The 54533-nt window shown below is 57.3% G+C and carries 64 protein-coding genes, 1 tRNA gene and 3 pseudogenes (2 of these 68 cut by a window edge); 31 read left to right on the top strand and 37 right to left on the bottom strand.

From position 1 onward, the window contains the following. Both uraD and puuE read right to left on the bottom strand, forming a co-directional pair. A protein-coding gene (gene uraD / locus V6P94_RS19345; RefSeq protein ID WP_133076060.1) for a 2-oxo-4-hydroxy-4-carboxy-5-ureidoimidazoline decarboxylase crosses the window boundary here: on the bottom strand, positions 1–422 show its 5' portion. The gene continues 94 nt to the left of window position 1, outside the view; 422 of the gene's 516 nt are visible here — the first part of the coding sequence; the start codon lies at positions 420–422; its stop codon lies beyond the left edge, outside the window. Next, positions 419–1348 (bottom strand): allantoinase PuuE, encoded by a 930-nt coding sequence (gene puuE, locus V6P94_RS19340; protein WP_133076061.1) that lies wholly within the window; start codon positions 1346–1348, stop codon positions 419–421. The genes uraD and puuE overlap by 4 nt, the downstream gene beginning before the upstream one ends. Before the next feature lie 374 nt (positions 1349–1722). On the opposite strand from puuE, the gene uraH reads away from it, so the two are divergent. After that, a complete protein-coding gene (uraH, locus tag V6P94_RS19335) occupies positions 1723–2076 on the top strand; it encodes a hydroxyisourate hydrolase (protein WP_133076062.1) in 354 nt (117 codons plus the stop codon). Positions 2077–2251: 175 nt separating this feature from the next. Here the strand turns inward: uraH and V6P94_RS19330 are convergent, their stop codons facing one another. The 3 genes from V6P94_RS19330 to V6P94_RS19320 form a co-directional block, all read right to left on the bottom strand. Next, complete coding sequence (locus V6P94_RS19330) at positions 2252–2878, bottom strand: LysE family translocator (RefSeq protein ID WP_019826607.1); 627 nt, start codon at positions 2876–2878, stop codon at positions 2252–2254. A 61-nt stretch (positions 2879–2939) separates the two neighbouring features. Then, positions 2940–4289 (bottom strand): NCS2 family permease, encoded by a 1350-nt coding sequence (locus V6P94_RS19325; RefSeq protein WP_219261035.1) that lies wholly within the window; start codon positions 4287–4289, stop codon positions 2940–2942. 196 nt (positions 4290–4485) lie between these two features. Then, entirely contained in the window at positions 4486–4926 is a 441-nt protein-coding gene (locus V6P94_RS19320; protein ID WP_019826601.1) for a MarR family winged helix-turn-helix transcriptional regulator, read from the bottom strand. A gap of 82 nt (positions 4927–5008) precedes the next feature. On the opposite strand from V6P94_RS19320, the gene V6P94_RS19315 reads away from it, so the two are divergent. Continuing rightward, entirely contained in the window at positions 5009–6175 is a 1167-nt protein-coding gene (locus tag V6P94_RS19315; RefSeq protein ID WP_133076065.1) for a PLP-dependent aminotransferase family protein, read from the top strand. A gap of 10 nt (positions 6176–6185) precedes the next feature. Then, the gene (locus V6P94_RS19310) at positions 6186–6788 is read left to right on the top strand and encodes a glutathione S-transferase family protein (protein WP_133076066.1); all 603 of its coding nucleotides are present in this window, start codon (positions 6186–6188) and stop codon (positions 6786–6788) included. A 65-nt stretch (positions 6789–6853) separates the two neighbouring features. Here V6P94_RS19310 and V6P94_RS19305 read toward each other — a convergent pair whose 3' ends face one another. From V6P94_RS19305 to V6P94_RS19270, 8 genes and pseudogenes are all read right to left on the bottom strand, one after another. Continuing rightward, positions 6854–7225 carry a glutathione S-transferase N-terminal domain-containing protein gene (locus V6P94_RS19305; RefSeq protein ID WP_133076067.1) on the bottom strand — a complete coding sequence of 124 codons (372 nt, stop codon included), beginning with the start codon at positions 7223–7225 and terminating at the stop codon, positions 6854–6856. A gap of 101 nt (positions 7226–7326) precedes the next feature. After that, positions 7327–7872 (bottom strand): GTP cyclohydrolase I FolE, encoded by a 546-nt coding sequence (gene folE, locus V6P94_RS19300; protein ID WP_019826593.1) that lies wholly within the window; start codon positions 7870–7872, stop codon positions 7327–7329. A gap of 22 nt (positions 7873–7894) precedes the next feature. Beyond that, a pseudogene (locus V6P94_RS19295) lies at positions 7895–8113 on the bottom strand (site-specific integrase); the annotation flags it as partial. A 123-nt stretch (positions 8114–8236) separates the two neighbouring features. Beyond that, a complete protein-coding gene (locus tag V6P94_RS19290) occupies positions 8237–8497 on the bottom strand; it encodes a hypothetical protein (protein ID WP_133076068.1) in 261 nt (86 codons plus the stop codon). Between the two features lie 4 nt (positions 8498–8501). Beyond that, positions 8502–9260, bottom strand: coding sequence for a response regulator transcription factor (locus tag V6P94_RS19285; RefSeq protein ID WP_326397667.1), 759 nt, complete (start codon positions 9258–9260; stop codon positions 8502–8504). 245 nt (positions 9261–9505) lie between these two features. Beyond that, entirely contained in the window at positions 9506–10063 is a 558-nt protein-coding gene (locus tag V6P94_RS19280; RefSeq protein WP_326397668.1) for a Smr/MutS family protein, read from the bottom strand. Between the two features lie 63 nt (positions 10064–10126). Beyond that, positions 10127–10447, bottom strand: a complete 321-nt coding sequence (locus tag V6P94_RS19275) for a hypothetical protein (RefSeq protein WP_219261037.1) — start codon at positions 10445–10447, stop codon at positions 10127–10129. Positions 10448–10593: 146 nt separating this feature from the next. After that, positions 10594–11184 (bottom strand): cysteine hydrolase family protein, encoded by a 591-nt coding sequence (locus tag V6P94_RS19270; protein ID WP_133076072.1) that lies wholly within the window; start codon positions 11182–11184, stop codon positions 10594–10596. Between the two features lie 273 nt (positions 11185–11457). On the opposite strand from V6P94_RS19270, the gene prmB reads away from it, so the two are divergent. After that, entirely contained in the window at positions 11458–12366 is a 909-nt protein-coding gene (prmB, locus tag V6P94_RS19265; RefSeq protein WP_326397669.1) for a 50S ribosomal protein L3 N(5)-glutamine methyltransferase, read from the top strand. Between the two features lie 56 nt (positions 12367–12422). Here prmB and V6P94_RS19260 read toward each other — a convergent pair whose 3' ends face one another. Together V6P94_RS19260 and V6P94_RS19255 are read right to left on the bottom strand one after the other, a co-directional pair. Next, positions 12423–13214, bottom strand: coding sequence for a hypothetical protein (locus tag V6P94_RS19260; RefSeq protein WP_133076074.1), 792 nt, complete (start codon positions 13212–13214; stop codon positions 12423–12425). 59 nt (positions 13215–13273) lie between these two features. Continuing rightward, complete coding sequence (locus V6P94_RS19255; protein ID WP_133076075.1) at positions 13274–14278, bottom strand: alpha/beta hydrolase; 1005 nt, start codon at positions 14276–14278, stop codon at positions 13274–13276. A gap of 193 nt (positions 14279–14471) precedes the next feature. Here V6P94_RS19255 and aroC point away from each other — a divergent pair, with 193 nt between their 5' ends. From aroC to V6P94_RS19240, 3 genes are read left to right on the top strand one after another with little or no spacing between them, the layout of a single operon-like run. Beyond that, entirely contained in the window at positions 14472–15563 is a 1092-nt protein-coding gene (aroC, locus tag V6P94_RS19250; protein ID WP_019826578.1) for a chorismate synthase, read from the top strand. 34 nt (positions 15564–15597) lie between these two features. Further along, positions 15598–16746 (top strand): major facilitator superfamily domain-containing protein 6, encoded by a 1149-nt coding sequence (locus tag V6P94_RS19245; RefSeq protein ID WP_133076076.1) that lies wholly within the window; start codon positions 15598–15600, stop codon positions 16744–16746. Between the two features lie 50 nt (positions 16747–16796). Continuing rightward, positions 16797–17342, top strand: coding sequence for an acireductone dioxygenase (locus V6P94_RS19240; RefSeq protein ID WP_326397671.1), 546 nt, complete (start codon positions 16797–16799; stop codon positions 17340–17342). A gap of 65 nt (positions 17343–17407) precedes the next feature. Here the strand turns inward: V6P94_RS19240 and V6P94_RS19235 are convergent, their stop codons facing one another. Then, the gene (locus V6P94_RS19235) at positions 17408–17686 is read right to left on the bottom strand and encodes a DUF3509 domain-containing protein (protein ID WP_133076078.1); all 279 of its coding nucleotides are present in this window, start codon (positions 17684–17686) and stop codon (positions 17408–17410) included. 291 nt (positions 17687–17977) lie between these two features. Here V6P94_RS19235 and V6P94_RS19230 point away from each other — a divergent pair, with 291 nt between their 5' ends. From V6P94_RS19230 to V6P94_RS19215, 4 genes are all read left to right on the top strand, one after another. Continuing rightward, a complete protein-coding gene (locus tag V6P94_RS19230) occupies positions 17978–18511 on the top strand; it encodes an ankyrin repeat domain-containing protein (RefSeq protein WP_133076079.1) in 534 nt (177 codons plus the stop codon). A 67-nt stretch (positions 18512–18578) separates the two neighbouring features. Further along, entirely contained in the window at positions 18579–19109 is a 531-nt protein-coding gene (locus V6P94_RS19225) for a hypothetical protein (RefSeq protein ID WP_133076080.1), read from the top strand. Between the two features lie 83 nt (positions 19110–19192). Continuing rightward, complete coding sequence (locus tag V6P94_RS19220; protein ID WP_133076081.1) at positions 19193–19384, top strand: PLDc N-terminal domain-containing protein; 192 nt, start codon at positions 19193–19195, stop codon at positions 19382–19384. Positions 19385–19752: 368 nt separating this feature from the next. Continuing rightward, positions 19753–21831, top strand: coding sequence for an LTA synthase family protein (locus tag V6P94_RS19215; RefSeq protein WP_219261040.1), 2079 nt, complete (start codon positions 19753–19755; stop codon positions 21829–21831). Positions 21832–21887: 56 nt separating this feature from the next. Here the strand turns inward: V6P94_RS19215 and V6P94_RS19210 are convergent, their stop codons facing one another. Continuing rightward, on the bottom strand, positions 21888–22046 hold the full coding sequence (locus tag V6P94_RS19210) for a DUF3309 family protein (protein WP_133076084.1): 159 nt from the start codon (positions 22044–22046) through the stop codon (positions 21888–21890). A 201-nt stretch (positions 22047–22247) separates the two neighbouring features. Between V6P94_RS19210 and V6P94_RS19205 the strand changes: the two genes are divergently transcribed. Both V6P94_RS19205 and csrA read left to right on the top strand, forming a co-directional pair. Continuing rightward, positions 22248–22580 (top strand): YnfA family protein, encoded by a 333-nt coding sequence (locus V6P94_RS19205; protein ID WP_133076085.1) that lies wholly within the window; start codon positions 22248–22250, stop codon positions 22578–22580. Between the two features lie 77 nt (positions 22581–22657). Further along, a complete protein-coding gene (csrA, locus tag V6P94_RS19200; RefSeq protein WP_405046701.1) occupies positions 22658–22918 on the top strand; it encodes a carbon storage regulator CsrA in 261 nt (86 codons plus the stop codon). Here csrA and V6P94_RS19195 read toward each other — a convergent pair. The 7 genes from V6P94_RS19195 to V6P94_RS19165 form a co-directional block, all read right to left on the bottom strand. Continuing rightward, complete coding sequence (locus V6P94_RS19195) at positions 22915–23142, bottom strand: YheU family protein (RefSeq protein ID WP_016781468.1); 228 nt, start codon at positions 23140–23142, stop codon at positions 22915–22917. The genes csrA and V6P94_RS19195 overlap by 4 nt on opposite strands. 45 nt (positions 23143–23187) lie before the next feature. Beyond that, the gene (locus V6P94_RS19190) at positions 23188–24189 is read right to left on the bottom strand and encodes a glycosyl transferase family protein (protein WP_326397673.1); all 1002 of its coding nucleotides are present in this window, start codon (positions 24187–24189) and stop codon (positions 23188–23190) included. Continuing rightward, entirely contained in the window at positions 24186–24521 is a 336-nt protein-coding gene (locus V6P94_RS19185; RefSeq protein WP_133076088.1) for a TusE/DsrC/DsvC family sulfur relay protein, read from the bottom strand. The genes V6P94_RS19190 and V6P94_RS19185 overlap by 4 nt, the downstream gene beginning before the upstream one ends. Further along, complete coding sequence (gene tusB, locus V6P94_RS19180; protein ID WP_133076089.1) at positions 24518–24805, bottom strand: sulfurtransferase complex subunit TusB; 288 nt, start codon at positions 24803–24805, stop codon at positions 24518–24520. Before tusB ends, V6P94_RS19185 begins: the two co-directional genes overlap by 4 nt. Next, on the bottom strand, positions 24805–25167 hold the full coding sequence (gene tusC / locus V6P94_RS19175; RefSeq protein WP_326397674.1) for a sulfurtransferase complex subunit TusC: 363 nt from the start codon (positions 25165–25167) through the stop codon (positions 24805–24807). Before tusC ends, tusB begins: the two co-directional genes overlap by 1 nt. Before the next feature lies 1 nt (position 25168). Continuing rightward, a complete protein-coding gene (gene tusD / locus V6P94_RS19170; protein ID WP_133076091.1) occupies positions 25169–25561 on the bottom strand; it encodes a sulfurtransferase complex subunit TusD in 393 nt (130 codons plus the stop codon). Positions 25562–25671: 110 nt separating this feature from the next. Further along, entirely contained in the window at positions 25672–26343 is a 672-nt protein-coding gene (locus tag V6P94_RS19165; protein WP_133076092.1) for a Bax inhibitor-1/YccA family protein, read from the bottom strand. 243 nt (positions 26344–26586) lie between these two features. Between V6P94_RS19165 and V6P94_RS19160 the strand changes: the two genes are divergently transcribed. Both V6P94_RS19160 and V6P94_RS19155 read left to right on the top strand, forming a co-directional pair. After that, positions 26587–26677: transfer RNA gene (locus V6P94_RS19160), tRNA-Ser, on the top strand. A 77-nt stretch (positions 26678–26754) separates the two neighbouring features. Next, positions 26755–27042 carry a hypothetical protein gene (locus V6P94_RS19155; protein WP_326397675.1) on the top strand — a complete coding sequence of 96 codons (288 nt, stop codon included), beginning with the start codon at positions 26755–26757 and terminating at the stop codon, positions 27040–27042. Positions 27043–27465: 423 nt separating this feature from the next. Here the strand turns inward: V6P94_RS19155 and V6P94_RS19150 are convergent, their stop codons facing one another. The 4 genes from V6P94_RS19150 to V6P94_RS19135 form a co-directional block, all read right to left on the bottom strand. Next, on the bottom strand, positions 27466–27897 hold the full coding sequence (locus V6P94_RS19150) for a MaoC/PaaZ C-terminal domain-containing protein (RefSeq protein ID WP_133076094.1): 432 nt from the start codon (positions 27895–27897) through the stop codon (positions 27466–27468). Further along, positions 27897–28562 carry an acetyltransferase gene (locus V6P94_RS19145; protein WP_326397676.1) on the bottom strand — a complete coding sequence of 222 codons (666 nt, stop codon included), beginning with the start codon at positions 28560–28562 and terminating at the stop codon, positions 27897–27899. The genes V6P94_RS19150 and V6P94_RS19145 overlap by 1 nt, the downstream gene beginning before the upstream one ends. A gap of 174 nt (positions 28563–28736) precedes the next feature. Then, a protein-coding gene (locus V6P94_RS19140; RefSeq protein ID WP_326397640.1) for an IS3 family transposase occupies positions 28737–30289 on the bottom strand; the annotation gives its coding sequence in 2 pieces (ribosomal slippage) (positions 28737–29827 and positions 29827–30289; 1554 coding nt in all). A 480-nt stretch (positions 30290–30769) separates the two neighbouring features. Further along, the gene (locus V6P94_RS19135; RefSeq protein ID WP_326397677.1) at positions 30770–31621 is read right to left on the bottom strand and encodes a LysR substrate-binding domain-containing protein; all 852 of its coding nucleotides are present in this window, start codon (positions 31619–31621) and stop codon (positions 30770–30772) included. Positions 31622–31864: 243 nt separating this feature from the next. Between V6P94_RS19135 and V6P94_RS19130 the strand changes: the two genes are divergently transcribed. From V6P94_RS19130 to metC, 6 genes are read left to right on the top strand one after another with little or no spacing between them, the layout of a single operon-like run. After that, positions 31865–32707 carry a transporter substrate-binding domain-containing protein gene (locus tag V6P94_RS19130; protein ID WP_326397678.1) on the top strand — a complete coding sequence of 281 codons (843 nt, stop codon included), beginning with the start codon at positions 31865–31867 and terminating at the stop codon, positions 32705–32707. 60 nt (positions 32708–32767) lie between these two features. After that, the gene (locus V6P94_RS19125) at positions 32768–33502 is read left to right on the top strand and encodes an amino acid ABC transporter permease (protein WP_219261048.1); all 735 of its coding nucleotides are present in this window, start codon (positions 32768–32770) and stop codon (positions 33500–33502) included. Continuing rightward, positions 33492–34280, top strand: a complete 789-nt coding sequence (locus V6P94_RS19120) for an amino acid ABC transporter permease (protein ID WP_219261049.1) — start codon at positions 33492–33494, stop codon at positions 34278–34280. Before V6P94_RS19125 ends, V6P94_RS19120 begins: the two co-directional genes overlap by 11 nt. Then, positions 34267–35103, top strand: a complete 837-nt coding sequence (locus V6P94_RS19115) for an ATP-binding cassette domain-containing protein (protein ID WP_133076100.1) — start codon at positions 34267–34269, stop codon at positions 35101–35103. The genes V6P94_RS19120 and V6P94_RS19115 overlap by 14 nt, the downstream gene beginning before the upstream one ends. 17 nt (positions 35104–35120) lie before the next feature. Next, positions 35121–35717, top strand: coding sequence for a cysteine dioxygenase (locus V6P94_RS19110; RefSeq protein WP_133076101.1), 597 nt, complete (start codon positions 35121–35123; stop codon positions 35715–35717). A gap of 40 nt (positions 35718–35757) precedes the next feature. Next, on the top strand, positions 35758–38511 hold the full coding sequence (gene metC, locus V6P94_RS19105) for a cystathionine beta-lyase (RefSeq protein WP_133076102.1): 2754 nt from the start codon (positions 35758–35760) through the stop codon (positions 38509–38511). A 507-nt stretch (positions 38512–39018) separates the two neighbouring features. Here metC and V6P94_RS19100 read toward each other — a convergent pair. After that, positions 39019–39531, bottom strand: coding sequence for a hypothetical protein (locus V6P94_RS19100; protein ID WP_133076104.1), 513 nt, complete (start codon positions 39529–39531; stop codon positions 39019–39021). Between the two features lie 145 nt (positions 39532–39676). Here V6P94_RS19100 and V6P94_RS19095 point away from each other — a divergent pair. Together V6P94_RS19095 and V6P94_RS19090 are read left to right on the top strand one after the other, a co-directional pair. After that, positions 39677–39928, top strand: a pseudogene (locus V6P94_RS19095) (PP2C family protein-serine/threonine phosphatase); the annotation flags it as partial. After that, positions 39925–40918 (top strand): annotated as a pseudogene (locus tag V6P94_RS19090) (serine/threonine-protein kinase). The pseudogenes V6P94_RS19095 and V6P94_RS19090, both read left to right, overlap by 4 nt. A 39-nt stretch (positions 40919–40957) precedes the next feature. Here V6P94_RS19090 and V6P94_RS19085 read toward each other — a convergent pair. Next, the gene (locus tag V6P94_RS19085) at positions 40958–41119 is read right to left on the bottom strand and encodes a DUF2986 domain-containing protein (protein WP_133076105.1); all 162 of its coding nucleotides are present in this window, start codon (positions 41117–41119) and stop codon (positions 40958–40960) included. Positions 41120–41642: 523 nt separating this feature from the next. On the opposite strand from V6P94_RS19085, the gene V6P94_RS19080 reads away from it, so the two are divergent. Next, positions 41643–42731, top strand: a complete 1089-nt coding sequence (locus V6P94_RS19080) for a hypothetical protein (protein ID WP_219261060.1) — start codon at positions 41643–41645, stop codon at positions 42729–42731. A 61-nt stretch (positions 42732–42792) separates the two neighbouring features. Here V6P94_RS19080 and V6P94_RS19075 read toward each other — a convergent pair whose 3' ends face one another. Together V6P94_RS19075 and V6P94_RS19070 are read right to left on the bottom strand one after the other, a co-directional pair. Further along, entirely contained in the window at positions 42793–44130 is a 1338-nt protein-coding gene (locus tag V6P94_RS19075) for an MFS transporter (protein ID WP_326397679.1), read from the bottom strand. Positions 44131–44256: 126 nt separating this feature from the next. Continuing rightward, positions 44257–45153 carry a DMT family transporter gene (locus V6P94_RS19070; RefSeq protein WP_326397680.1) on the bottom strand — a complete coding sequence of 299 codons (897 nt, stop codon included), beginning with the start codon at positions 45151–45153 and terminating at the stop codon, positions 44257–44259. 97 nt (positions 45154–45250) lie between these two features. On the opposite strand from V6P94_RS19070, the gene V6P94_RS19065 reads away from it, so the two are divergent. Beyond that, entirely contained in the window at positions 45251–46582 is a 1332-nt protein-coding gene (locus V6P94_RS19065; RefSeq protein ID WP_326397681.1) for a PLP-dependent aminotransferase family protein, read from the top strand. Positions 46583–46608: 26 nt separating this feature from the next. Here the strand turns inward: V6P94_RS19065 and V6P94_RS19060 are convergent, their stop codons facing one another. Further along, positions 46609–47046, bottom strand: a complete 438-nt coding sequence (locus tag V6P94_RS19060; protein WP_133076111.1) for an Lrp/AsnC family transcriptional regulator — start codon at positions 47044–47046, stop codon at positions 46609–46611. A gap of 132 nt (positions 47047–47178) precedes the next feature. On the opposite strand from V6P94_RS19060, the gene V6P94_RS19055 reads away from it, so the two are divergent. Beyond that, positions 47179–48072 (top strand): DMT family transporter, encoded by an 894-nt coding sequence (locus V6P94_RS19055; protein WP_326397682.1) that lies wholly within the window; start codon positions 47179–47181, stop codon positions 48070–48072. 63 nt (positions 48073–48135) lie between these two features. Here V6P94_RS19055 and V6P94_RS19050 read toward each other — a convergent pair whose 3' ends face one another. Next, positions 48136–48627: a hypothetical protein gene (locus tag V6P94_RS19050; RefSeq protein WP_133076113.1), complete on the bottom strand. Its 492-nt coding sequence runs from the start codon at positions 48625–48627 to the stop codon at positions 48136–48138. 252 nt (positions 48628–48879) lie between these two features. On the opposite strand from V6P94_RS19050, the gene V6P94_RS19045 reads away from it, so the two are divergent. The 5 genes from V6P94_RS19045 to V6P94_RS19025 are packed head-to-tail and all read left to right on the top strand — an operon-like array spanning position 48880 to position 53605. Next, positions 48880–50460 carry an ABC transporter substrate-binding protein gene (locus tag V6P94_RS19045; protein WP_338648267.1) on the top strand — a complete coding sequence of 527 codons (1581 nt, stop codon included), beginning with the start codon at positions 48880–48882 and terminating at the stop codon, positions 50458–50460. Continuing rightward, positions 50445–51428, top strand: a complete 984-nt coding sequence (locus V6P94_RS19040) for an ABC transporter permease (protein ID WP_326397684.1) — start codon at positions 50445–50447, stop codon at positions 51426–51428. The genes V6P94_RS19045 and V6P94_RS19040 overlap by 16 nt, the downstream gene beginning before the upstream one ends. Beyond that, entirely contained in the window at positions 51425–52231 is an 807-nt protein-coding gene (locus tag V6P94_RS19035) for an ABC transporter permease (RefSeq protein WP_133076117.1), read from the top strand. The genes V6P94_RS19040 and V6P94_RS19035 overlap by 4 nt, the downstream gene beginning before the upstream one ends. Next, positions 52231–53022, top strand: a complete 792-nt coding sequence (locus V6P94_RS19030) for an ATP-binding cassette domain-containing protein (RefSeq protein ID WP_326397685.1) — start codon at positions 52231–52233, stop codon at positions 53020–53022. Before V6P94_RS19035 ends, V6P94_RS19030 begins: the two co-directional genes overlap by 1 nt. After that, positions 53015–53605, top strand: coding sequence for an ATP-binding cassette domain-containing protein (locus V6P94_RS19025; protein WP_326397686.1), 591 nt, complete (start codon positions 53015–53017; stop codon positions 53603–53605). The genes V6P94_RS19030 and V6P94_RS19025 overlap by 8 nt, the downstream gene beginning before the upstream one ends. Positions 53606–53709: 104 nt before the next feature. On the opposite strand, the gene V6P94_RS19020 is transcribed toward V6P94_RS19025, so the two are convergent. The 3 genes from V6P94_RS19020 to V6P94_RS19010 form a co-directional block, all read right to left on the bottom strand. After that, on the bottom strand, positions 53710–54042 hold the full coding sequence (locus V6P94_RS19020; protein ID WP_133076121.1) for a DUF6388 family protein: 333 nt from the start codon (positions 54040–54042) through the stop codon (positions 53710–53712). A 43-nt stretch (positions 54043–54085) separates the two neighbouring features. After that, entirely contained in the window at positions 54086–54346 is a 261-nt protein-coding gene (locus tag V6P94_RS19015; protein WP_133076122.1) for a helix-turn-helix domain-containing protein, read from the bottom strand. Positions 54347–54504: 158 nt separating this feature from the next. Further along, positions 54505–54533 carry the 3' portion of a nucleobase:cation symporter-2 family protein gene (locus V6P94_RS19010; protein ID WP_133076123.1) on the bottom strand. The gene runs 1354 nt beyond the window's last position, so 29 of the gene's 1383 nt are visible here — the last part of the coding sequence; the start codon falls outside the window, past its right edge; it ends in the stop codon at positions 54505–54507.

Below are 54533 nucleotides of genomic sequence, written 5' to 3'. Positions count from 1 at the left end.
AACGCGGCGAGGATCTGGTGCCGGTCGCTGCCTTTTACCGCCATGATGAAGGGAAACTTGAACTTGGCTTTATAGGCCTCGTTCAGCTCGGTGAAGCGTTGAAACTCTTCGGCCGTGCATTGGTGAATACCGGCGCCAGCTTGTTCATGGGTGCTGGCTTCGGTGAGTTGGCCCTGGACGGCTGCTTTGCCGGCCAGGTCCGGGTGAGCATTGATCAATGCCAGCTGGCTGGCGTGATCGGCGCTCAACAAAATGTCACTCATGCGCTGGTGCAGGGTTTCGATGGTGTCGACGCTGCTGTCCAGGCCCAGGTCGCAGGCTTTTTCGGCTACCCAGGGCGAGTGTTCGTAGATATCGGCAAAGGCTGCCACGAACGCTTCACGGCTCAGTTGTGAAGGCTTGAGGGTCTTGAAGGCGCTCATTTGGCGGTCTCTGCAACAAAAGGGTGGGTGGCGTGCCAGTGGCGGGCGATGTCCACGCGGCGGGTGAACCAGACCTGTTCATGACCCTTGGCGTATTCAATGAAACGCTTGAGGGCGGCGAGACGCGCAGGGCGGCCAATGAGGCGGCAATGCAGGCCGATGGATAGCATTTTCGGCGACTCTGCGCCTTCGGCGTACAGCACATCGAAAGCATCCTTGAGGTACTGGAAAAATTGCTCGCCGGTATTGAAACCCTGCACCTGGGTGAAGCGCATGTCATTGGTGTCCAGGGTGTAAGGGATCACCAGATGCGGCTTGCCGGTAGGGTTGTTGGGCTCCCAGTAGGGCAGGTCGTCGTCATAGGTGTCGCAGTCGTACAGGAAACCGCCTTCTTCCATCACCAGGCGCCGGGTATTGGGGCCGGTGCGGCCGGTGTACCAGCCCAGGGGGCGTTCACCGCTGATTTCGGTGAGGATGCGGATGGCTTCGAGCATGTGTTCACGCTCAAGGGCTTCATCCATGTACTGGTAGTCGATCCAGCGATACCCGTGGCTGCAAATCTCATGCCCGGCAGCAACCATGGCGCGGATCACGTCCGGGTGGCGCTGGGCGGCCATTGCCACGGCAAATATGGTCAGCGGGATGTCGAATTCGCGAAACAGTTTGAGTACACGCCACACGCCTGCGCGGCTGCCGTACTCGTACAAGGACTCCATGCTCATGTTGCGCTCGCCTTGCAACGGCTGCGCCGAGACCATTTCGGACAGGAACGCTTCAGATTCCTTGTCGCCGTGCAGGATGTTGCGCTCGCCGCCTTCTTCGTAGTTGAGTACGAAAGACAGGGCGATACGGGCGTTGTCCGGCCAATGCGGGTGCGGAGGGTTTGGACCGTAACCAATCAGGTCGCGTGGGTAGTCAGCGCTCACTACAGTCTTCCTTATTGTTTGTGTTAACAGTCGATTGGCCAGACCTGGCGTCACTGCGATGGCTTGATTGTATACAACTTTATAATCTATTTGTAACCCTGATTTTTTCTATTTCTACCATGCTTCGCGCCTGAAAGGTACTTGCAAGAAACCTGCCTGATTGGTCAGCTTATGGATAAGAAGTCTGCTAACCCTGCGGCTTTGACAGGAAATACCGTGCAGGCGGTGCGGCTCAAGGGCTGGCTGAAATTGTGCTTTTTAATTGTGTACAATTTTTTTGATAAATGTCTTAATCGTGTTCTCGCTGATGCTTTTGGTGCGCCAAAGGGGTGCAGTGGCCATTTTTTTCACCGACTCGGGAGGTCGCACAATCTATGGGACGTTTGACTACGCACGTTTTGGATGCCGCACATGGCTGTCCGGGCAGCTCGATCAAGGTCGAGTTGTATCGGGTTGAAGGTTCGGGGCTGGAGTTGGTCGCTACAGCGCTGACCAATAGCGATGGCCGCTGCGACGCGCCGTTGCTGGAAGGGGATACGTACCGTTCGGGGGTTTACCAGGTGCAGTTCAGTGCCGGTGATTACTACCGCGCGCGGGGTGTGAAATTGCCGGAGCCGGCGTTTCTGGACGTGGTGGTACTGCGTTTCGGGATCAGTTCCGAGCAGGATCACTACCATGTACCGCTACTGATTTCGCCGTACAGCTACTCGACCTATCGCGGTAGCTAGAAGATATCGATCTGCGCATGTGGTTATTTGCCCGCTCACACTGCGGGCTTTTTTTTGCCTGTCTACACATGACTTGTGGGGGCGGGCTTGCTTGCGATGGCATCGACGCGGTCATCCAGACACACGGCGGCGCTTGTATCGCGAGCAAGCCCGCTCCCACACAGGCGGTGCTGTATCAGCGGCTTAGCAGTGACGCCGTTCCCGCTACACCAAACAACCCGGCGCTGATGCGGTTGAACCAGCTCTGGCCCTTGCCGCTGCGCAGATAACCCGCCGCACCATGGGCGCCAAGGCCGTAGGCCAGCTTGCACAGCAGGTCGAGTACGGTCCAGGTGGCGATCATCACCAGCAACTGGTTAAGGAAGGGCAGGTCAGGGTTGAGGAACTGCGGAAGGAAGGCAGCAAAGAACAAAATGTCTTTCGGATTGCTGGCGCCCAGTACAAACGCGCGCCCGAACAGGGCGCTGAAGCGCGGTTTTGGTGCGGCTTCAGGCACGTTGGTGACCGTGGCCGGCTGGCGCGATTGTTTCCAGCTTTGCCAGGCCAGATAAAACAGATACAACGCGCCGACGATTTTCAGGGCGCTGAAGAGTTTTTCCGAGGCCAGCAACAAAGCCCCCAAACCCAGTGCCGAAGCACTGAGCAGGCAAATCGAGGCAAATACACCCCCCAGAAATGCCGGGTAAGAACGGCGCAAGCCGTAGTTCAAACTGTTGCTGATCATCAATAACGACAAAGGCCCCGGAATCAGGATTACCACCAATGCCGCGCTGCTGAACAGCAGCCAGGTTTCCAGACTCATCACTTCCTCCCATAGCACAAAGACCCCGCGTCATTGGCGGGGCCGGTTGATATCGCCCGGTTTACAGGTAAATAAACTTGGCGATGAAAATAGCGCAGAGCACCCACAGGCTGACAGAAATTTCGCGGTATTTACCGGTGCCTGCCTTGAGTGCGACATAGCTGATAAAGCCCAGGGCAATCCCGTCGGCGACCGAGAAGGTCATTGGCATCATGATCATGGTCACAATGGCCGGGATGCAGTCGGTGGGTTCGTCCCAGTTGATGTGCTGCATGCCGCCCATCATCAGCATCGCGACGTAAATCAGGGCGCCTGCTGTGGCATAAGCGGGGATCATGCCAGCCAGGGGGGCGAAGAACATCGCGGCAACAAACAGCACGCCCACGGTGACGGCGGTGAGCCCGGTCCGACCGCCTGCCGCGACCCCTGCGGCGCTTTCGACATAGCTGGTCACGGGCGGCACGCCAACCACGGCGCCGAACACGCTTGAGGCGCTGTCAGCCTTGAGTGCCCTGGACAGGTTTTCGATCTTGCCGTCAGCCTTGACCAGGCCGGCACGCTGGGCCACGCCCATCAAGGTGCCGGCAGTGTCGAACATGTGTACAAACAGGAAGGCCAGCACCACGCTGATCATGCTGATATTGAACACACCCTTGAGGTCCATCGCCATCCAGGTCGGAGCCAGGCTTGGCGGCGCAGACATGATGCCGTTGTAGTGCACCAGATCCAGGCCCCAGCCCGCGAGAGTGACGGCGATAATGCTGATCAGGATCGCGCCGAACACGCGGTGGTAGCTAAGAATCGCAATCATCAAAAAGCACACGGCGGCCAGCAACGGCGCCGGGTCGCGCAGGGAGCCGAGCTTGATCAGGGTGGCCGGGCTATCGACGATGATGCCCGAGGTTTTCAGGCCGATGATTCCCAGAAACAAACCGACCCCCGCACCCATTGCATAACGCAGGCTGGCAGGAATGCTGTTGAGCAGCCATTCGCGCACCCGTGACAGGGTCAGAATCAGAAACAGTACGCCAGAGACAAAGACCGCGCCCAGGGCGGTCTCCCAGCTGTAGCCCATCGTCCCGACCACCGTGTAGGTGAAGAACGCATTCAGGCCCATGCCTGGCGCCAGGCCTACTGGCCAGTTGGCGTAGAGCCCCATTAACAGGCTGCCCAGGGCAGCGGCGATGCAGGTCGCCACAAAGGCTGCGCCGTGATCAATGCCCGCGTCGGCCATGATGTTGGGGTTGACGAAGATGATGTAGGCCATGGTGATAAAGGTGGTCAGCCCGGCGATCAGCTCGGTCCTGACCGTGGTGCCATGCAGCGACAGTTTGAACAGGCGCTCCAGCCAGCCGCGGGAGGAGGGGGGAGAAAGTTCAACGGCGGGTACTTCTGACTTTTGGCTGTCCACGGTTTTTCCTCAGGCTTTTATTGTTTTTAAGGGCACTGGTGAGGCACGCAGCATTTTTCTGACCTTTGGGTCAAGAATGCAGGCGAGATGAATTATGCTTTTGTATACAAAAAAAGCAAATAATGTTTTCTGGATTGTGGCCGAAAGTGATGGGTGGAAGTGGGCTTGTTGTGGGAGCCCTGCTCCAGTATCCAGGCTAGGGCTGGCGGCTTTGGCCCAGGGCATGATTGATTGCCAGCCAGCCATTGACGGCGTCGTCACCGGCCTGGGCGAACACCCGTTGCAGCAGTTTGACCTGCTCGCGGCGCAGGTTTTTCTCGAAGGTGACGCCGTCAGCGGTCAGCTCCAGCAGGCGTTTGCGCTTGTCGGTCTCGGGCGCGACGCTGCGCACCAGATCCATTTCGATCAGCTGGCGTAATGGCGTATTGAGGGCTTGTTTGCTTACGCCCAGCAGCGTCAGCAGTTCCTTGACGCTTACACCGGGATGGTGGGCGATAAAAAAAACGATGCGCTGATGCACCCGGCTCAGCCCACGGCGCGCCAGCATTTCGTCTGCCTTGGCAGTAAACGCTTGATAGCCAAAGAAGAAGGCTTCCATGGCGGCACGCTGAGTGGTCGGATTTTTAAGGTCAAGCATATTGACGTATCTAGGCTTCGCGGCGTAGTTTCGGTCAACCAGTTTGACTTATTTCCAATTACTTCCGCTACCGGTGATCTGTATGGCCTTCTCCGAACGTGTTTCCCGCCTGAAAAGCTCTTTGATTCGTGAAATTCTGGCTGCGGCCCAACGCCCGGAAGTCATGTCTTTCGCTGGCGGGCTACCGGCTGAAGCCATGCTGCCCAAGGTCGACTGGACCGACATGCCGGCCTCGATGGGTCAATACGGCATGAGTGAAGGCGAGCCGGCACTGCGTGAAGTACTGGCCGCAGAGGCCCGCGCATTGGGCGTTGATTGCGATGCGAGCCAGGTCATGGTACTTAGCGGTTCGCAGCAGGCGCTGGATCTGGCAGCCAAGCTGTACATCGACAAAGGCACTGAAATCATGCTCGAAGCGCCGACCTATCTGGCGGCGCTGCAAATCTTCCAGCTGTTCGGCGCCGAGTGCCTGACGTTCCCGCTGCAAGCCGACGGCCCGGACCTGGCCGCCTTGCGTGTGCAGCTGGAAAAACACAGCCCGGCCTTCATCTACCTGATCCCGACGTTCCAGAACCCGTCTGCCGTGCGTTACAGCGAAACCAAGCGCGACGCGGTAGCGGCCTTGCTCGACGAGTTCGGCGTCACCCTGATTGAAGATGAGCCGTACCGCGAACTGAACTTTGACGGTGGCAGTGCAACGCCGATTGTCAGCCGCCTGAAAAAAGCCAGCTGGATCTACACCGGCACCGTGTCCAAGACCCTGTTGCCGGGCTTGCGCGTTGGCTTCCTGATTGCCAGCCCTGATCTGTTCCCCCATTTGCTGCGCCTCAAGCAATCGGCTGACCTGCACACCAACCGTGTTGGCCAATGGCAGGCTTTGCAGTGGATCGGCACCGAGAAAATGACCAACCACCTGGCCGAGTTGCGTGATTTCTACCGCGTACGCCGTGACGGTTTTCAGCTGGCGCTGGAAGAGCACTTCTCGGACCTGGCGGACTGGCATGTGCCACAGGGCGGCCTGTTCTTCTGGTTGACCCTAAAGCAGCCGTTCGACACCCGTACGTTGCTCAAGCCTGCGCTGGAGCAGAACGTGGCATTCATGCCGGGTGAACCGTTCTTCGCCAACCCGGACCAGAACGTAGGCAGCCTGCGGCTGAACTTCAGCCACATCGACCCGGCGCGTCTGCACGAAGGCCTCAAGCGCCTGGCTAACGTTATTCGTCAGGCTCAGGCCGCTCAAGCGGCCTAAAGGAGGCACGATGCTCAAGGTTTATGGCGATTACAATTCGGGCAACTGCTACAAGATCAAGCTGATGCTGCATTTGCTGGGCATTGAGTATCAGTGGTTCGCGGTGGATATCCTCAAGGGCGAAACACAAACCCCGGATTTCCTGGCGAAAAACCCGAACGGCAAAGTGCCAGTGCTGGAGCTGGAAGACGGCACGTGCCTGTGGGAGTCCAACGCGATTCTCAACTACCTGGCCGACGGCAGCGAGTTTTTGCCGGCTGAGCCGCGTTTGCGCACCCAGGTGCTTCAATGGCAGTTTTTCGAACAGTACAGCCATGAGCCTTACATTGCGGTGGCAAGGTTTATCCAGTTTTACCTGGGGTTGCCGCAAGAGCGTCTGGAGGAGTACCGCACACTGCAAAAGCGCGGCTACAAGGCGCTGGATGTGATGGAGCAACAGCTCAATCGCACCCCGTACCTGGTGGGTGAGCAGTATTCGATTGCTGACGTGACGTTGTACGCCTACACCCATGTGGCCGATCAGGGCGGCTTTGATCTCAGCGGCTATCCCGGCATCCAGGCCTGGCTGCAAAGAGTGGCCAGCCATCCGCGGCATGTGGGGATGCTCGATTGAGCTGATCGCCCATAAAAAAAACCGGCCTTGAGCCGGTTTTTTTATGGGCGGGAGGGGCGTGATCTTTAAACGTTGGCAAAGCGCTGGTTCAGGTACTCAATGATCACCTTGGAGTCGTACATCCAGGTGGTCTTGCCGTCTTCTTCAATGCGCAGGCACGGCACTTTGATCTTGCCGCCTTGCTCCAGCAGGGTTTGACGGTCCTGCTCGTTGTTTTTCGCATCCCGCAGGGCTACCGGCACATTCAGGCGGCGCAATGTGCGGCGGGTTTTCACGCAGAACGGGCACGCGTGGAACTGGTACAGGGTCAGGCTTTTTGCAGCTTGATCGACCAGCGCCTGAGCGGCTGCCGGGCGCTGCTTTTTGCTGGGCCGGGTAACAAAATCGCCAGCGATGATGAGCTGACCCAGGCCTACGCGAAGCGCTTTGATAAACACAGTAAAAGCCTCATGGGCAAGTAAGAAGGGGCGCAGCTTACCTGAAAACAGGCAGGCGAAAAAAAACCGGCGATAAACGCCGGCCTTTTTCGGGTCGCCAATTACTTGATCAAGCTGAGAAACTCGCTACGGGTGGCGGCGTTTTCGCGGAACTCACCCAGCATCACCGATGTAATCATCGACGAATTTTGCTTCTCGACACCGCGCATCATCATGCACATGTGCTTGGCTTCAATCACCACGGCAACGCCCAGGGCGCCGGTGACTTGCATCACTGCGTCGGCGATCTGGCGGCTCAGGTTTTCCTGGATCTGCAAGCGGCGGGCGTACATGTCGACAATTCGCGCCACTTTAGACAGGCCCAGCACTTTGCCGCTCGGAATGTAAGCCACGTGGGCTTTGCCGATAAACGGCAGCAGGTGGTGTTCGCACAGCGAGTACAACTCGATGTCTTTAACCAGCACCATTTCGCTGTTGTCAGAGCTGAACAAGGCACCGTTGGTGACTTCTTCCAGGGTTTGTTCATAGCCACGGCAAAGGTACTGCATGGCTTTGGCTGCACGCTTTGGCGTATCCAGAAGGCCTTCACGGGAAACGTCTTCGCCGAGTTGACCGAGGATCGCGGTGTAGTTTTGTTCCAATGTCACAGGGCTATATTCCATGCGGGTTTCATAGTGGCACCTCGTCGGGTCGTGCCAATTTTGTACCAATCATGCTGTTTTCGAGTTTCCCGAGCTCGCTCCAGTCTGTGCTGGAATTGAGCCATCTAGCGTAAGTCGAGAGCAATATCTGCACGCCGTGGCCAAGCTGATTGGCGATAAACGCAGGGTTCATGCCTGCCATGAGGCACATGGTAGCGTAGGTATGGCGACAGTTGTATTGTCGGCGCACTTTGAGGGCCAGATTTGATGGCGCTTCTTGAAAATAAGCCCGACTCGACCAGGCGCGCGCTCAACCAATCATCGTGACCACCGCCAGCCTGGCCCGTGAGTTTTTTGGTGCATGGCCCGGTTACAGTGTCAGCGCCTGGGTTCTGGCTTGAACCACGGCGTGTATCACCTGGGAGACACTGGCCATATCTTCACAGGTTAATACATCGAGGGTCTTGAGTGCTTCACTAAAGCCCTCTGCGCGCTCACTGGCCAGGCGTACCTGCAGGCTGTTCCTGGCGCTCTTAATTGCATTCAGTTGACGGTGTAAACCGACCCTCACCGCGTCCGGCATACAAATAGTGATAAAGGAGCCAACCCCTTTGCTGTAGCGTATGTTCATCGCTTTATAGACTCAATCCATGTGATTTTAAAGCGAGCGCTAACTGTGTTCTATTGGAGGCGCCCGTCAAGTTCAGTATTTGTGAAATATAGAGTTTTACTGTATTTGGCGTAATGCCCATGTCGCTGGCGATTTCGTAGTTTGTTTTACCTTCGCTGACAAGTTGTGCCGCTTGCAGTTGGCGAGGTGATAACTTGCTGAATAAAAATTCCTTATAGTCCGTTTGTTCGGTGTCCGATGGGCTGCTGGTATTTCTTGTACGGGGCGGATGGGCTTTTCTAATATCTGAATGTATGTCGCTTATGGAATTTATCAGGCCTTGCAAACGCCTGCTCAAGGCCTCGGTGCTCTGATTGTGTGCTGCGCTGTCTGTTTGCTTTTCTTCGAGTTTCTTCAGCGTCTGAAGCAGCGAGTCGGGGTTGACAGGCTTTTGGTGGTAGTCGGAGAAACCTTCGCGCAGAGCACGGACCAGATCCTTTTTTTCGCCCTGGGCGCTTAGCAGGACGGCATCGAAGACGCGATGCTTCTTGGAGTATTGCTTGAGCCTCTGGATGAGTTCTATGCCGTCGAAACCGGGCATCAGCAAGTCGCACACCACCAGGGCGATCGACGGGTCTTCGTTGAACAGGTCAATGGCCTGGCGGCTACTGTAACTGGGAATGCAGGTGAACCCGTTACTCTCTAGAAATTCACACATCTCTTCAACGATAAGCGGTTGGTCGTCGACAACTAATATGCGTGTTTTGGGAGGGTGTGGGGTCACAAAAAGGTTATCCATTTGTGGAGGGCTAAATAAGCGCCGATTACCCCGTATTATCCAGCAGGTTAATAGGCGAGGGTAGCCATACTTTTTGCATAGTTAGATAGTTTAATGGGGGGGCGAAGTTTAGCGAGTCGTCAGGATTGGAGAGGGCGGATGAAGTATGCATTTATTGAGCAGTTAGTGGATAACTGCTCGACTTGACCGATTTGCCTGAGGCAAGCGGGTTTAAATCCTTGCAGAGCGTGTTATTCGTCTCGACCTTCCATCATGGTGCGCTTGAGCATCACATACACCGCGCCGGCACCGCCATGTTTGGCCTGGCAAGAACAGAAGCCCAGTACCTGTGAGTGCTGGCGCAGCCAGGTATTGACGTGGCTCTTGATCATTGGACGCTTGCCGTCCAGGCGTACGGCCTTGCCGTGGGTGACGCGCACGCAGCGCACTTCAAGCCGGGTAGCTTCGCTGAGGAATTCCCAAAGGGTTTCGCGGGCTTTTTCGACGGTCATGCCATGCAGATCAAGGCTGCCTTCGAAGCTGATCTGGCCCAGCTTGAGCTTGCGCATCTGGCTTTCTTGCACGCCATCACGGGCCCAGCTCAGTTGATCTTCGGGGCCAACATCGATCACGAATTGGTCTGACAGGCCGTCGATGATGGCCGCATTGGTGCGCACAGTGGCTGACTGACGCAGTTTTGCCAGCTGTGCACGGTCAGCTTTGGGTTTGCCGGTGTCCGCCCGATCATGCTTGATCGGTTTAACGCCGCGAATCTCGTTTTTGAACAGGGAAAAATCGTCGTCTTGCATGTCAGCCTCCGTGAAGGGCGGCTAGTTTACCCAAGTCGACGACAATCGGGCGGCGGATGTGCGTCAGTCTTGTTTTTTCATCAGGTGCGGGGCCATGTTCAGGCCCAGTGGCTGGCGCATCAGGCGACGGCGACGACGCCACATCCAGACGCCCAGCCAGCAGACCAGTATGCCAAGCACCAGTACCAGTGTTGCACCCGCCGGGCTGGCATTGAGCTCACCCAGGGCGCCGGGGCGGCCAATCAGGCTGGCGGCACCTGCCACCAGTAACAGCGCGCCCACAAGCGCAATCAGCGCGGCAAACACCAGTACCAGGCGTGAGCGCCAGTCACGGTGTGCCTTGGGGCGTAAGCGTCGAGCATCAAAACCATCGGAGATCTTCATTCCGATCTTTCCTTAAAGGGTATCGGCCCTTCGACAGGGAATTGGGCAGGTTGTTCCTGGGAGGGGGGAAACAGGAAGCTGCGTGCAGGTGGACGGTCTTTATTGATGGGCGGTTGCGCAGGCCGCCCGTCAGAAGCCGATTCAGATCAAATCAGGTTTTTAGTCAGGGTCAGGGTGGCGAAGTTGTCGTTCATGATCGCCATCTCGGCTTTCTGAACCTGCTCTGCGCTGATAATGCCGTCCGGGGTAGGCAAGTCTCGGGTGGCGCAGGCATCTTCGACCAAGGTGCAGCGCAGGCCATAGTCTTTGGCTGCGCGTACGGTGGTGCTGACGCTGGAGTGGCTCATGAAGCCGCAGACGATCACATCCAGGGAACCCAGGTTCTCCAGTGCTTTTTGCAAGCCTGTGTCATTGAAGGCGTTGGGCATGCGCTTTTCGATAATCAGCTCATCGCCCTGGGGTTCAAGGCCTTTGATGAACGCGCCTCGTTCGCCCTGCGGGTCGAACATGCCGCCAACGGTGCCCAGGTGACGGATATGGATCACCGGGCGCTTGGCCTTGCGGGCAGCCTCCAGCAAAAGGGCGATGTTGGCAGTGGCAGCGTCCATGCCGGACAAGGCCAGGGGCCCGTTCAGATATTCGTTTTGCGCATCGATGATCAGCAGGCTGGCATTGCTCAGATTGGCCGCGGCATAACCACGTCCAGTGAGTTGAAACATCGTCTTTAAAGCGGGCATTCGGGGGCTCCTTTGAATGGGGCTTTTGAGACATTCTCCACTGGCGGAGCGTTTATGTGAATGGCCTGTCGTGCAAGCGGTGTGGTTGTTGGCCTGTAGCGATGTCAAGGAGTAACGCAGAAAGGTAAAAATGTACAAATTGGAGCGATTTCAGGTTTTTCATGGACGTGTTCTGACGTTTTAAAACAGCGGGGTGTGTAGACCGGTGGCCTGCCTTTGGCGCGTCGAGGTTTGGCTGTTAGAATCGCCAATCGATTTTGAGGAGTAAGACCATTGATCACTTCCCGCCTGCGCACTTTGCGCGACCATATTCGCTGGGCCGTTAGCCACTTTCATGGGGAAGAGCTGTTCTTTGGTCATGGCACCGATAACGCTTGGGACGAAGCCCGTCAACTGGTGTTGGGTGCACTGAACCTGCCGTGGGAAATCGCGGACAGTTATCTCGATTGCCGCCTTGAAGACGATGAACTGGTCAACCTGCAGCATTTGCTCAAGCGCCGCATCGAAGAGCGGGTACCGACAGCCTATCTGTTGGGCGAAGCGTGGTTCTGCGGGATGTCGTTTATTGTTGATGAGCGCGTACTGATTCCGCGCTCACCCATTGGTGAGCTGATCGAAAAACGTTTTGAGCCGTGGCTGGGGACTGAGCCGGCGCGCATTCTAGATCTGTGCACCGGTTCGGGCTGCATCGGTATTGCGTGTGCCTATGAGTTCCAGAACGCCGAAGTGGTGCTGGCCGACCTGTCGTTTGAAGCCCTTGAAGTGGCTAACCAGAATATTGAGCGTCACGGCGTTGACGAGCGCGTATACACCGTTCAGGGCGATGGCTTTGATGGTTTGCCGGGGCAGCGCTTCGACTTGATCGCGTCCAACCCGCCGTATGTCGATGCTGAAGATTTTGCCGACATGCCTGCCGAGTACCAGCATGAACCGGAGTTGGGCCTGGCTTGCGGCGATGATGGTCTGAACCTGGTACGCCGGATGCTGGCCGAGGCGGCTGACCATCTGACCGAAAAAGGCCTGCTGATTGTTGAAGTGGGCAACAGCCAGGTTCACGTCGAGTCGCTGTACCCGGAAGTCGACTTTGCCTGGCTTGATTTCGAGCGTGGTGGTCATGGGGTGTTCATGCTGACCGCCGAGCAGTGCCGAGAGCATCAGGCGCTGTTCGCTTCGCGGGTTTGATGGCAGGTGAGTAGCCGCTGCCTAGGAACGAAGGCTGCTACGGATTGCGACCTGCTTCAGCGGTGTGTCGCAATCCAGATCAACAAGCCTGCCTGGAACACTGAAAAGGCCACCAGGCAGGTGATGGTAAAACGCAAGCCGGTCTCTTCGCGCCGGTGCCTGCTGAGTTTTTCTTCCTTGTCCCGCAGCTTCACATCTTGCTCCTGCAGGTTCTGCTCAGCCTGCTGGAGCATTTGCGCGGCATCAAGAATCTCCAGGATCTGAAGTTTCTCGACGTTCCAGCTGTCCAGTAATTCGCCTGCCTGTACGTCTTCCAGTCGTGCTTTCAGAAACTGGGCATCGGCATACACCACATCAAACCCGTGCACGCGCAAAAAATGGTCGCGGCGCAGGCGGCTGTCTTCGTTCAGGGCGTCCCTGCTGGGCAGGTCGATCCCGTCAATGCGGTACTGAGCCCACCTTTTTTGCACCCATTTTGCAGCTTGAGCCAGTAAGAAGCGGCCTATTCCGCGGTTCAGGGGTTCAATCTGCAGGCCGCGCTCAGGGCTCAAGCGCACGCGGTGAGTCAGGTGGTCGACCCACACATCGAGATGATTTTGCTCCTCGCGTACCCGCTGGCCAGGCAAGGAGACAGCCAGTCGCAGCAGGCTGAGTTCCTTGCTGTTGCGTTCGGCATACCCGAACTGCACAAACCGCAGGGGGCGTGCCCCGGTGCTGCGGTCTGTCTGCAGAGGGGCGAGGCGCAGCATTCTGAAATGCTCGGGCTGCACGTCAGCCCAAGGCAGGGGCGGCGCCTCGGGCGCTGCCGGTGCCTCAGTCCCGGCGGGTTGTGATGGGGTGTCGCTCATAGCGGCTCAATCCTGTGCTAGCCCGAAATGTCAGCAAAGCAAAGGCGGCCGACACCGGTTTATCGGCCGTTATGCGCAGGACTGTAGGGCTGGCCGGCGTTCACTTTCGTGATAAAGCGCACAGTTCGATCGCCCAGCTCTCCCGCCAGACGCTGATTGGGGTCGTTGTAGGACTGTATCTGGCGCTTCATGTCCATTGGCACGATCCGCATCACGTGGTTCATGCCATTGATCAGCGTCAGAACGGCATCGGGCTTGGCTGCCTTGAGCAGGCGCGCATCCTTGACCTCAACCTGGATGTCATGAGTGCCCTGAATGATCAGCGCCGGCATTTTCAGCGCAGCAAAGGCGGTAGCAGGGTTGTAGCGCAGAAGGCTGATCATGTACGGCTGCACGCTGGGACGGAACACCAGTTGCAGGTCGTCAGGCACGTTATCGTCGGTGCGACCGGCCTCGAGGGTGCTGATCAGCTCGAAGCTGCGTTTGAGCAGTGCCGGTGGCAGATGATTGCGTTGCAATTGTTCGCGCAACAAGACGCCCACCGGACGTCCAGTCCCCGCAATGGAAATCACCCCGGCGGCGCCAATCCTGGGCGCTGCGAGGCTTGCGATCAATGCGCCTTCACTGTGTCCGAGCACAAACACCTTGCCAAAGCGCGGGTCGCTTTTGAGCTTCTCGCCCCAGGCCACCGCGTCGGTGACATATTGATCCAGGTTCAACTGTCGCTCATCAGGCCCGGCAGGCCGGCTTTGGGCAATGCCGCGCTTGTCGAAACGCACGCTGGCGATATTGCTCTGGGCCAGGCGCCATGCCAGCTTTTTCAGGGCATCATTGCGCCCTCCCATGGGGTTGTTGCCGTCGCGGTCGGTCGGGCCGGAACCCGCAATGATCAGCACCACAGGTACGGGCTTGTCGCTCTTGGGCAATACCAGCGAGCCATACAGCGTGCCGGAGCCGGTATCCAGCTCAATGGGCCGCAGCAAGACATTGGAAGGGGGGGCTGCCAGGGCCTGGGAGCCAAAGCCAAGCAAGGTCAGTGCAAAGAAGAGTATTCGCAGCATCATAGCGCCATCATTGTCTAGTGTGCCGGTTGGACAAACCCGGATGAGTAAGGTTCGAGGATGAACTACGGAGGTAGCCTGCGTATACTGGCGCATTTGGTTATCTGGGATCTGTTCAACTTCTGTTGTGGCTGCAACACAACTTGAACCGATTTCGGGCTGAACTTTATCGGCTGATTTTCGCGGAGCGCCCTGCATGTCCGGCAATACCTACGGCAAGCTGTTCACTGTCACCACCGCTGGCGAAAGCCATGGTCCGGCGTTGGTCGCCATTGTTGATGGCTGCCCGCCAGGGCTGGAGCTGTCCCTTGAAGACCTGCAGCGTGATCTGGATCGACGCAAGCCCGGCACCAGCCGTCATACCACCCAGCGCCAGGAAGCCGACGAAGTCGAAATCCTTTCCGGGGTGTTTGAAGGTCGCACCACCGGTTGCGCCATCGGCCTGTTGATCCGCAACACCGACCAGAAGTCCAAGGACTACTCGGCGATCAAGGATCTGTTTCGTCCGGCCCACGCCGATTACACCTACCATCACAAATACGGCGAGCGGGATTACCGCGGTGGCGGTCGCAGCTCGGCCCGTGAAACGGCGATGCGTGTGGCCGCAGGTGCCATTGCCAAAAAGTACCTGGCAACCCAGGGCATTGTGATTCGCGGCTACATGAGCCAGCTGGGCCCGATCGAAATCCCGTTCAAGACCTGGGACTCGGTTGAAGAAAACGCCTTTTTCAGCCCTGATCCAGACAAAGTGCCGGAGCTTGAGGCCTACATGGATCAACTGCGTCGTGATCAGGACTCGGTCGGTGCCAAAATCACCGTGGTCGCCGAAGGTGTGATTCCGGGTCTGGGCGAGCCGATTTTCGACCGCCTGGACGCTGAATTGGCCCATGCGCTGATGAGCATCAACGCGGTCAAGGGCATCGAGATTGGCGCCGGCTTTGCCAGCGTTGCCCAGCGTGGCACCGAGCACCGCGACGAGATGACTCCCGAAGGCTTCCTCAGCAACAACGCGGGCGGCATTCTGGGCGGGATTTCGTCCGGCCAGCCGATCGTTGCACACTTGGCCCTCAAGCCAACATCGAGCATCACCACCCCGGGCCGCTCGATCGACGTGCATGGCAATCCGGTGGACGTGATCACCAAGGGCCGTCATGACCCGTGTGTAGGCATTCGTGCCACCCCGATTGCCGAAGCCATGATGGCCATCGTGCTGATGGACCACCTGCTGCGTCATCGTGGGCAAAATGCCGACGTGCGTGTAAGCACGCCTGTGCTGGGCCAGCTGTAATGCAAGGGTTGCTGGGCGCCACGGTCTGACGACCGTGGCGACACTTCCTTACTGGCGCCTGTCCGGGTTCTATCTTTTCTATTTCGCCTTGCTCGGCGCGACAGCGCCGTTTCTGGCGCTGTACTTTCATCACCTCGGCTTCTCCAGTGCGCGCATAGGCGAACTGGTGGCCATCCCGATGTTGATGCGCTGCGTGGCCCCCAATCTGTGGGGCTGGCTTGGCGACTACACCGGCAAGCGGCTGTTGATTGTGCGGCTGGGCGCGCTCTGCACCTTGCTCAGCTTTGCCCTGATTTTCGTCAGCCAGAGTTATGCCTGGCTGGCACTGGTGATGGCGCTGCACGCGTTCTTCTGGCACGCCGTATTGCCGCAATTCGAAGTCATCACCTTTGCCCACTTGCGCGAGCAGCCTGAGCGTTACAGCCAGATTCGCCTGTGGGGCTCGATCGGTTTTATCCTCGCGGTGGTGATTCTGGGACGCCTGTTTGAGTGGCTGAGCCTGGATATCTACCCGGTAGCGCTGATCGTGATCATGGGCGGCATTGTGCTGTGCAGCCTGTGGGTACCGAATGCGCAACCTTCCAGTCAGGGGCGTGCAGCCGTCGTGGGCGGCTTTTTAAAGCAATTGTGCAGCCCCGGTGTACTGGCGTTTTATGCCTGTGTCGCGTTGATGCAAATGAGCCACGGGCCGTATTACACCTTCCTCACCCTGCACCTCGAGGACCTGGGTTACAGCCGGGGCGTGATCGGTCTGCTCTGGGCTCTGGGGGTGGTCGCCGAAGTGCTGATGTTTTTGGCCATGCGCCGCATCCTGCTCAAGTTCTCCGTGCGCCGGGTGTTGATGTTCAGTTTCATGCTGGCCGCCGTGCGCTGGCTATTGTTGGGTTCTTTTGCCGAGCACCTGTGGGTATTGCTGCTGGCGCAGCTGCTGCATGCCGCCACTTTCGGCAGTTTTCACGCCTCGGCCATGACCTTTGTACAGCGCAGTTTTGGCCCGGGCCAGCAAGGGCAGGGCCAGGCCTTGTACGCCACCCTGGCCGGGATTGGCGGCGCAGTGGGGGCACTGTATTCCGGTTATAGCTGGAACACCCTGGGTCCCACCTTCACCTTTAGTATGGCAAGCGTCGCAGCTCTGACCGCAGCCGTTATCATTGCCACTCGATTGAAAGAGGACAGGCACTGAGCCTTGCCCGCAACAGCCGAATGCACGCCCAAGCCAAGGAACCCCGTCCCATGAGCAGCCTGTCCGTTTACCACGTATCGAGCCCTGAATTACCCAACAAGGTGCTGACCCACTTTGAAGACATCGTTTCTACACTGGCCGAACAGGGCGTGGGTTTTGATCGCCTGCCAACCACAACACCGATCCGGCCGGGCGCCAGCCAGGACGAAGTGGTCCAGGCCTGCCGTGAGCCGATTGATCGGCTGATGAGCGAACACGGCTGCGCCAGCCTTGACGTTGTCAGTGTCAGCAGCGAACACCCGCAAAAAGCCGAGTTGCGCGCCAGGTTTCTGGACGAGCATCGTCACGGTGCTGATGAAATGCGATTGTTTGTCGCCGGGCGTGGGCTGGTTTCGCTGCACATCGGTGATTATCTCTATGCAGTGCTGTGCGAACGCAGCGATCTGCTCTCGGTGCCTGCCGGCATGGCGCAATGGTTTGATATGGGTGAGCACCCGCACCTTGTAGCCATCAGAATGTTCGGCAATGCCCAGGGCATGGTTGCTCATCCGACGGGAGCAGACATCGCCAGCCATTTCCCGGGCCTTGATGATTAAGGCGACCGAATCGAGCACAGCAAAAAGCCAGCGATCGCTGGCTTTTTTGCATCAGGCATTCGGTATCAGCGGGTGTGGTAGGTCGGCAGGGCGAAGCGGTGCTGGCTTTGCAGCAGCGAAATCGTTGGCAGTTCGCTGGCAGTGCCGGCGAGGTCACGGCGAATGGCGCTGATGGCCCACGTCAATTGTTCTGCGGTATGCAACTGGGCGTAGGAGATCGTGCGCTGGGTCTGTTTTCCATCGCTGTCACACAGGGTCAATAGCACGCCGCCATCCGGGCGGGGTTTGACAGTCACTGTGTGGTTGGAGAACAACGATGCGAATTTTTCCTGGATCAGGCTCATGTGTTTTGCTCCATAGCTCTTGAAGGGCTTCTATGGAGGAGAGGTTGCAGCGATTGTGCCACTATTCTTTTTTTAGAAAATCCTTATAAATCAATAGCTTGTATTTAATGCAAAATGCACTTGTCGTGCATTTTGCATGAAGGGCCATCGTGCATCCTGCATTTTGCCCAGTTGATATGAGCGTCTGAGCGTCGATTGATTGTTTCTATGGTCATCTTGCGAAGAAAAGGGATGACACCTTTGCTCCGTCTCAGGAAACTAGGTTTTTTTGTAGCGAAGGTGGAGCTTTACATGTCAGACAACAAGCCAGCAGATCAAGCCCGGCAGATGAGCCCTGAAGAGGCCGCCGACTTTGCCGAACAGGTGTTCAACAAGGCGCGCGACGGCGATGCTGCGATGCTGGCCGCTCTGTTGAGCAAGGGATTGCCGGCCAACTTGCGCAATCACAAGGGCGATACCTTGCTGATGCTGGCCAGCTATCACGGGCACGTAGAGGCAGTTAAGGTGCTGCTCGAGCACAATGCCGATCCCGAAATCCGCAATGAAAACGGCCAGAGCCCGATTGCCGGTGCTGCGTTCAAGGGTGATCTGCACATGGTCAAAACCCTCGTCGAGGGCGGTGCACAAGTCGAAGGCGCTTCGTTTGATGGCCGGACCGCGTTGATGATGGCCGCCATGTTCAATCGCACCGAGATCATTGATTACCTGATCAGCAAGGGTGCAGATCCCAAGGCCAAGGATGCCAATGGCATCACGGCACTGGATGCGGCCAAGACCATGGGCGCAACCGACGCTGTGGCCAAACTCGAGAAGCTGTCGGGCTGATTGCCCTTGAAGGGCGCAATTGTTATATCCTGCGCGCCCTTAAATTTCCTTGTGACAGGCCTCGCCCATGAAAACCACTCTCGTTGAACTCATCAGCAAAATCAGCTCTGGGTGCATGGGCGACGACGAAATCGCCACAATCGCTGATGAGGCGGCTCAAGCTTACGCTGATCAGGCAGGCTTTCTGGCCGCCAATCCGGATATCAACTACGACGACAGCTTCCCTATCCCGCTGGGCGAGTGGGTGATTGTGGGTAGCTTGCCGGACACGGTGTTGTTCCAGGCAGATACGTACATGGATCTGTTTGCCCAGATCGTAGCCTCGTTTGGCCCGGACGTAGCGTTCAATATCAAGCCCAAGCAGTTGGCCAAGACCGAGCCGCTGACGGCGCTTAACCGGATCCAGATCCAGATGGGCAGCATGAGCGCCGATAAGGGGGGTTATGTGCTGTTGAACCTGAGCCAGCCGCTGGATGACGAGATTCAAGTGGTACTGGTGTATGGCAACGACGTGCCTCGCGTGCTGGAGTTGTGTGCCCAGGCGGGTATCGCGGCAGCGCCTTCGCTCGAAGCCTTGAAGGTTGCCGTGCACGGCTGAAACCATGCCTGTGCAATTAAAAGCGGAACCCTGGCTGCGGGTGACTATCCTATGTGCACACGTACTCACTCAGGAGCGTCATCATGGGTTCAACGTTTAATGGTCTGATCGGTTTGATCATTCTGGCTCTCGATATCTGGGCCATCATCAACGTGCTTAAAAGTGGTGCGGGTACCGGGGCAAAAATCCTCTGGATCTTGCTGATTCTGTTCCTGCCGGTGTTGGGGCTGGTCATTTGGGCCATCGCCGGGCCGCGGGGTAATGTGCGGATTTAAGCTGCTGCGCGATCAATCGGCGGTGCTGACACTCAACGGCGACGCAATGACTGGAAAGGGCCTGATGGCCCTTTCTTGTGTATCAAGATGTGCTTTGAACGAAATTTTCACGGAAACTTTAAGACAATTCGCACGCAAATTTTCGGCTTCACAACGTGTAAACGCCTCTAGTCCGGTGTTTAGCGGTTAGTGTCGGGCCAAATCCTGCGTAAAGAAGAGCGATGTTCCAGTGGAAATCCACGGGTGATCATGCAACATTTGCCCCCCTATGAGTGACCTCTCTGCCTGTGCCAAAGCGCATGGGTGCCAAGGGCAGGGCAATGCTCAATAAAGCCACTTCAACTTGAACCAATGGGTCCTAAAACGACATGGCAAACCCGGACGCCCCAAGCCAACAACATGCTGCCACGCGTGTGTTGCAACCGACCGTCAAATCGCATCTGGCGTTTACGCTGCTCTGTGCCTTGATCATGATGGTGATGTTCACCCTGCTACGGGTGGCATTGCTGGTTTACAACCGGGAAATGATCCTCGATACCCCGGCCTCGACTTTCCTCGAAGCGTTCGCCAACGGCCTGCGTTTCGACTTGCGCATTGTCGTTTACTTCAGCATTCCACTGCTGTTGGCGCTGCTCAGTGTCAAGGCAATGGCCATGCGCGGGGTGCTGCGCTTCTGGCTTCTCGCAGCCTCCAGCCTGGCACTGTTTTTGGGCCTGATGGAGATGGACTTCTACCGTGAGTTCCATCAACGCCTCAACGGCCTGGTTTTCCAGTACGTCAAGGAAGACCCGAAAACCGTCATGAGCATGTTGTGGTATGGCTTCCCGGTAGTGCGTTACCTGTTGGCCTGGGCCGTAGGCACCGTGATCCTGTACTTCGCATTCCGTGGTGCAGACCGCGTAACCCGTCCAAGTGCTGGCGCAGTTGCCTCGGGCACTTCGCGCACTGTAGCGCCGTGGTATGGCCGTGTTGCCGTGTTCATGGTGCTGCTGCTGGTGTGTGTGGTTGCGGCTCGCGGTACCCTGCGTCAGGGGCCTCCGCTGCGCTGGGGTGATGCCTACACAACGGACTCCAACTTCGCTAACCAGTTGGGTCTCAACGGTTCCCTGTCCCTGATTGCTGCTGCCAAAAGCCGCTTCGGTGACGATCGCACCAATATCTGGAAGGCCACGCTGGAAGAGCCTGTGGCTCAGCAGACCGTGCGCGACATGCTGCTGACCGAACACGACAAGCTGGTCGATCCGGATACGGCCCCTGTGCGCCGTGACACCACGCCGCCTGCGGAAAAAACCCTGCCGATCAAGAACGTTGTTGTGATCCTGATGGAAAGCTTCGCCGGACACTCGGTGGGTGCGCTGGGTCGCCCGGGCAATATCACGCCTTACTTCGACAACCTGTCCAAGGAAGGCTTGCTGTTTGAGCGCTTCTTCTCCAACGGCACCCATACCCATCAGGGCATGTTCGCCACTATGGCCTGCTTCCCGAACCTGCCGGGTTTTGAATACCTGATGCAAACCCCGGAAGGTAGCCACAAGTTGTCCGGCCTGCCGGAATTGCTGAGTGCCCGCAAGTTCGATGATGTGTATGTCTACAACGGTGATTTTGCCTGGGACAACCAGTCGGGCTTCTTCAGCAACCAGGGCATGACTACTTTTGTGGGTCGTAACGATTTCGTTAACCCTGTGTTCTCGGACCCTACCTGGGGCGTATCTGACCAGGACATGTTCAACCGTGGCCTCGAAGAGCTGAAAAAGCGTGAAGGTAAAGAGCCTTTCTATGCGTTGCTGCAAACCCTGTCCAACCACACGCCGTATGCCTTGCCTACGCCGTTGCCGGTTGAGCCGGTGACTGATCGTGGTTCGCTCAACGAGCATTTGACGGCGATGCGTTACTCCGACTGGGCGTTGGGGCAGTTCTTCGAAAAAGCGCGTAAAGAGCCGTACTTCAAGGAAACCCTGTTTGTCGTGGTCGGCGACCACGGGTTCGGCAACGAACAGCAAATTTCCGAGATGGACCTTGGGCGTTTTAACGTGCCATTGCTGCTGATCGGGCCTGGTATTCAGGAGAAGTTCGGTGCCCGAAATGACACCGTGGGGACTCAGGTCGATATCGTGCCGACTATCATGGGTCGTCTGGGTGGCGAGTTCCGTCAGCAATGCTGGGGCCGTGACCTGCTGACCCTGCCAGAAGGCGACAAGGGCAGCGGTGTGATCAAGCCGTCCGGCAGTGACCAGACCGTGGCGATCATCAGTGACGACTACTTGCTGGTTCAACCCAAGGATATGCCGGCCAAGGTTTGGCAGTACAAATTGGGCGCCAATGCTGACGCAAAAGTGGTAACCGATTCGCCTGAAGCGACCGAGCTTAAGACAAAGCTCGAATCCTTCCTGCAAACCGCTACCAAAAGCCTGCTGGATAACACCGCAGGCGTGGCTGATCCCAAGTAATCAGCCCGATAAATAAAAAGAGGCCTCAGGGCCTCTTTTTTATTGCGCTGCAGACGTCAGATCTTGCCGAGCAGGAGCAATATCAACAGCACTACCAGCACGGTCCCGATAATGCCCGAGGGGCCGTATCCCCAGCTTTTTGAGTGCGGGAACACCGGCAGTCCGCCGACTAACAGCAAAATAAGAACGATCAGAAGAATTGTGGTCATGAATATTTCCTTCTTTATTGTGTTGCGCCGATAGGCAGTTTTTTGGGGCGCCGCTTGAGATACAGGGGTGGGCAGTGCTTATAAAATCCGACTCGAGCGCAAGGTAAATAATTCAATTTTTATTCAGGGCGGTCTTAAAAGACTTCGACCTTGATCACCAGCAGACCCGCAGGTAGGGTGGCGCGCTGCATATATGGAGACACGCGCATGCTCAACTACGTATGGTTTTTTTTGGCAGCCCTGTTTGAAATTGCAGGTTGCTATGGATTTTGGATGTGGTTGCGCCAGGGCAAAAGCCCATGGTGGGCGTTGCCGGCGATCGTGAGTCTGGTGTTGTTTGCCTTGCTGCTGACCAAGGTCGAAGCGGCTTATGCCGGGCGTGCCTATGCCGCCTATGGCGGGATTTACATTGTGACGTCCATTGCCTGGCTGGCGGTCGTTGAGCGCATTCGACCACTGGGTTCAGACTGGATTGGGGTAGGGTTGTGTGTGATTGGCGCCACCATCATCTTGCTGGGACCGCGCTTTTCAAGCCCTTAAAGCCTTGTTCGCCCGTTAGCCTGTAGGAGGTATCCGAGGAGGTAGTAGGCGTGCGCTGAATTCATTTGTAGGGATTGATGGGTAGTTTTACGCAGTGCAGTCTTTATGCCTACTCAGATCCTAGGATGACAGCCATGCAGATACTTAGTCGTGCCGCAAGCGAGCGTATTTCAATCGGATCAGAAATAACGCTGTGCGTTATTGCCGTAAACGGTACAAGCGTGCGCCTGGGGGTCGAGGCCCCCAGGGACATCAGTGTTCATCGCGATGAAATCTATAAGCGGATACGAGACCGCACTGCTGGGCGCCTTGCCAGCGGCGAACTTGCAAAGGATTAATCAAAGAACTCTTTTGGCACTGCGTGCTTGGGCATCAGCTGGCACTGTTGGCTTTCAAGGTCGAAAAAAATAACCGCTTGCCCTTTGCTCAGCGCATGTCGGACACGCAGCACGCGGGTTTCCTGAGGCGTGTCATCGCCGTTGTCAGTGCCATCACGGCTTACGAAATCTTCGATCAGGCGGGTGAGGGTGTCGGGTTCAAGCTGGTCGTAGGGAATGAGCATGGTGTGGTCTCGCAAAAAGGCAGAGTCGGGTGGCCAGCAACAGGTTTAGATCGATGTGTCACGATTGTCCCAATAGCGCTGTGCCAGCTCAAAGGCTTGCTCCCGGGGGGTGCCCAGCCCTCGCAATGCAAGGGCCATCGTCGACAACAGGGCCAATTGGGGGTAGCTGTCTTCGACTTCGCCACGCCAAAGCGCCTTGAGATGTTCCGGCTCCAGCGATGGGGGTTTGACATGGCGTTGTGACGACAAGGCGGGCCACTCTTCATCCCAGCTCACGCCTGCCGTTGTGCCGTAAAGATGGCTTGATGTGTCGGGATTGATTTCGACTTCGCCGCCATCACCCTTGATCACGATGCTGGTGTCTCCCAGCAAGCCACTGGCTTCTCGGTGCACGCTTTGATAGCCCGGATGGAAGATGCTTTGCAGGCCGCAGCGGGCACTCAGGGGGTTGAGAATGCGTGCCAGGGAGTGGATCGGCGAGCGCAGGCCCAGAGTGTTGCGCAGGTCTATCATGCGCTGCAATTGCGGCGCCCAGTCCTGCAGCGGCATAAACGCCGGATTGCCTGTGTCCAGCGCTTCATTGACGCCCTGCCAGTTGCGGCACAGCGGGATGCCAAGCACCTCAAGCAGCTGCTCACTGTACATTCGGCCCGCCGTATGAGCGCCTCCGCCATGCATGAAGATACGTACGCCGTTCTGGGCCAGGCACTTGGCGGTCAGCAGATACCAAGGCAAGTGGCGCTTTTTGCCTGCATAAGTCGGCCAGTCGATGTCGACCTTGATCGCGGGTGCTGCCAGGCGGTCTCTGACGGCTTCGGTGAAACCTGCCATTTCTTCTGAGCTTTCTTCCTTGTGCCGCAATAACATCAGAAAGGCCCCCAGCTGGGTGTCTTCTGCCTTGTCGTCGAGCAGCATGCCCATTGCCTCGCGAGCTTCTTCGCGGGTCAGGTTGCGGGCACCCCGTTTACCTTTGCCCAGGATGCGTACAAATTGAGCAAACGGGTGTTCGGCCGGAGTTTCGAGAGTCAGCGCAGCGGGAGTGTTCATAGGCAATTGGTCGGCTTGGGCAGGCCCGCCAGCTTGGCGGCGAGTTTGGCTGGGGTGCCATTAAACAGTCGGTTGAGGTGCAAGCTGTTGCCTTTGTCGGGCCCCAGTTTCAGAGCGGTGTACTTGATCAGTGGGCGCGTGGCAGGAGACAGCTGGAACTCTTGATAGAAGCTGCGCAACAACTCAAGGATTTCCCAGTGTTCGGGGCTTAGCTCGATGCCCGTTTGTGCGGCCAGTGCCTGGGCGACTTCGGCAGACCAATCGTTGAGGTCCAGCAGGTAGCCGTCCTTGTCCAGTTCGATGCTTTTGCCGCTGAGAGTAAGCACATTCATAGCCAGGTGTTGACCTTGTCATAACGAATCGACAGCTCGACGAAGGCTGGGTAATCAACACCCGTTGCCCATGTCGGGCATTTGAGGTTGCGCACCTGCAAGTCCTCTTCAAGGATAAAAACGGTTTTTTCTTCCAGGGATGTGAGGGCGCTGCCTTGTAGCTGCAGGGCGTATACCCCGTCGCCGCAAAGCAGCACGGCATCTTCACTGCCCAGCAAGCGCAGGCAGCTGCCCAGGCGGGTGTCTGAAAAAGGTGAGTGGCTCACAACGTGTAGGGTCGACATCAGAGGGTGATCACTTGGTCATAACGGTCAAAGACTGCACGCATTTCATCTGCTGACAGTGGCTGTACGTCAGCGACTGCAAGCCCTGCGGGCGAGATTCCACGCTCGTCAAGGCTGTGGCGGCAAGCATACAAATCCTCAACGCCAAACATGGCCAGGGCTTGCAGGTTGGCGGTGAGGTTTTTTTGTTGAAGGGCGCCGGCGTTTTGTTCTGGAGCGAGCTGGAAAGTACCGTCATCCATAAACAGCAGGCCAATAGGCAAGTCAAATGCACCGCCCGCCAGAACGATGTCCAGTGCTTCTTTTGCCCCCAGGCCAGACCACGGAGCCTGGCGGCTGATAATCAACAGTGACTTGGGCATTTCAAGGCCCTCCGAAGCAGATCAGTCGATCGGCAGATTGAATGGCATCGTGTAATTGCCCCAGTCCGGACAATTCCCACGGTGCTTTCAGGTTGACCCCCGGGCGCTGATAGCGCGTTGCTTCGTCTTCATTCAGCACGCCCCGGCGCAAGGCTGCGGCAATGCACACCACGCCATCGAGCTGATGCTGACTGACGAAGGTCGCCCATTGTTGTGCGATGTCCTGTTCGTCCTGGGGCGTCACGATATTGCTCGAAGCACTGTGAACACCGTCTTGATAAAAGAACAGTCGGACAATTTCATGGCCGCCCGCCAGTGCTGCCTGGGCAAAACGCAGGGCGCGACGGGAGGAGGGCGCATGGGCTGCCGAATAAAGGGCAATGGCAAATTTCATGGTGGGCTCTGTCAGCAAATCTGCGGTAATGATAAAGCCAGATGCCCAAAGATGCTTGCAGCAGACAACAAAAAGCCCGCCGAAGCGGGCTTTTGTGTAGCGGTTGTTGATCAGTCGTCGCGGCTCATGATGCCGAAAATTTGCAGCAGGCTGATGAACAGGTTGTAGATCGAAACATACAGGCTGATGGTCGCCATGATGTAATTGCGCTCGCCGCCATGAATGATGGCGCTGGTCTGGAACAGGATGCAGACCGAAGAGAACAATACAAAACCTGCGCTGATCGCCAGTTGCAGGCCGCTGACCTGGAAGAAGAAGCTGGCCAGCGTCGCGCCCAGCAGAACAAAGAAGCCGGCAGTGATGAAGCCGCCCAGGAAGCTCATGTCCTTGCGGGTGATCAGCACGTAGGCTGACAGGCCACCAAATACCAGAGCAGTCATTGCAAATGCCGAGCTTACTACTTCAGCGCCGCCCTGCATGCCCAGGTAGCGGTTGAGAATCGGGCCCAGCAGGAATCCCATGAAACCGGTCAGGGCAAAGGCGGACACCAGGCCCCATGCCGAATCACGCAGCTTGTTCGTCAAGAAGAACAGGCCGTAGAAACCGATGAGTACAACAAAAATATTTGGGTAGCCGACTCGCATCTGCTGCGAGACGTAAGCCATTACACCGCTGAAAGCCAGGGTAAGAGCCAGCAAGCCGTACGTGTTGCGCAGGACGCGGCTAACCTCTAGCTGCTCGGCCTGCACGCTGTTATTAACTGCGTAATCCTGTTCGCGCATGGCGATACTCCTGTGGTTAGAAATGTTAAGTAGCAAAGATCATAGCAGAGGCTCTGAAACAAGGGATCAAGAGAGTTTGACAACGTGTTTCATTCAGGTATTATGGCGCCCGAAACAACGGTAGGGGGTAGGGCTTGTTGCTTTAAAGCAGCAGTCTTGAAAGTCGTAGACTGTAACAGGTTCATGATTTTTTTATCCCGGGTGCTTTCCAATAGCACGCTGGCGGTGATTCATTTGAAGTACGGGAAATTGGCAGAGTGGTTGAATGCACCGGTCTTGAAAACCGGCGAACGTTAATAGCGTTCCCAGGGTTCGAATCCCTGGTTTCCCGCCAAAATTCATACGAAAGCCTCGCGAAAGCGGGGCTTTTGTGTTTCTGGGGTTTGGAGGCGGCCGAGGCAAAGCTTTACATTGCTTTCGCATTATTTCGGGCGGTTTGCGCAACTCCGACAGATTCGTGATCAGCAAGTTGTGTTTTCCGGTATTGGAAAACATGCCCGATGGCTGGTGCTGGGCGTTGATTATCAACTGACAAAAACCGGCATTGCCTTTTTACACCGCTCGGTACGTTGGTCGATTGCTACGCCGGTAGCGCATGGCCTGAGCGCTTCAGTGCCGCAGAACTGGCCGGCCGCCGCAAGAAAACCTGCACCATCAACGAGTGGGATTCGCAGTACCAATGCCACTCGAAACCCGTGACGGAGGTTTGTATGGGGCCGGAACGCATCATCCCCTGCTACGTGCAGCCCCCCCCCTGCGCCACGCCAATAACGCGGTGGCTATGTTCCTGGGTTCAACGCAAAATGTCGGCACGGTATCCTGTTGGGGCTGTTCGCTGGGCAAGATCAAATCAGACGCCATTCTTTCGCCGACTCGTAATCAGCGTGCTTTCGTTCTGAATATCACGGTGATTGGGTGGGTGGTGGCGGGGAGTATTTTGTTGGCCAGGCGGGTACAACAAGTTCTGATAACGCGGGCACTGTAATTGTTGCCATGGACGGTGCTCGCTGGAAACTTGTAGCTCACGGTATTATCGATGTTAAACAGTTGGCGCTAGGCCTGATGTTGCTGTTGTAGTTGGCACAGTTCGAGCCAACTTCCCCCGCATATGCGGGGGGTAGACTACTTTTTTGGGATGTAGATTTCTGCCGATCCGGTAATTACTTTTTTTCCCTCCACTCTACAAGTGGTATTGAAGAAAAGACGATGTTTTACCAGGTCAACTTTAGTCACTTCAACCTCAGCCGTCACGGTGTCATCGATGTAAACAGGCTTAATAAATTTAAGGTTCTGGGATACGTAAACACAACCTGGGCCAGGTATTCGTGTTCCAAACAGCGCCGAGAAAAATCCGGCAGACATCAAGCCGTGAGCGATGCGCTTCCCGAAACGTGATTCAGCAGCATAGGCGCTATCAATATGTACAGGATTGTGATCGCCGCTGATTCTGGCAAAGTCCCTGATATCTGAGTCGCATATTTTTTGGGAGTAACTGGCTTTCATCCCAACTTTAATTTCTTCAATAGGCACTGAGGTAAGGGTAGGGTGATCCATCAGCTGCCAAGACCTTTGCGAAGTGGTTTTGCGGGGTTTCCAACCACCACGGATCCTGCGGCCACGCTTTTAGTCACCACTGCGCCCATGCCTACAATAGCCCCTTCGCCAATCACAATGGGCCTGTCTGGGGTGCCTTGCTTGATAATGGCGCCGGTCCCGATATAGGCGTGGTCTTCGATGGTTACATTGCCGTTGCACTTGACACCGGGAGCGAATGTTACGAAGTCGCCGATCACGCAATCATGTGCAACATAGGAGTAGATGTTTGCATGGAAGTATTTTCCAATTTTTACATTGGAAGTAATTGTCGTGAAAGGGCATAGAATTGACCCTTCGCTTATCATACTTCCTTCATACGTCACACTGTGGCTGATCGATGAAATAGAGAATGGCTTTGCACCGGACGAGATCATGTCTTGTGCAATGGTCTCTCGCACTTTGCTGTTGCCAATTGCGATGTTGAAAAATTTGTTGGTGCCTGTAATGGTTTTAAACTCAGATGAAGTAATTACTTCTGTGCCGTTAATCTCTTTGGCGTTAATGCCATCATCTACAAATATAATTCGGTATGGGCTTTCGCTAAACATGCCAACTCGTTCTTTTACAAGTGGCAAGACTTCTCGGCCAAAACCTCCGGCCCCAATAATTGCATAAATATCCATATTCACTCCTTTTTAGATAGGCTGGTCTTTATGTGTTTGTCAATTAATATCATACATGAAAAGTCTTAAATAAATTTAGGGTTGGTCTGTTTTTGCTGTTTTTGAAGTTTTGGCGCCCTATGCTGCAGGTTGCGAGCGGCGTTTTTCAAGGTACTTGTCGCGTCAACCATCCAACTATGCCGCTCTTTTCTCGGCCTGCTGCTCCCGATCCGGGTTTAGCATCACCGTCCCTATTGGCTCCCAGTTACGCGTCTGACCTGACCAGCGTTCCGGGCTTTTCTTCCGAGCTCGTTCGTACAGGTCATGCCGCCGAGCCAGGATCTGATGATCCAACCCACGATGGCGCTCTGACGGCGTGACGAAGCGGATCCGGCTATGCCGATGCTCGTTGTTATACCAGCGCATAAAATCCCTCACCCAGACCCGTGCGGCATCCAGGCTGGCGAAGCCTGCCTGCGGCCATTGCGGGCAATATTTCAGCGTTCTAAACAGTGACTCCGAGTACGGATTGTCATTGCTCACTCGCGGCCGACCACGGGACGGCGTAATGCCCAGGTCGTACATCTTGCTCAACAGCGTCAGCGATTTCATCGGTGCTCCATTGTCCGAGTGCAGCACCAGCGGCTCGTATAAACACTGCTCGCCGATCACGCTGCGCTGCAGCAGCGCAGCGGCTTTTTCGCCGCTTTCTTCTTCGTAAACTTCCCAGCCCACGGCCTTGCGGCTGTAAATATCCTCGATCAAATACAGGTAGTAATACTTGCCCCGTATCGGCGACGGCAAGTACGTGATGTCCCACGACCACACCTGGTTGGGCGCTTGCGCAGCGTGCGTTGTCGGTGCTGCGTAGCGCCGGGGACGCTGGCTACGGCCTCGATGCTGTTGCTGGCCCGCCGCTCGCAAGATGCGATAAAACGTGGCCTCCGACGCCAGATAACGTGCTTCGTCAGCCAGACGCGGAACGATCTGGCTCGGAGGCAGATGGGCGTATGCCGGGCTGTTGCACAGCGTCACGATGGCTTGCCGCTCGATCTCGCTCAAGGCATTACGCGGCGTAGGCCGCACGGTGGTCGTGCGGGCATCGGCTTGAAGCACCTGCGTTTCGGTCCACCGTTGCAAGGTTCTGAGCGACAGCCCTACCTCTCGGCATGCCAGGACTTTTCGGGCCCCGGCCACCACTGCTTCGACCAGCCAAGCTACGAGCAACTGCCGTTCCGGCAAAGAGGTCAGTTGTCCTCGCTGTCGATCCCCCAGTAATCGTTGAGCTTTTTTCGCAGCACCAACAGCGCGGCGGTTTCGGCCAGCGCCTTGTCTTTGCGGCGCAGTTCACGCTCAAGTTCCTGGATGCGTTTCTTGTCTTTACGCGCTTGTTCGCGGTCGTCTTTTTGCTGGGACTTTTCAGACTTTTGGCCGCTGATAAATGACTGTCGCCAGGTGGCGATCTGTTCGGGATAAAGTCCTTTGCGGCGGCAATATTCTCCCAGGTCGATTTCGGCCAAACCGGCGGCTTCAAGGACAATGGCGAACTTGGTTTCGGCTGACCAGTTCTGGGATGACGGCTTGGTTTCGGACACTACATTCCCTTCGGATCTGAACTGTTTGCGCCAGTTGGACAAAGACATTTCGCTGACCCCTTCGCGCCGGGAAACCTCGGCCATCGTCAGGCTCAGCGGGGGAAGCAGCATCTTGAGCAATGCGGCTCTACGTTCAGATGAATAATACGGCACGACCAGTCTCTTTCCGCCCCCGATATGCTTTTTCAGGAAAAATCGGAGAGGCGACAACTATCCTGACACCGGGGGCGAGTGGTGACTCATTGGGTATGTAGGGGTGAAGAAATGAAGGTTTATTCGTTCGGCAGGACGCCGGGAGAGGGGCAGAATCATTTCTGCAACTCAATATGCACCCCTTGATCTGCGCGGGTTTCAGGCCAGTCATAAATGCTAAGATGCGGAAACGATCAATGTCAAACTCATTGTTTTTCTGGGAAGCTCGCCAGTCTTGAAAGCCGACGAACGTTAATAGCGTTCCCAGGGTTCGAATCCCTGGTTTTCCGCCAAGATTCGATAAAAAAGGGCATACGCTAACGCGGTGCCCTTTTTTGTGCCTTCGTTTTAGTGAGCCTGATCCATTATCAAGGGGCAGCCACGCCGTTGCCCCTTGCTTCGTTCGTGCTGACTGACCTGTGCCGCAGGCTTCAGCGGCGCTCAGTGCCCGCGGTGGCTGCGAATCAACTCATAGGCCCGACGAACCAGGGGGTTCAGGGTGTTGGGCCGAATCCACAGGTAGTAGGTGACGTCCGGCAGGCGAGGCAAACCATCGCTTTCACCCAGCACCCGCATATCCGGGCCCAGCATTTCCATGCTTCTGGCAGTGACGCCAAGGCCTGCACGTGTTGCCGCCTTGATGCCGATCAAGTTCGATGCCAGGTAAGCCTGGCGCCACGCAATGTTGGCGCTCTCCAGTGCCTCAAGGGCATATCGTCGATAGATGCTGGGCTCATCCACCAGAATCAACGGTATCGGCTCCCCGGGGGTGTGAAGGTACTGCGCGGAGCAAATCCACCATACAGGTGAGGTGCGCAGGGTAAAGCCTTCCAGGTTCGGGTCTTCGCGAGTGGAAATCACCATGTCCACCTTGCCCCGGTGCAGGTCGTCCATCAGGAAAGGGCTTCTGCCGACGTCGATTTCCAGGCGCAAACGCGGCGCCGAGCGCGCGATGTGGCTCAGGATGGGGGGCAGGATGGTGTCCGCGATGTCATGGGGTGAGCCAATGCGCAGCACGCCGCTCAGGCTGCTTTCGCGCAAGGAGTTAAGCGCGTCATTGTTGAGCGAGAGCATCTGTCTGGCATGGCGCAGCAACTGCTGTCCGGCTTCCGTGAGCTGTTTTTGTCGGCCGCGCTTTTCAAACAGGATAACCCCGACCTGTTGCTCCAGGCGTTGCATGTGCTGAGTGACCGACGATTGTGTACGGGCCAGTTGCACGCCGGCCTCGGCAAAGCTGTGGTGGTCGACCACGGCAATGAAGGTGCGCAGTAACTCGAGATCCAGGGTCGACATGGAGGCTTTTTTATATCAGGAGTGAGAACCTAAACATTACATATTTTTATGTGTTTGCACGAAGTTATTTCTTTGAATACTCACATTTGCCCGTGAATCCAGGCTTATAAGCATTTATCTAAAAATTTAAACCGGCTCAGTTATAACGATATTAGATATTTGTATTTCCGTTACCTCCGTGCTGTACGCAGGATGTCCACTTATTGGATCGGGCTTTTCCCGGTCATTCATGAGGGGAAATCCATGTTGCTTGAGCGCGCGCCTGTAAGACGTCTATTGCCTGTACTGTTGGGCGCCTTGGTCTCATTGGCGGCCAGCACTGCTGTCCAGGCTGACGCGACACTGGACAAGATCGAGCAGCGTCATCTGTTGGCCGTTGGCGTGCTGCTGTCAGGCGGCCCCTTTGGCGGTATAGACCCGAGCACTCAGAAGCCGCGCGGCTTGAACGTTGAACTCGCTCAGGAACTGGGTCGGCAGTTGAATGTTGAAGTGCAACTGGTGCCGGTATTACCTGCCAACCGTGTGCAATTTCTACAGCAGGGCAAAGTGGACTTGCTGATCGCCAACATGGAATGGACGCCAGAGCGCGGCGAAATCCTCGGGTTTGTACCAACACCGTTTTACCGGGTTGGCGGTACCGCCGCGGTGCTCAAGGACAGCAAGATCACTCGTTGGGAAGACCTGAAGGGGCAACCCGTCTGCACCTCTCAAGGCAGCAGCTACATCAAGCCGCTGACCGAGTTGGGCGTTGAGTTGAAGGCGTTCAAAAGTTCATCCGAATCCTTGTTGGCACTGCGTGGCAGTAACTGCGTTGCGGCGGTACATGACGCCACACTGATCAATCCGTTAATCGCCGACAACCCCGAATGGCAAGGCTATCGTGCCCTAAGTCCGGAGCTCAACCCGGCACCGTCCGTGATCTGGACGCGTCGTGGTGAAAGCGACACCCAGGCCAGGCTTGACCCGATCGTCAAGGAGCTGCACCGCAGCGGCTGGCTGATCGAAGCCCAGACCCGCAATCACATCACCCCCGCGTCACCTGCACTGGTCGAATTGCAAAAGCAGTTCCAGGGCGACGGCGCCTGATTCCCCTCCATCGTATTTAACAGGTGGCCGCATTGCGGCTGCCCTCCAAGGTAGTTGCCCATGAGTCATTGGCTGGAGATTTTCGTCCACTGGGCCGCCGGGTTTGGTCTGAACTACAACTTTCTGCTGGATGCCTATCAGCGGGGCACCCTTGTGCAAGGGGCGTTGACCACGGTGTGGTTGTGCCTGTTCACCATCATCGGCAGTTTGCTCGCCGGGGTTGGACTGGCGGCCATGCTGACATCGGGAAACCCGTTGCTGGCAAAACCTGCGCGGGTGTTCGTCGAAGTCACCCGCAACACGCCGACCCTGGTGCAGCTGTATTGCGCCTTTCTCGTGTTGAACATGCTGCTGACCCAGGCGGTCGGTGCGTCGAACCCGCTGACGCCCTTTGCCTGGGTGGTGATCGTGATCTCGCTGCACAAGGGGGCCTTTCATGCAGAGGCCCTGCGTGCGGGCATCGAAGCTGTGCCGGCAGTGACGCTGGAAGCCGCCAGTTCGTTGGCATTCAGCAGCCGCCAGTTGCTATGGCACGTGCAGTTGCCGTTGGCCCTGCGCTTCGCATTGCCGTCGTTGATCAACAACCTGATCGACCTGGTAAAGATGACCGCCGTCGCCTCGGCAATTGCCGTCGGCGACATCACCTACGCGTCGATCATGATCTGGACGCAGAGCGATAACGTATTGGAACTGATGATCCTGATCCTGAGCTTTTTTGGTCTGCTGAGTTTTATCGTCAATGGAGTGGGGCGCTATCTGGAAGCGCGCCTGAGGATGCCCGGCTATGGCCATTGAATCGTCTGCCACTGCATCAGAGGCCTGGTCGCGACGGCATTTGGGCACGCTGCTGCTGTTGCTCGGCGCCGTATTCTGGCTGTTGTGGTTTACCCCGCAAAGCCCGGTGTTGAAAGCGCTTGTGCAATGGTCGCCAGCCTTGGCTGCGGGCTTTGGCCAGAACATTCTGATCAGCCTGGTCGCCATCACGCTGGGTTCAGTGCTGGGGTTGCTGGTGGGGGCGTTGGCCTTGTCGCCATTGTGGGTGCTGCGACAGCCTGCGCGAATCTGGGTGCACGTTTTTCGCAATGCGCCCTGGCTGGTGCTGATCTATTTCACCACTTATGTATTCCCGTTCGAGATCAAGATCGGCAGCGCCTACCTCCCGTTTCCGGACTGGGTCAAGGTAACGATCGGGCTGGCCTTGCCGGCCAGTGCCAATGTCGCTGAAATCTTCCGCGGCGCCATTGCTTCGATCCCGAGCACGCAGTGGGAAGCCGCGCGATCCTTGGCGTTTACACGCTGGCAGATTTTCAGCTCGATCATCCTGCCCCAGTGCTTCAAGCGCATGTTGCCGCCATGGATGAACCTGTATGCGGTGATCACCATGGGCACGGCGCTGGCCTCGCTTGTGGGCGTGCACGACGTGATCGATACCGCCCAGATTGCCAGCAACACCGTGAACATGACCGGCTTCACCGTGGTGGTTTACCTGAGTCTGCTGGTGATGTTCTTTGCATATTGCTATCCGATTTCCCGTCTCACCCAGCGCCTGGAGCGACGTTATGCCTTCTATTGAAACCGTCGCCGAGCCTCTGGTCAGCCTGCGCGATGTACACCTGTCGTTTGGCGGTAACCCGGTGCTCAAGGGCATTGACCTGGACGTGTATCGAGGTCAGGCCGTATCGATCATCGGCCCGTCGGGGTCTGGCAAATCGACCATCCTGCGCTGCATCACCGGGCTGTTGCAGCCCCAGCGCGGCACCCTGCGCGTCGGTGCCGCCGAGGTACACAAGATGGCCCGGGAACCGCAGCGCATCGAGTTGCGCAAGCGCGTGGGGTTTGTCTTTCAACAGTACAACTTGTTCCCGCATCTATCAGTGCTGGAGAACCTGGTGATCGCGCCACGCAAAGTGCTGGGGCGCAGTCGCGCCGATGCCGAAAAAGACGCCCGCGCCTTGCTGGCCAAAGTGCGCATGGAGCACAAGGCCGATGCCTATCCGGGACAACTGTCCGGGGGCCAGCAACAGCGCGTGGCAATTGCCCGGGCCCTGGCGATGCGCCCGGAACTGATCCTGTTTGATGAAGTGACCTCTGCTCTCGATCCTGAAACCGTCGGCGAAGTACTAACGGTGATTCGCGAGTTGACCGAAGAGGGCATGACGTGCGTGCTGGTCACCCACGAGATGCGTTTCGCCGAAGAGATCAGTGACATTGTTTACTTCACCGAAAACGGCGTGATCGTCGAGCACGGCAGCGCCGAACAGATTTTTCAACGCCCGGCCAGCGTGCGCACCCAGGCATTCCTGCGGCATGCCTTGGGCGATCCGGGACGCCGTCCCGTCGTTGCCAACGATCCGTACCTGCTGACCAATCTGGGTCGCTACAGCTTGTCTGTCTAATAACGAGGAGCCTGCCAATGAGTACCGAAAACCGTGCCGCCGTCATCGAGGATTTCCTGAAGAAAATCCGTGTCATTAACCAATCCGGTGTCGACCGTTCCGCACTGGTGCACATCGTTACCCTGCTCGAGGCACTGGCCGAGCGTCGTGATCTGTTCAATTTCGATGAATTTCCGGCACCGGTGCCGGGGCAGGGCACCACCGCGTTTCGCTACCGCCTGAATGACGATGGCGACACCCCAACGCTGTACCTGAACTCGTTGCTACCGGGCAAAAGCACGATTGCTCACAATCATGAAACCTGGGCAATTATCAGCGCTGTTGAAGGCCAGGAGATCAACTACGTGTATGGCCGTGACGACGAAGGTCGCGAGCCAGGGTTCACGACATTGCACCTGCAGCAGGAAGTGGTCGTGCAACCTGGCACGTCGATTTCGTTTCTGGGCGACGACCTGCACGGCATTCGCGTCGAAGGCGAGCAGGCGACCTTGCATTTCCATCTCTACGGTTTGCCGCTGGAGTCGCTCAATGGTCGCTACGGCGTCGAGGCCGACGGGCGCATTCTCAATTACAACGCCTCGCAAATGGCGCCGTCGATCAAGGCCTATGCATAAGCGCCTTGCGGCGCATCCATCATTTTTTAACGGAATTCCCATGAGCCAGACTGTAACCCCGGGACACTTGCAGCAGTGGCTGTTCGACGGGCAGGAAATCGCCCTGTTTGATGTGCGCGAGCATGGCCAGTATGGAGAGGCCCATCTGTTTTTCGGGATCAACCTGCCGTACAGCCGATTGGAACTGGAGGTTCGGCGACTGGCGCCCAACCTGCAGGTGCGACTGGTGATCTACGACCAGAACGGCAGCGATGTTGCTGCACGTTCAGCCCGGCGCCTCCAGGCGTTGGGGTATGAACGCGTACACGTGCTTCAGGGCGGTGCCGATGGCTGGCAGGCTGCTGGTTATCAGTTGTTTGCCGGGGTACATGTACCGTCCAAGGCATTTGGCGAATTGGTCGAACAGGTCAGCCATACGCCCCATGTCACCGCACAACAACTGGCCGACTGGCAAAGCCGGGGCGAGCCTTTGGTGCTACTCGACGGTCGTCCGTTCGATGAATACCGCAAAATGACCATTCCGGGTTCTGTGTGCTGCCCGAACGGTGAGTTGGGTTATCGCATCCATGACCTGTTGGCGGACGAAAAAACACCGATCGTGGTCAACTGCGCCGGGCGAACCCGCAGCATCATCGGCGCACAAACCCTCATCAATTTGGGGGTGAAGAATCCGGTCTATGCCTTGGAAAACGGCACTCAGGGTTGGGATCTTGAAGACTTTGAGCTGGAGCACGGCAGCCGCCGTCGCTATGCCGATGGGGTGACCACGGCGTCATTGCCTGCGCAGCGGCTGGCCGCTTCGCAACTGGCGGAACGGGCGGGGGTGAAAACGGTAGCCGCGGTCCAGGTTGAGCAGTGGGCTGCGGATGCGCGGCGCAGCCTGTTCCTGTGTGATGTGCGCACTGCAGAGGAGTTTGCCGCGGGCAGCCTGAGCGGCGCGCAACATACGCCGGGCGGACAGCTGATTCAATCGACCGACCTGTATATCGGTGTGCGCCAGGCGCGGGTGGTGCTGATTGACAGCGATGGCGTACGTGCGCCGATTGTTGCGAGCTGGCTGCGCCAGTTGGGCCATGAGGTGTATCTGCTGGCAGAGGGCGTGAACAGCGGTCTGGCGTTACCCGAGGGCGATGTGGTCGGTCACGAGGCGCTGCCATTGATCTCGGCGCAGGCACTGGCGGATGCACTGAAAGACAAGGCGGTTGCGTTGATCGACCTGCGTGCGAGCAGTGCCTATCGCAAAGGCCATATTGCCGGTTCACGATGGTCGATCCGCTCGTTGCTTGCGCAGCATGTGGCGGGTGAACAGCGACCGGTTGTGTTGTTGGCTGATCAAGCGCAACTCGCTGCGTTTGCCGCCCGTGAATTGCCCGAAGCCCTGCGTGCGCACGTGCAACTACTGGACGGCGGACTCGAGGCCTGGCGTGCAGCAGGATTCGCCGTGGAGGAAAGCCCGGACAGTCCATCCGATGATCAATGCATCGATTTTCTGTTCTTCACCCATGATCGCCACACGGGCAACAAGGATGCGGCGCGCCAGTACCTTGCCTGGGAAATCGGTCTGCTGGCGCAAATGAGCGCCGACGAAATCGCCAGCCTCAATCCTTTGCAGCCGACAGTACGTCCAGATGAACGGGTGCGCACGCGCTTGGTGCATGCGGCACGGGCCCAGGGTATCGGCGGGCGGGCGGTCAATGTGCCGGTCACTCGTCTGAGCACCGTGCTGTTTGATAACCTGGCACAGATGCGTGACGCCCGGGCCCGGCGCGATCATGAGCGCGTGCTCAGCTACGGTGCTCGCGGCAACCCGACGGCGTTCGCCCTCGAAGACCTGGTCACTGAGCTGGAGGGGGGGTACCGCACGCGGTTGTTCGGTACCGGCCTGGCGGCTGTGGCGCAGGTGTTTGTGGCGTACCTGCGGCCCGGTGATCATGTGCTGATTACCGATGCGGTGTACGCGCCGGTGCGGCGTCTGGCGCGGGAGTTTCTCCAGCCTTTCGGTATTGAGGTCAGCTATTTCGCTGCGAACGGCCACGACCTTGAGGCTCAACTGCAAGCCAACACCAAAATGATCTACACCGAAGTGCCAGGCTCATTGCTGTATGAACTGTGCGATTTGCCGGCCATTGTGGCGCTGTGCAAAAAGCGCGGCATCCTGGTGGCCGTCGACAACACCTGGGGCTCGGGTTATCTGTACCGACCGCTGGCGCTTGGCGCAGACATCTCGATCATGGCGCTGACCAAGTACCTGAGCGGCCATAGCGACGTGCTCATGGGCAGTGTCTGCACCCGTGAAGAGGCATGGCCGGCACTCGCTTCCATGAGCGACAACTTTGGAGCAACGGTCAGCCCCGATGACGCCTACCTGGTCCTGCGCGGCGCTCGAACCCTGGCGCCCCGACTGGAAGTGCATGAGCGTCAGGCCCTGGAAGTCGCCCATTGGTTGCAGGCGCAACCGCAGGTGAAACGTATGTTCCATCCGGCTTTGCCCGATCATCCTGATCATGCTTGTTGGAAGCGGGATTTCACGGGTAGCAATGGCTTGCTGTCTTTTGAGTTGAACGACACGGACACCGCCTGCGTTGAACGCTTCATTGATGCGCTGCAGGTGTTCGGGTTGGGTGCTTCCTGGGGCGGTTTTGAAAGTCTGATTACCGTAGCCGATACACAAGATCGCAACAGTGCGGCTGATCGCTCACTGAACCCTGTGTTGCGCTTGCATATCGGGCTGGAGGATGTCGCCGCCTTGATCGAGGATCTGCAGCGCGGGTTTGAGGCTTTGGAGAAGGGGTAGGGGCTAACCTTCGGACGAGCTTTTGCGCCGATAAAAACGTTAAGGCAGTGTTTTCGAGGAGCAAAGGCACAACGGTTTGGCCTGATTAGCTATGCTCAATCCTTGGCTTTGGCTACCGAGGCATTTTTAGACCAAAAAGGGGAGCGATATGAAAACTAAAATCCATAAGAAACACATATTTGTCATTGTTCTGGTCGTGTTTGCCGTGTTCAGCTTTTTGATGACTAACTGGGATCAGTCATTGTGAATCGTCTGGAGTCAGTAGCCTTTACAGTCACTCAAAGGTGTTTGGTGCCTGGCTGACTCTAGCCAGAAAGACGCCGCTCTCTCATGATGAGGTCAGCGGCGTTTTTCCTTGAAGTTCATGCCGTAACGGTGCAAGGCATGGGGACATGCCCAGAGCTTGCCAGATGTAAGTTTTGTTGGCGTCCGGGGGGGCACGGGCGCTTTAGGTGCCATTTTCTAGCCCGCAGTTGCATGAAATGCTCACACACTGCAGGTATCAGGCTAGACAATCGAATCAATATCAAAATTGAAGGGTGTTCCCGGAATGCGGACTCCGATAATGGCTGCTATCGCCCGCTCATCATCGTCGGCAGATGGCGGGGCCATTGCTATTTGTTCCTCCCTTGTGTTCTCTGCATGAGCTTTCCAACGAGGCAAATCCTCATCAGTCAGTTCGGGTAGTCCCGCGAACAAGCCATACACATCGGCCTCACTGACACGGCTAACCCGTAACTCGCTCAGCCGCGTGCGCGTGATCTCTATGTTGCGGAACTCTTGTTGAAGAGCGGCCATCGCCGCGGCTTGATTACGGACATATATGTCGGAGCTCGCCGCCAGACGGCTCTCCAGAGTGAGTACTTGCCGCTTGGCATTGGTTAATGCCTCATCCACCTGCTCAAACTCATCAATAGTCACCAATGAGCGATTGGACTCCTGAGCAGCCTGCCAGCGGCGCAAGCTGGCCCAGCAGTTTGGAATGTAGCTGAGGACCATTTTGTGGTGGGCATTATCCATCACCTACCGCAAGAATGGGCCACGGGAGGGCAGACCGTCGGTTGCCTTCAGCGCTACGGCACAACCGTGGTCGTTGATGGTGCTGCACCCCGGCTTCCAGAGGATCGAGGACATGATGCCCGCGTTAAAGTAGGCCAAGGACCATCCGGCAGCTCATGCTCTGACCCGCGCTGTAGGCGCTGCCGAGCAACTGATCCTGGATGTGCTGGAACTGGAGGTGTATCCCGGCGATGCGTTTTTGCTCTGCAGCGATGGGTTGTATCAAGGGCTCGGTAGCGATGCACTCGGCAATGCCTTGAGCCTCACCGCCCCGCATGTTGCGCTGGAACGATTGTTTGACGGCGCATTGCGGGGCTCGGCTCGGGACAACCTGACAGCTGTAGTGATCCGCCAATGACTGAACACATGCAACCGATCAGCGACCTGCTGGAGAGCGAAGAGCAGGGCAGCAGCCTGACCTGCTTTGCGTTTGCTAAATCGTACAGCGCTGACGCCAATCAAGACCAGTACCGGTGAACTACCCGAGGTGCTGGCAGGCCGTTACCGCATCGAGCGTCTGCTCGGTGCTGGCGGTATGGGTGCTGTTTGCCGTGCACGGGACTTGCTGAGAGAACAGTTCGGCGATCCCGACCCTTACGTCGCGCTGAAAGTGCTCAGCGAAGAATTTGCCGAGTCGCCGGACGCCAGCGCGCTGCTCTACAACGAGTTCGCCCTGACCCGGTGCCTGCGCCACGACAACGTACTGCGTTTGTACACCTTTGAAGTGGACACGGACTGCCAACGAGCATTTGTCACCATGGAGTTCATGCATGGCCTGACCCTGGATAACTTGCTCTGCGATCGCCCCCTGGGCCTGCCGTGGAAGGAGTTGCACGACATCGTGCTGCCGTTGCTCGATGCATTGGCCTACTCCCATGCCCGCGGCGTGCTGCATGGTGATATGAAGCCGAGCAACGTGATGCTCAGCGAAGAAGGCGTGCGGCTGTTTGACTTCGGACTCGGCCAGGCGCAGAAGGGCATCCTGCACGGTCTGCCGCACTTGAGCCGCGAGCGCTTCAATGGCTGGACGCCGGGCTATGCGGCCCCGGAACTGCTTGATGGCCAAGCGCTGTCGGCCAGTGCCGATGTGTACGGCGTGGCCTGCGTGATCTACGAGCTGGCGCAGGGCAAGCACCCTTTTCGCCGAGTGTCCTCGAATCACGCCCGCAATCAGCATCTGGAGCGCGAGCTGCAAGCGCCTGAGAACATGCCGAAACACTGCTGGTCAGCCCTGCGAACGGCGCTGGCTTTCGATGTGGCAGATCGAACGATCACTGCCAAGCAATTGCGTGATGCTTTCTCTGTCAATTCATCCTGGCTGCAGCGCTTGATTCATTGGCGCAACTGATCCCTATGGGCGCTTGGCTGAATCAGCGTTTGAAATCCGTCAGCTCTCGGATGAGGTGATCGGGTCCTGGCTGGTCTCGGCAGCCAGCTTCAGCCGGTCAGCTTTGCTGATGTACTTGACCTTGTTTTTCGGTGCCAGCTTGGCACTGGCTTTCTTGGCGTGAGCCTTCAATAGCTGCGTTATTTTCTTGCGACGGTTCATGTCTTCTACTCGGCGTGTAAGTGCTGTTCCACACGGGCGTTGATGGACGCTATGGAGCGGTGTTCTGTAACGGCAATTGTCAGTTATTTTTGCAAGGAACGCTCAGTAAATGACGCGTATTTTTGCACCTGGCCTGATTCGAGGGATGGCAGGCTTCAGGCCTTGCGCTGCGAGAGTGCGCGCTTGGGTTTTTTGTCGAAATTGGCTAAGTGTTTGATTTGTAAAAACATACTTGTTTCATAATGTTTCGAGTGTTTTTGCGGTTATTTTCGCCATGTTCTGTTTTTATTTGCTGTAGATAAATGGTTTTTACGGATTTTTCTCCGTATTTTGTGATTTATATGGTGAAAATAACTGCTCAACACTTCCTATACTGCGCTCGGCGTCTGCGTACCTGCACCGTTCGAAAAAGCACGATGTTTTTTTGAGCTGCCATGGAGATAGTCGCTCTGCGGAAAGGATAGGGCATTAATGGCCTCACTTTTCCCGTGCACCTAATAAGTCTAAGAATGAGAAAAGTGTAATGAATAAACAGTCGGTCCAGATTGCTCTTGCATACATGTCTGTCGTCATTGGCGGTGGCTTCGCTTCCGGGCAGGAGGTGCTACAGTTTTTCACCGGCTATGGGTTGATAGGCATCGTAGGCACTCTGGTGAGCGGTTTGATGTTCGCATTCCTCGGTATGCAGATCGCTCGATTGAGTTCGAAGATGCAAGCGAACTCCCACAAGGAAGTTCTTTACATCCTGTTCGGAGCACGTCTGGGGTGGGTTGTTGATGTCGTGCTGTCCTTCTTCCTGTACGGCGTCGGAGTGGTGATGCTGGCGGGTAGCGGTTCGATCTTTGCCCAGCAATACGACCTGTCTCCATTGTTTGGCGGTGCACTGATGGCTGTACTGGTGATCGCTACCCTGTGCATGAACGTCAAACGAATCATTGATTTGATCAGCGCGGTGATGCCTTTCCTGCTGGCGATGGTGTTGATCATCACCACCTACTCGATTTTCAGCTACAACGCCCCGATCGAGACCCTCGATGCAGTGGCCCGCGAAAACAACGAGACGGTCACTGGTAACTGGTTTGTCGGCGCATTGTTGTACGCATCGTTCAATATTGCCGTTGGCTTCCCGATGCTGGCTGTGATTGGCGGCATGACCAAGCAGCCCAAGGCTGCTGCACTCGGCGGCGTACTCGGCGGCCTGGGGTTGGGCGCGCTGATCCTGCTGTTGAATATCGGCCTGTTTGCCAACATCAACCAGTTGCAGGGCATTGAAATGCCATCCCTGGCACTGGCGGGGCGCATCTCGCCAATCCTTTCGGTGGTGATGTCGGTGGCGCTGGTGTGTATGGTCTACAGCACGGCGGTGGGGATGTTCTTTGCGTTCAGCGCACGTTTCTCCAAGCCTGAAACGAGTCGCTTCAAAATGATCAGTGCAGTGACGGTGTGCGTGGGGCTGGGCCTGAGCCTGGGCGGCTTCAGCAAGCTGGTAGGCACTGTCTACCCGCTGCTGGGCTACGTCGGTTTCGCCCTGATCCTCGCCATTTGTTTCAACTGGGTGCGTGGTCGTTCCATTGCCAAGGCGCAAAAAGCCGCCCTGGACGCCGTGTCCTGATCTTGCTGGCGCCGAGCCCTGGTTCGGCGCCATCCCTTCTCAGTCCTGTTCTTCCAATCCTTCAGACCGTTGCCGCCGCCGCGCTCCCTTTTTCCGGCGTGGCAACATCATGCAGTGAAATCCGCGAGGTCTCGGGTAATGCCAGGCCGCCAGTCAGAGCCAGCAGTGCCACTGCCATCAGGTAAAACGCAGGCGACAGATTGCTGCCCGTGGAGCTGATCAGCCATGTAGCTACCAGCGGAGCCGTGCCACCGAAGAGGGTATAGGCCATGTTGTAGGTGATTGCCGACGCGGTGTAGCGAGTGCGTGTCGGGAAGGTTTCCGAGAGCAACGCGGCGGTGACCACGCCACACAACACCGCACCTATGGCCAGGAGCATCACGCCGATGATGGACGCTGTGAACCCTCCGGAGCTGGCCATCATGAACGACGGGTACACCGCGACGATCAGCAGCACGCATGCCGTCACCACTGTAGCCCGACGCCCGACCCGGTCCGAATAGAGCCCGGCCAGCGGGCATATTGCAGCGGCGAAGATCAGCGCTATCAGCGACACCAGCAAGGCGGTGGCGCGACTCAACCCTCCTGCCACTTGCAGGTAGGTCGCGAAGTAGGTGGTGAACATGTAAAAAGACAGCGCCGTCAGCGACACAAAGGCCCCCAGGCAGCAGATGGCCGAGCCATGGTTGCGCAAGGTTTCCTTGAGAGGGGAGTGGGCAATCTCATGTTCCTCGGTCACCGCCTGGAACGCCGGTGTTTCGTCCAGCCTCCAGCGCATGTAAAGCCCCACCAGGCCCAGGGGGGCGGCAATCAGGAACGGCAGGCGCCAGCCCCAGCTGCCCATGGCCTCGGCCGATAATGAAGCCTCAAGTGCGTAGGCCACCACGGCCGCGGCGGCAAAAGCGGAAAATGTCGACACGGGAAGAAAGCTGCCGTACCAGGCCCTTTTATCGTTGGGCGCGTGCTCCATCAGGTAGGCACAGGCTCCCGCATATTCGCCCCCGGCAGAAAACCCTTGGGCGCAACGGATCAGGGTCAGAAGAATCGGCGCTGCAACCCCGATAGCGGCATAAGTGGGCAGCACTCCGATCAAGGTCGTAGCACCGGCCATCAGCAGAATTGTCATGGCGAGTGTGCGTTTGCGCCCGATTCTGTCACCCAGCATGCCGAAGAAAATCCCTCCCAGTGGCCTGAATGCGAAGGCCACGGCAAACACCGCAAACGTCTTGAGCAGCGCGGCACTGGTATCGCCACTGGGGAAAAACTGCTGGGCGATGGTGGTGGCCAGAAAGCCATACACGGCGAAGTCGAACCATTCGACGAAATTACCGATGGTGGCGGCGGCGATTACTTTTCTCAGCGTTTTCGGGCTGACCTGCTCTGTGGATACGCTCGTCATGCTGAACCTCGACCTGTCATCAGTTAGTCGTGATTATCGAGGCAGCGGTTGATGTGATTCGCTCCAAAAGTGTCATCGGCATAGTCAGCACCGACTGATCCGCGGATTAACGCCGTGTGCTACAGGCTACCGGGCAAACTTTTTGGCACCTGCCACGCACAGAATCACCGCCGCGGTGACGCCAAACATGCCCATGCTGACGCTTTCGTGCAGCAACGTGGCCGCCAGTGCCAACCCGAAAAAAGGCTGCAGGAGCTGTAGTTGCCCAACCGCTGCGATCCCGCCCTGGGCCAGTCCGCGGTACCAGAATATGAAGCCGATCAGCATGCTGAATACCGAAATGTAAGCCAGGCCAAACCAGGCCGGGGGGCTGATGCCGGCAAATGAAGACGGGGCGCACAGCCATGCCAGTGGAGCCATGATGGGCAGCGATAGCACCAGCGCCCATGAAATCACCTGCCAGCCGCCCAGCGTGGGGGACAGTTTTGCGCCTTCGGCATAACCTAGGCCACAGATCAGGACGGCCAGGAGCATCAGGATGTCGCCTTCAGGAGCCGCTGTCAGGCCCTGGGACAGGGCATAAGCCACCACGAACGCACTGCCCAGGATGGAAAAAACCCAGAACGCAGGCCTTGGACTCTCCCCGCCACGGACGACGGCGAAGGCTGCCGTGGAGAGAGGCAGCAGGCCGAGAAAAACAATGGTGTGGGCCGACGTCACATGCTGCAAAGCCAGTGCGGTCAACAAGGGAAATCCGACGACAACACCGGTTGCCACGAGTAACAGCGGGACCAGATGGCTTCGTTGCGGCCGCCGTGCCTTGAGCAACCCCAGCATGGCCAACGCAATCACACCGGCAATGCTGGCGCGGGCCAGGGTCAGAAACACCGGATCAAACGCCTGCACAGCCACCTTGGTCGCGGGCAGTGAAGCGCTGAAAATGACCACGCCAATAAACCCGTTGATCCAGCCGCTCAGGTTTTTTTCAGCACTGGGGTTTTGCAGCTTGGAGGTACGTTCCATCGAGTCTCACGCTCACGGCTAATCGCGGGATTGCATGCAGCACATCCTAGGGCTGATGATTAATGACAATCAAAATATTGTCATGGATACAAGTTCGATGTCTCGATCCCGGTACAAGTCGCTGGTCGACGCGTTTGCAGTTGATATTCGCTCAGGGCGTTTGCCTCCAGGCACGCGGCTGCCTATGCACCGCCAGTTGGCGGCCAGCGAAGGCCTTGCGCTGGTTACGGCCAGCCGGGTGTATGCCGAGCTTGAGGCCATGGGGCTGGTCAGTGGCGAAACCGGGCGTGGCACGTTCGTCAGGGAAACCTCGCTGCCACCTGGCCACGGCATTGACCAGCCCGATGTGACTGCCGGGATGCTGGACCTCAACTACAACTACCCCTCATTGCCGGGCCAGGCCGATATGCTGCGCACCGCGTTGCGTCAGCTTGCGTTATCCGGTGATCTTGAGTCGCTGCTGCGCTACCAGCCCCATGGCGGGCGTCTGCATGAGCGGGCGTCGGTGGCGCGGCATCTGGCCATGAGCGGGCTGAACGTGCCTGCCGAACAGGTGCTGATCGTCAATGGCGCACAACACGGATTGACCGTCGTCCTGATGGCCTTGCTACAACCTGGGGATGTCATCGCAGTCGACGGGTTGACTTACCCGGGTTTCAAGGCTCTGGCCCTTGCCCTGCATCTTGAAATACTGCCGATACCGACAACAGAAAACGGGCCCGATCTGGATGCCCTTGCAAAGCTCTGCCGCAGCCGCTCGGTGCGTGCGATCTACAGCATGCCCACCTTGCATAACCCGTTGGGCTGGGTGATGGACCTTGAGCAGCGCGAGCAGTTGGTAGCGATCGCCCGCAAGCATGATCTGCATATCATTGAAGACGCTGCCTACGCTTTTTTAGTCGAAAACCCACCTACGCCCCTGGCCGAGCTGGCACCTGAAAGGACGGTCTACGTTTCCGGGTTTTCCAAAAGTGTGGCGGCGGGCCTGCGGGTTGGATTTATCGTTGCACCCGCAAAAAAAGTCGGTGTACTGGAGCGAATCATCAGGGTGACCGCCTGGAACGCCCCCGGCGTGATGACCGCAATCACCAGCGCCTGGCTTGACGATGGCACCGTAAGCCGCCTGGAGGCGCAAAAGCGCAAGGACGCACAAGCAAGGCAACTTATCGCTGATGAACTACTGGCCGGGCTGCATACAGTTCGTCATCCATCTTCCTACTTTGTCTGGCTACCCCTGTCGGAGGACGCCAGGGCGGATCAGGTGGTTGCGGCGTTGCTGCGTGAGCAAGTATCGGTCTCAACCGCCCAGCCGTTTGCCACCTCAGCTCATGTGCCCCATGCGATTCGGCTGGCGCTGGGCTCGGTGGACATGAATTCACTGCGAGAGGGCCTGGCCAAAGTGAAATGGGTGGTTCAAGCCCATGCTTAGGGCGGGCAGGGCCTCAACCGGGAAGTTCACGCCATGGGCGGCAAGCGGCGCTTGACCGGGCTTTTCTTGATAATTGACGTATTGGTTTCGGCATAGGCATTCAGGCCATCGAGCAGGCTGTCCAACTGCTCGATTGAACGCACATGCAAACGAGCGATAAAACAGTCATCCCCCGTGACCTTGTCGCATTCAGTGAACTGAGGGGTGTTCTGGATCTGGCGCTCCACCTCCTGCAACTGGCCGGGTAGCGGTCGAATGCGGATGATGGCCTGGAGCTGATAGCCGAAGGCCTTGGGATCAACGTTCACGGTATAACCGGTGATGACTTTGCGCTCCTCCAGCTTGTGTATTCGCTGCGCAACACTGGGTGACGACAGGCCGCTGATGCTGGCAAGGGTTTTAAGGGAGCAGCGGGAGTCTTCCATCAAGGCGCTGATCAATAGCTGATCTATCTCGTCGTTCATTTTTTGCTCCTTAGGCAAAACCAGCAGAATGCCTCAACACTAAAGGCAAATAGGTTGATTTGCCTTTTCTGGATTATGGAGCTGCGTGCGTCGAGATTGCCATACTGGTTTCCTACTTTGAAGGAGGCAAACATGGACAAAACAACGCAGCGCGGTTCGCTGGAGATGGTCGCTGCCATGCTGATTTCCGGCACCATCGGCTGGCTGGTCCTGCTCTCCGGGCAGGCGGTACTGGACGTCGTGTTCTGGCGCTGTGTATTCGGTGCGGCAACGTTGCTGGTGATTTGTGCGCTGATGGGTTTCCTGCGTCCCGGCATATTGAATCGTCATAGTTTTCTACTGATTGTGTTGAGCGGGGTAGCCATCGTCGCCAATTGGGTGCTGTTGTTTGCCTCCTACTCACGGGCCTCCATCGCCATTGGCACTGCTGTCTACAACGTCCAGCCGTTCATTTTGCTTGGCCTGGCGGCGTTGTTTCTCGGCGAAAAAATCACCCTGCAAAAACTGGCCTGGCTTGGGGTGTCTTTCGCAGGAATGCTGGCCATCGTCAGCGCCCATCACGGGCAAGGGGAGAGCGGAACGCAATATTTGCTGGGGATTGCCCTGGCGTTGAGTGCGGCGCTGATGTATGCCGTGGCCGTATTGATCATCAAGCGTCTGCGAGGCGTGCCCCCGCACCTGATCGCATTGATCCAGGTCAGCACCGGAGTTCTGCTGCTGGCACCGATGACCAACTTCACGGAACTACCCACGGGCACACAGGCCTGGAGCACATTGCTGACGCTGGGCGTCGTCCACACCGGTCTTATGTACGTACTTCTCTACGGCGCAATCCAGAAATTGCCCACGGCATTGATCGGAGCCCTGAGCTTTATCTACCCCATCGCCGCGATATTTGTGGACTGGTTTGCCTTTGGCCATCGCCTGGAACTTCTGCAATGGATCGGGGTTGGCGCGATTCTGGTCGCTGCTGCCGGGATTCAATTGGGGTGGCGAGTGGGAGGGCGCAGGGTGGTGAATGGATGATTAACGGCGGTCTACGAGTGCTTGGCCACTACCCCTTGTGGCCAAGTACTCGTCAAATCTGGCTTAAATCCCCGACCGACTCATCGGGCTGATCATCCGCACTCCCAAGCTGAGCGCTTGCGTCACCAGTGCTCTGAGGTCAGCGGTGTTTTCGTCCTTGATGCACTGCGCCAGTTTCTCGCCAAGGGTCGGGGCGCAGTCGGTGCCTTCAGGGTAGGCGCGCAAGATCAGTAGCCCGCTGTTGGTCAGTACGACTTCGTAAAACGCCACGCCGGACATGCCGTCGAAGTGGATGTAGCCGATATCGGCCAGCCATTTGACGGTGGCCAGGAACAGGTTTTCTTCCTTTTCCAGTGCTTCGCGGTCGCGGTCGCCCAGGGTTTTGTAATCGATAAAGCTCTCTGCAGTGAGGGTGATCGGCAAGGGGAAGTTGCGGTAAAGATGGCCCAGGATCAAACCGGTATAGCAGTCGAACAGTTCAATGTTGTTGGACGGCAGGGCGTTGATCGAGTGGACGTTTTTATCTTTGAGGTGACCGGCTAATCCTTTGAACATGCGAACCTCTGTCAGTTGAGTCTGTTTACCGTGACTGAATAATCTTCCCCATTGGTATAGCACAGTCATACGGCTGGAACCTGACCTGGGGCAATTGTTACAAAGTGATGCCAGAAGGCCGGAAAAACCCTAAAAAATCAGATGGATAACTGGCTATTTAGAGTCAGACTGCTATTACTGTTGGGCGCGATGACGTGCGCATAGCCGCTTTTCAGGCTGTCTGGGCGAGCCTATTTCTGATCGGGAGGATTGATGTCAAAGACTGCATGGATGCGTAACACCTTGGTGGCTGCTGCTTTGCTGAGTGTAATGGCAGCGCCGGCTTATTCGTCTCAGGCCCGCACCTTGCAACTGGCCATTGGCGATGAGCCGACCGAGGGTTTTGACCCTATGTTGGGATGGAGCCACGGCAGTTACTTGCTGTTGCACAGCCCGTTGCTCAAGCAGAACGAAGACTTGTCCTGGAGCAGTTTTCTGCTAAGCGATTATCAGGCCAGTGACGATGGCAAGACCTGGACCCTGAAGCTCAAGCCCGACCTCAAGTTCTCTGACGGCTCTCCCCTGACAGCCAAGGATGTGGCCTACACCTACAACAATGCGGCGGCCAGTGGCGGCAAGGTCGACATGGGTAACTTCCTCAAGGCCGAGGCGGTTGATCCACTCACCGTGCGTATCGAGCTGAAGGCGCCGCAAAGCACCTTCGTCAATGTGCTCGGCTCGTTGGGTATTGTTTCGGCGGACAAATACGATGCCAAAACCTACGCGCAAAAGCCGATTGGCGCAGGGCCCTATCGACTGGTCAGTTATCAGCCGGGCCAGCAGTTGATTGTTGAGGCCAACCCGTTCTACGCGGGGCAAAAGAACGATTTCAATAAACTGGTGTTTGTTTTCCTTGATGAAGACAGCGCTTTTGCTGCCGCCCAAAGCAAGCAGTTGGGCATTGTGCGCATTGCCCCTTCGCTGGCAGTGACTCCGGCACCCGGCATGAAACTGTGGGTGCGCCCCAGCGTTGAAAATCGTGGCATTGTGATGCCGACCATCGCCTCGGGTAAAAAAGATGCCCACGGTTATCCCATTGGCAATGATGTGACGGCAGATGTCGCCATCCGCAAAGCCATCAACTATGCAATCGATCGTCAACTGCTCGCCGATCAGATTCTCGAAGGGCATGCTGTGCCGGCGTATTCCGGCGTCCAGGGCTTGCCGTGGGCTAACCCGGATGCGGCCTTCAAGGACGGCGATATCGCCAAGGCCAAGCAGATTCTGGATCAGGCCGGTTGGGTAGAAATCGCCAGCGGTGTCCGTGAGAAAAATGGCCAGCCGGCCAAAATCACCCTGTGGTACGCCAGTGGCGATGCCACCCGTCGTGACCTGGCCCAGGCCGTGCGTTCAATGCTCAAACCCGTGGGTATCGACGTGGACCTGAAGTCCGGCAGTTGGGAGACCGTCGAGCGCAATATGCACGCCAACCCGACGCTCTTTGGCTGGGGCAGTCTTGACCCGATGGAGCTTTACCACCACTACAGCAGCCAGGCGGCGGGCGTCGAGTACTACAACCCCGGCTATTACAAAAATCCGGCAGTCGATCAGCATCTCCAGCAAGCACTGGATGCGCCGACCTGGCAGCAGGCGGTGCCGTTCTGGCAGCAAGTGGAGTGGGACGGCAAGACCGGCGTTGGCGTCAAAGGCGATGCGGCCTGGGCCTGGCTACTGAACGTGCAACACACCTATCTGGCCGATGAGTGTGTGGATCTGGGCAAAGGCGCGCCGGAAATCCACGGGTCCTGGTCGCTGCTCAACAGCATCGATGGCTGGAAATGGACCTGCAAGTGATACGCGGGCTCTCGCTCTTCGTTGTGCGTTTGATGGGCTTGCTGCTGGTGACAGCAGCGGGCACCTTTGCGTTGCTCAGCTTTTCTCCGGTGGACCCGATACGCGCCTATATAGGCAACGACTTGCTGCACGTGCCGCCCGAGCAATACCCGTTGATTGCCGCGCGCTGGGGGCTCGACCTGCCGTTGTGGGAGCGCTTCTTGCGCTGGTTCGGCCAAATGCTGCAAGGGGATTTTGGCTACTCGATGCTCTATAACGCGCCGGTCTCGCAGGTGATCGGCGAGCGCTTCGCCACCTCATTCGCACTCCTGTTCTCGGCCTGGCTGTTTTCCGGCATCGTCGGCATGGTCCTGGGCCTGACGGCAGGGCGCTACTTGAACCGTTGGCCTGACCGGCTGATTTCGACCCTGTCCTATGTGCTCGCCTCCCTGCCGACCTTCTGGATTGGCCTGTTGCTCCTGTCGCTGTTTGCCGTAACCCTCAACTGGGCGCCGATCTGCTGCGCCTGGACCCCTGGCAGTAATGCCGAAACCGCCACCTGGGGCGACAAGCTCAGGCACTTGATTCTGCCCATGCTGGCGCTTGGCATGCTGGGCGTAGGCAATATCGCCCTGCATACCCGCTCGCGGGTGGCCGAGGTGATGAACAGCGAGTTCATACGGTACGCCCGTGCCCAGGGCGATAAGGGCTGGCCTTTGATCAACTTCCATATCGTGCGCCATGCCCTGACCCCTGCCGTGTGTCTGCAATTTGCATCCGTGGGGGAGTTGATAGGGGGCTCGTTGCTGGCTGAAAAAGTATTCGCTTATCCAGGCCTGGGGCAGGCCACGATTGATGCAGGGTTGCGCGGTGATATTCCGTTATTGATGGGGATTGTGATGTTTTGCGCGGTGTTGGTCTTTACCGGCAACAGCATTGCCAACGCGCTGTTATTGCGCCTCAACCGTGGGGCGGCGCGCCAGTCATGACGTACGATCCGAATCGCGCCTTGCTCAGGCTCTGCCTCTCGCTATTGATATTGCTGGTGTTGATCGCCTATGGCATTTCGATCATCAATGTCGATGTCTCCATGGACCTGCTGGCGCGGCGTCTGCCACCGTCGGCCGAGTACTGGTTTGGTACCGACAGCCTGGGACGCGATCTCTGGCTACGGTGCTTTCAGGGGATGACCACCAGCCTGCAGATCGGCCTGACCGCGGCCTTCAGCAGTGGTTTTCTGGCCATGCTGGCCGCCAGTTTGTGTGCGCTGAACAAAACCCTGGATTACCTGATTCGCGGCCTTATCGACAGCATGCTGGCGTTGCCGCATTTATTGTTGCTGGTGCTGATTTGTTTCACCCTGGGCGGTGGCAAACAGGGGGTGATTCTGGCGGTGGCCCTGACCCACTGGCCGCGGCTGGCATTGATCCTGCGTGGCGAGATCCTGCGTATCCGTGAGACGGATTTCGTGATGCTCTCGCACCGCCTGGGCAACAGCAACTTCTACCGCTGGCGCCATCACTTGCTGCCCTTGCTGTTGCCGCAGTGGATCATCGGGACCTTGTTGATGTTCCCCCACGCAGTTTTGCATTCGGCGGCGTTGAGCTTTCTGGGCTTTGGCCTGGCCCCCCATGACCCGTCCCTGGGCCTGTTGCTGGCTGATGCTCTGAGGTATTTGAGCAGTGGCGCCTGGTGGCTGGCGTTTTTCCCGGGTTTGATCCTGGTGAGTCTGGTGTTGGTGTTTGACCAATTTGCACGAGCATTGCAGCAGCTCTGGATAAGGATTACCTGATGCTCAAATTCGACCAGTTTTCGATCGATGTTGCTCATTACCACTGGCTGGGCCACAAAACCTGGCATCCATTGCTAAGCAATATCTCCCTTGAGGTTCATCCCGGCGAGCTGGTGGCGCTGGTGGGTTCCAGCGGTGAGGGTAAAAGCCTGCTGTTGCAAAGCACCCTGGGCTTGCTGCCCGAAAACATGCGCTGTCGCGGTGACATAGTGCTCGACGGGCAGGTACTGGATGATGCCGGCAAGGTCGATCAGCGCGGTAAAACGGTGTGTTATGTGCCCCAGGGCGTCAGCGCCTTGAATCCGCTGATCAAGGTCGGGCCGCAATTGATGCGTGCCGCACGCTTGAGCGGAGCCAGGCTGGGAATGGGGGATGTGGCTGAGCAACTCAGACACTACAACTTGCAGCCGGAGTTGGTGGATGAGTTTCCGCGTACTCTATCGGGCGGGATGGCCAAGCGCGTGCTGGCCAGTTGCGCGGCCCTGACCCATACGCGTTATATCCTCGCTGACGAGATCACCTCGTGGCTGGATGACGAGCACGCCTGTCAGTTGCTGACTCAGCTCAAGGGTTTTTGCCTGCAGGGGCGCGGCATATTGTGGGTTACCCATGATCTGGCGCTGGCGGCACGTTTTGCCGACAGGATCGCCGTATTGCACCAGGGCGAACTGCACGAAACCCTGTGTGCGACAGAGCTACGGGAGAACGGTGGCAGTCCTTGGTTGCAGTCGCTGTGGGCGGCGTTGCCCGAGCAGCAGTTCCTGGCGCGCAGGGTGCCTGAATATGCTTGAAGTCCAGCAATTGAGTATCGTGCAGGACGGTCGCTGGCTTTGGGATTCGGTGTCGTTTCACGTCCGGCCGGGAGAGCGTCAGGGCATCTCGGCGCCCAGCGGCTATGGGAAGACCACCTTGGGCCGGGTGCTGGCGCAATGGCAGTCGGCAACCTCGGGCCGGGTCACTGTGGATGGCAAGCCCCTGTCGCAAAAGGGTTATTGCCCGGTCCAGTTAGTGCCGCAACATCCCGAGCAGTCCTTCAATCCTTATCGCACCACGGGCGAAAGCCTGCGCGATGCCTGGTCGCCGGACGCTGCCTGGCTGGCGCGCCTTGCCGTGAATCCCGGCTGGCTGACGCGACGTCCGGATGAGTTGTCGGGCGGGGAACTGGCGCGTATAGCCTTGCTCAGGGCCCTTGATCCGCGCACCCGTTACCTGATTGCTGACGAAGTCACTGCCCAGCTGGACCCGCATATTCAGGCCCAGGTCTGGCAAGTCTTGCTGGAAGAGGCCAGGCATCGTGAGTTGGGGCTGATTGTGTTCAGCCACAACAAGGCGCTGCTGGAGAAGGTATGTTCGAGTATTTGGGTGGCGCAGTGAATGTTGCGTAAATCCTGTAGCCACAGCGCAACCCCCCTGTGGGAGCGGGCTTGCTCGCGATGCAGGCGCTGCGGTGTTTCAGGTGACGTGTGGAACCTATGAAATCAGCGCCCTTCAAGGCCATGTAGTTCGCAATATTCTGCCCAGTCCATGCCCGCCATTTGCGCCACTTCGCGGTGAACCTCAAGACGCTGGGCCTCGAATTCTTCGGCATTTGCACTGGTCAATTGCAGGGTCAGTTCCCAGGCAAAAAAGCCCAGGCGCTCGGCCTCGGCCTCAAAGGCTTCGTTCAAGCGTTCCTGGCGATACTCCTTCATCGACTGGCCGACAGCGCGGGCAGCCAACGGGTTTAACGTTTCAAGTTCTGCGGCCAGCTCCGGGTGTTCGGCGAGAAAGCGATCAAGGGCTTTTTGATGATTTGTTCCGGGTTCGGTCACACAAGACTCCTGATTGAATAAGGTCATGTTGCTGAGTTCAAGATCAGTTTTTGGTGAGCTGTCCATTGCCAGCAGGCACAGTGGCAGAGGGGGGGCGATACAGGGTGTGGCGACCGTTCAGGATGTAGAGCACATCAATACCGAGCAGGGTGATCAACGCCAGATAATCGGCTCGGGGCAGGCTCAGGTCCCGCTCATACAGGCTTTGCGTGTTGCGACCGATTCCTCCGGCCAGCGCCAGTTGCTGTTGTGTCAGATCAAGGCGCAGGCGCTCTTCTCTGAGGCGTTTTCCGTAGGTACTCATGTGCGTAACCTGAATAGGAACATGGTCGTCATGCAAAGATTAATTCAAGCTGTGTAAGAGGGAAAGGTCAGCCGTCAACAGCCCCTGCAGGTTGGCTGATTTCAGACAAAAAAAAGGCAGGACGGCGCAAGGCGGTCCTGCCTTTTTCAGAGTGCTGACTACGCCGGGTTTTTCTCGACTGGCGGCA

The sequence above is a fragment of the Pseudomonas sp. ML2-2023-3 genome (assembly GCF_037055275.1).
Taxonomy (GTDB): domain Bacteria; phylum Pseudomonadota; class Gammaproteobacteria; order Pseudomonadales; family Pseudomonadaceae; genus Aquipseudomonas.
Note: the sequence above shows the minus strand (reverse complement) of the source record. Positions and strands in the feature narration are given on the sequence as shown.

Coding starts and splice junctions, on each gene's coding strand:
- uraH (WP_133076062.1), top strand. CDS start 1,723: ATGGGACGTTTGACTACGCACGTTTTGGATGCCGCACATGGCTGTCCG.
- V6P94_RS19330 (WP_019826607.1), bottom strand. CDS start 2,878: ATGAGTCTGGAAACCTGGCTGCTGTTCAGCAGCGCGGCATTGGTGGTA.
- V6P94_RS19320 (WP_019826601.1), bottom strand. CDS start 4,926: ATGCTTGACCTTAAAAATCCGACCACTCAGCGTGCCGCCATGGAAGCC.
- V6P94_RS19315 (WP_133076065.1), top strand. CDS start 5,009: ATGGCCTTCTCCGAACGTGTTTCCCGCCTGAAAAGCTCTTTGATTCGT.
- V6P94_RS19310 (WP_133076066.1), top strand. CDS start 6,186: ATGCTCAAGGTTTATGGCGATTACAATTCGGGCAACTGCTACAAGATC.
- V6P94_RS19290 (WP_133076068.1), bottom strand. CDS start 8,497: ATGAACATACGCTACAGCAAAGGGGTTGGCTCCTTTATCACTATTTGT.
- V6P94_RS19280 (WP_326397668.1), bottom strand. CDS start 10,063: ATGCAAGACGACGATTTTTCCCTGTTCAAAAACGAGATTCGCGGCGTT.
- V6P94_RS19275 (WP_219261037.1), bottom strand. CDS start 10,447: ATGAAGATCTCCGATGGTTTTGATGCTCGACGCTTACGCCCCAAGGCA.
- V6P94_RS19270 (WP_133076072.1), bottom strand. CDS start 11,184: ATGCCCGCTTTAAAGACGATGTTTCAACTCACTGGACGTGGTTATGCC.
- V6P94_RS19260 (WP_133076074.1), bottom strand. CDS start 13,214: ATGAGCGACACCCCATCACAACCCGCCGGGACTGAGGCACCGGCAGCG.
- V6P94_RS19255 (WP_133076075.1), bottom strand. CDS start 14,278: ATGATGCTGCGAATACTCTTCTTTGCACTGACCTTGCTTGGCTTTGGC.
- aroC (WP_019826578.1), top strand. CDS start 14,472: ATGTCCGGCAATACCTACGGCAAGCTGTTCACTGTCACCACCGCTGGC.
- V6P94_RS19240 (WP_326397671.1), top strand. CDS start 16,797: ATGAGCAGCCTGTCCGTTTACCACGTATCGAGCCCTGAATTACCCAAC.
- V6P94_RS19235 (WP_133076078.1), bottom strand. CDS start 17,686: ATGAGCCTGATCCAGGAAAAATTCGCATCGTTGTTCTCCAACCACACA.
- V6P94_RS19230 (WP_133076079.1), top strand. CDS start 17,978: ATGTCAGACAACAAGCCAGCAGATCAAGCCCGGCAGATGAGCCCTGAA.
- V6P94_RS19225 (WP_133076080.1), top strand. CDS start 18,579: ATGAAAACCACTCTCGTTGAACTCATCAGCAAAATCAGCTCTGGGTGC.
- V6P94_RS19220 (WP_133076081.1), top strand. CDS start 19,193: ATGGGTTCAACGTTTAATGGTCTGATCGGTTTGATCATTCTGGCTCTC.
- V6P94_RS19215 (WP_219261040.1), top strand. CDS start 19,753: ATGGCAAACCCGGACGCCCCAAGCCAACAACATGCTGCCACGCGTGTG.
- V6P94_RS19205 (WP_133076085.1), top strand. CDS start 22,248: ATGCTCAACTACGTATGGTTTTTTTTGGCAGCCCTGTTTGAAATTGCA.
- csrA (WP_405046701.1), top strand. CDS start 22,658: ATGGGTAGTTTTACGCAGTGCAGTCTTTATGCCTACTCAGATCCTAGG.
- V6P94_RS19195 (WP_016781468.1), bottom strand. CDS start 23,142: ATGCTCATTCCCTACGACCAGCTTGAACCCGACACCCTCACCCGCCTG.
- V6P94_RS19190 (WP_326397673.1), bottom strand. CDS start 24,189: ATGAACACTCCCGCTGCGCTGACTCTCGAAACTCCGGCCGAACACCCG.
- V6P94_RS19185 (WP_133076088.1), bottom strand. CDS start 24,521: ATGAATGTGCTTACTCTCAGCGGCAAAAGCATCGAACTGGACAAGGAC.
- tusB (WP_133076089.1), bottom strand. CDS start 24,805: ATGTCGACCCTACACGTTGTGAGCCACTCACCTTTTTCAGACACCCGC.
- tusC (WP_326397674.1), bottom strand. CDS start 25,167: ATGCCCAAGTCACTGTTGATTATCAGCCGCCAGGCTCCGTGGTCTGGC.
- tusD (WP_133076091.1), bottom strand. CDS start 25,561: ATGAAATTTGCCATTGCCCTTTATTCGGCAGCCCATGCGCCCTCCTCC.
- V6P94_RS19165 (WP_133076092.1), bottom strand. CDS start 26,343: ATGCGCGAACAGGATTACGCAGTTAATAACAGCGTGCAGGCCGAGCAG.
- V6P94_RS19150 (WP_133076094.1), bottom strand. CDS start 27,897: ATGGATCACCCTACCCTTACCTCAGTGCCTATTGAAGAAATTAAAGTT.
- V6P94_RS19145 (WP_326397676.1), bottom strand. CDS start 28,562: ATGGATATTTATGCAATTATTGGGGCCGGAGGTTTTGGCCGAGAAGTC.
- V6P94_RS19135 (WP_326397677.1), bottom strand. CDS start 31,621: ATGTCGACCCTGGATCTCGAGTTACTGCGCACCTTCATTGCCGTGGTC.
- V6P94_RS19130 (WP_326397678.1), top strand. CDS start 31,865: ATGTTGCTTGAGCGCGCGCCTGTAAGACGTCTATTGCCTGTACTGTTG.
- V6P94_RS19125 (WP_219261048.1), top strand. CDS start 32,768: ATGAGTCATTGGCTGGAGATTTTCGTCCACTGGGCCGCCGGGTTTGGT.
- V6P94_RS19120 (WP_219261049.1), top strand. CDS start 33,492: ATGGCCATTGAATCGTCTGCCACTGCATCAGAGGCCTGGTCGCGACGG.
- V6P94_RS19115 (WP_133076100.1), top strand. CDS start 34,267: ATGCCTTCTATTGAAACCGTCGCCGAGCCTCTGGTCAGCCTGCGCGAT.
- V6P94_RS19110 (WP_133076101.1), top strand. CDS start 35,121: ATGAGTACCGAAAACCGTGCCGCCGTCATCGAGGATTTCCTGAAGAAA.
- metC (WP_133076102.1), top strand. CDS start 35,758: ATGAGCCAGACTGTAACCCCGGGACACTTGCAGCAGTGGCTGTTCGAC.
- V6P94_RS19100 (WP_133076104.1), bottom strand. CDS start 39,531: ATGGATAATGCCCACCACAAAATGGTCCTCAGCTACATTCCAAACTGC.
- V6P94_RS19085 (WP_133076105.1), bottom strand. CDS start 41,119: ATGAACCGTCGCAAGAAAATAACGCAGCTATTGAAGGCTCACGCCAAG.
- V6P94_RS19080 (WP_219261060.1), top strand. CDS start 41,643: ATGAATAAACAGTCGGTCCAGATTGCTCTTGCATACATGTCTGTCGTC.
- V6P94_RS19075 (WP_326397679.1), bottom strand. CDS start 44,130: ATGACGAGCGTATCCACAGAGCAGGTCAGCCCGAAAACGCTGAGAAAA.
- V6P94_RS19070 (WP_326397680.1), bottom strand. CDS start 45,153: ATGGAACGTACCTCCAAGCTGCAAAACCCCAGTGCTGAAAAAAACCTG.
- V6P94_RS19065 (WP_326397681.1), top strand. CDS start 45,251: ATGTCTCGATCCCGGTACAAGTCGCTGGTCGACGCGTTTGCAGTTGAT.
- V6P94_RS19060 (WP_133076111.1), bottom strand. CDS start 47,046: ATGAACGACGAGATAGATCAGCTATTGATCAGCGCCTTGATGGAAGAC.
- V6P94_RS19055 (WP_326397682.1), top strand. CDS start 47,179: ATGGACAAAACAACGCAGCGCGGTTCGCTGGAGATGGTCGCTGCCATG.
- V6P94_RS19050 (WP_133076113.1), bottom strand. CDS start 48,627: ATGTTCAAAGGATTAGCCGGTCACCTCAAAGATAAAAACGTCCACTCG.
- V6P94_RS19045 (WP_338648267.1), top strand. CDS start 48,880: ATGTCAAAGACTGCATGGATGCGTAACACCTTGGTGGCTGCTGCTTTG.
- V6P94_RS19040 (WP_326397684.1), top strand. CDS start 50,445: ATGGACCTGCAAGTGATACGCGGGCTCTCGCTCTTCGTTGTGCGTTTG.
- V6P94_RS19035 (WP_133076117.1), top strand. CDS start 51,425: ATGACGTACGATCCGAATCGCGCCTTGCTCAGGCTCTGCCTCTCGCTA.
- V6P94_RS19030 (WP_326397685.1), top strand. CDS start 52,231: ATGCTCAAATTCGACCAGTTTTCGATCGATGTTGCTCATTACCACTGG.
- V6P94_RS19025 (WP_326397686.1), top strand. CDS start 53,015: ATGCTTGAAGTCCAGCAATTGAGTATCGTGCAGGACGGTCGCTGGCTT.
- V6P94_RS19015 (WP_133076122.1), bottom strand. CDS start 54,346: ATGAGTACCTACGGAAAACGCCTCAGAGAAGAGCGCCTGCGCCTTGAT.